Annotated in this window: 39 protein-coding genes (1 of these 39 only partly in view); 13 read left to right on the top strand and 26 right to left on the bottom strand. The window is 48.7% G+C overall.

Annotated elements, in window-relative coordinates; translation table 11 throughout:
• A partial coding sequence (locus HGH90_RS25540; RefSeq protein ID WP_262888604.1) for a putative LPS assembly protein LptD occupies positions 1-1,433 on the top strand: 1,433 nt, incomplete at its 5' end.
• Between the two features lie 6 nt (positions 1,434-1,439).
• Here HGH90_RS25540 and HGH90_RS25535 read toward each other — a convergent pair.
• The gene (locus HGH90_RS25535; RefSeq protein WP_169192166.1) at positions 1,440-2,915 is read right to left on the bottom strand and encodes a PLP-dependent aminotransferase family protein; all 1,476 of its coding nucleotides are present in this window, start codon (positions 2,913-2,915) and stop codon (positions 1,440-1,442) included.
• 77 nt (positions 2,916-2,992) lie between these two features.
• Between HGH90_RS25535 and HGH90_RS25530 the strand changes: the two genes are divergently transcribed.
• Both HGH90_RS25530 and HGH90_RS25525 read left to right on the top strand, forming a co-directional pair.
• Entirely contained in the window at positions 2,993-3,436 is a 444-nt protein-coding gene (locus HGH90_RS25530; protein ID WP_248277058.1) for a carboxymuconolactone decarboxylase family protein, read from the top strand.
• 12 nt (positions 3,437-3,448) lie between these two features.
• Positions 3,449-3,883 (top strand): GNAT family N-acetyltransferase, encoded by a 435-nt coding sequence (locus HGH90_RS25525; protein WP_169192165.1) that lies wholly within the window; start codon positions 3,449-3,451, stop codon positions 3,881-3,883.
• A gap of 49 nt (positions 3,884-3,932) precedes the next feature.
• On the opposite strand, the gene HGH90_RS25520 is transcribed toward HGH90_RS25525, so the two are convergent.
• From HGH90_RS25520 to HGH90_RS25510, 3 genes are all read right to left on the bottom strand, one after another.
• The gene (locus HGH90_RS25520) at positions 3,933-4,499 is read right to left on the bottom strand and encodes a YceI family protein (protein WP_169192164.1); all 567 of its coding nucleotides are present in this window, start codon (positions 4,497-4,499) and stop codon (positions 3,933-3,935) included.
• 91 nt (positions 4,500-4,590) lie between these two features.
• The gene (locus HGH90_RS25515; protein WP_169192163.1) at positions 4,591-5,019 is read right to left on the bottom strand and encodes an SRPBCC domain-containing protein; all 429 of its coding nucleotides are present in this window, start codon (positions 5,017-5,019) and stop codon (positions 4,591-4,593) included.
• Between the two features lie 57 nt (positions 5,020-5,076).
• Positions 5,077-5,988: a helix-turn-helix domain-containing protein gene (locus HGH90_RS25510; RefSeq protein ID WP_168766538.1), complete on the bottom strand. Its 912-nt coding sequence runs from the start codon at positions 5,986-5,988 to the stop codon at positions 5,077-5,079.
• A gap of 161 nt (positions 5,989-6,149) precedes the next feature.
• Between HGH90_RS25510 and HGH90_RS25505 the strand changes: the two genes are divergently transcribed.
• Entirely contained in the window at positions 6,150-7,136 is a 987-nt protein-coding gene (locus tag HGH90_RS25505) for an aldo/keto reductase (protein WP_169192162.1), read from the top strand.
• Here HGH90_RS25505 and HGH90_RS25500 read toward each other — a convergent pair.
• From HGH90_RS25500 to HGH90_RS25485, 4 genes are all read right to left on the bottom strand, one after another.
• Entirely contained in the window at positions 7,133-8,575 is a 1,443-nt protein-coding gene (locus tag HGH90_RS25500; protein ID WP_211093080.1) for an arylsulfatase, read from the bottom strand. The two genes, HGH90_RS25505 and HGH90_RS25500, sit on opposite strands and share 4 nt — an antisense overlap.
• Before the next feature lie 63 nt (positions 8,576-8,638).
• A complete protein-coding gene (locus tag HGH90_RS25495; protein WP_168766536.1) occupies positions 8,639-9,352 on the bottom strand; it encodes an ABC transporter ATP-binding protein in 714 nt (237 codons plus the stop codon).
• Between the two features lie 100 nt (positions 9,353-9,452).
• Positions 9,453-10,166: a LytR/AlgR family response regulator transcription factor gene (locus HGH90_RS25490; protein ID WP_168766535.1), complete on the bottom strand. Its 714-nt coding sequence runs from the start codon at positions 10,164-10,166 to the stop codon at positions 9,453-9,455.
• A gap of 1 nt (position 10,167) precedes the next feature.
• On the bottom strand, positions 10,168-11,169 hold the full coding sequence (locus HGH90_RS25485; RefSeq protein WP_168766534.1) for a sensor histidine kinase: 1,002 nt from the start codon (positions 11,167-11,169) through the stop codon (positions 10,168-10,170).
• Positions 11,170-11,372: 203 nt separating this feature from the next.
• Between HGH90_RS25485 and HGH90_RS25480 the strand changes: the two genes are divergently transcribed.
• A complete protein-coding gene (locus HGH90_RS25480) occupies positions 11,373-12,158 on the top strand; it encodes an ABC transporter permease (protein WP_168766533.1) in 786 nt (261 codons plus the stop codon).
• Here the strand turns inward: HGH90_RS25480 and HGH90_RS25475 are convergent.
• The 4 genes from HGH90_RS25475 to HGH90_RS25460 form a co-directional block, all read right to left on the bottom strand.
• Positions 12,148-13,512 (bottom strand): Gfo/Idh/MocA family protein, encoded by a 1,365-nt coding sequence (locus HGH90_RS25475; protein ID WP_168766532.1) that lies wholly within the window; start codon positions 13,510-13,512, stop codon positions 12,148-12,150. The genes HGH90_RS25480 and HGH90_RS25475 overlap by 11 nt on opposite strands.
• A 19-nt stretch (positions 13,513-13,531) precedes the next feature.
• Positions 13,532-14,392 (bottom strand): sugar phosphate isomerase/epimerase family protein, encoded by an 861-nt coding sequence (locus HGH90_RS25470; RefSeq protein WP_169192161.1) that lies wholly within the window; start codon positions 14,390-14,392, stop codon positions 13,532-13,534.
• A 235-nt stretch (positions 14,393-14,627) separates the two neighbouring features.
• A complete protein-coding gene (locus HGH90_RS25465; RefSeq protein ID WP_169192160.1) occupies positions 14,628-16,046 on the bottom strand; it encodes a phytoene desaturase family protein in 1,419 nt (472 codons plus the stop codon).
• A gap of 5 nt (positions 16,047-16,051) precedes the next feature.
• Positions 16,052-18,397, bottom strand: a complete 2,346-nt coding sequence (locus HGH90_RS25460) for a GAF domain-containing protein (RefSeq protein WP_168766529.1) — start codon at positions 18,395-18,397, stop codon at positions 16,052-16,054.
• A 151-nt stretch (positions 18,398-18,548) separates the two neighbouring features.
• Here HGH90_RS25460 and HGH90_RS25455 point away from each other — a divergent pair, with 151 nt between their 5' ends.
• A complete protein-coding gene (locus HGH90_RS25455; RefSeq protein WP_168766528.1) occupies positions 18,549-19,118 on the top strand; it encodes a DUF1579 domain-containing protein in 570 nt (189 codons plus the stop codon).
• Between the two features lie 43 nt (positions 19,119-19,161).
• On the opposite strand, the gene HGH90_RS25450 is transcribed toward HGH90_RS25455, so the two are convergent.
• Entirely contained in the window at positions 19,162-20,037 is an 876-nt protein-coding gene (locus HGH90_RS25450; protein WP_168766527.1) for a carbohydrate kinase family protein, read from the bottom strand.
• 93 nt (positions 20,038-20,130) lie between these two features.
• Between HGH90_RS25450 and HGH90_RS25445 the strand changes: the two genes are divergently transcribed.
• A complete protein-coding gene (locus HGH90_RS25445; protein ID WP_168766526.1) occupies positions 20,131-20,814 on the top strand; it encodes a VIT1/CCC1 transporter family protein in 684 nt (227 codons plus the stop codon).
• Positions 20,815-20,872: 58 nt separating this feature from the next.
• On the top strand, positions 20,873-24,664 hold the full coding sequence (locus tag HGH90_RS25440; protein WP_169192159.1) for a hypothetical protein: 3,792 nt from the start codon (positions 20,873-20,875) through the stop codon (positions 24,662-24,664).
• Between the two features lies 1 nt (position 24,665).
• On the opposite strand, the gene HGH90_RS25435 is transcribed toward HGH90_RS25440, so the two are convergent.
• On the bottom strand, positions 24,666-26,861 hold the full coding sequence (locus tag HGH90_RS25435) for a S41 family peptidase (RefSeq protein WP_169192158.1): 2,196 nt from the start codon (positions 26,859-26,861) through the stop codon (positions 24,666-24,668).
• Between the two features lie 143 nt (positions 26,862-27,004).
• Here HGH90_RS25435 and HGH90_RS25430 point away from each other — a divergent pair, with 143 nt between their 5' ends.
• Positions 27,005-29,077 (top strand): DNA topoisomerase 3, encoded by a 2,073-nt coding sequence (locus tag HGH90_RS25430; RefSeq protein ID WP_169192157.1) that lies wholly within the window; start codon positions 27,005-27,007, stop codon positions 29,075-29,077.
• Positions 29,078-29,208: 131 nt separating this feature from the next.
• Here the strand turns inward: HGH90_RS25430 and HGH90_RS25425 are convergent, their stop codons facing one another.
• The 4 genes from HGH90_RS25425 to HGH90_RS25410 form a co-directional block, all read right to left on the bottom strand.
• The gene (locus HGH90_RS25425) at positions 29,209-30,048 is read right to left on the bottom strand and encodes an oxidoreductase (RefSeq protein WP_168766522.1); all 840 of its coding nucleotides are present in this window, start codon (positions 30,046-30,048) and stop codon (positions 29,209-29,211) included.
• An 84-nt stretch (positions 30,049-30,132) separates the two neighbouring features.
• Positions 30,133-31,032, bottom strand: coding sequence for a helix-turn-helix domain-containing protein (locus HGH90_RS25420; protein WP_169192156.1), 900 nt, complete (start codon positions 31,030-31,032; stop codon positions 30,133-30,135).
• 43 nt (positions 31,033-31,075) lie between these two features.
• Positions 31,076-31,501, bottom strand: a complete 426-nt coding sequence (locus tag HGH90_RS25415; RefSeq protein WP_168766520.1) for a nuclear transport factor 2 family protein — start codon at positions 31,499-31,501, stop codon at positions 31,076-31,078.
• A gap of 96 nt (positions 31,502-31,597) precedes the next feature.
• Positions 31,598-32,140 carry a TetR/AcrR family transcriptional regulator gene (locus HGH90_RS25410; protein ID WP_169192155.1) on the bottom strand — a complete coding sequence of 181 codons (543 nt, stop codon included), beginning with the start codon at positions 32,138-32,140 and terminating at the stop codon, positions 31,598-31,600.
• Between the two features lie 115 nt (positions 32,141-32,255).
• Here HGH90_RS25410 and HGH90_RS25405 point away from each other — a divergent pair, with 115 nt between their 5' ends.
• Positions 32,256-34,946, top strand: a complete 2,691-nt coding sequence (locus HGH90_RS25405) for an alpha-L-rhamnosidase (RefSeq protein ID WP_169192154.1) — start codon at positions 32,256-32,258, stop codon at positions 34,944-34,946.
• On the opposite strand, the gene rpiA is transcribed toward HGH90_RS25405, so the two are convergent.
• The 3 genes from rpiA to HGH90_RS25390 form a co-directional block, all read right to left on the bottom strand.
• Positions 34,934-35,635, bottom strand: a complete 702-nt coding sequence (rpiA, locus tag HGH90_RS25400) for a ribose 5-phosphate isomerase A (protein ID WP_168766517.1) — start codon at positions 35,633-35,635, stop codon at positions 34,934-34,936. The two genes, HGH90_RS25405 and rpiA, sit on opposite strands and share 13 nt — an antisense overlap.
• 90 nt (positions 35,636-35,725) lie before the next feature.
• Positions 35,726-38,188 carry a glycosyl hydrolase family 95 catalytic domain-containing protein gene (locus tag HGH90_RS25395; protein WP_169192153.1) on the bottom strand — a complete coding sequence of 821 codons (2,463 nt, stop codon included), beginning with the start codon at positions 38,186-38,188 and terminating at the stop codon, positions 35,726-35,728.
• A 101-nt stretch (positions 38,189-38,289) separates the two neighbouring features.
• On the bottom strand, positions 38,290-39,216 hold the full coding sequence (locus HGH90_RS25390) for a YihY/virulence factor BrkB family protein (protein WP_168766515.1): 927 nt from the start codon (positions 39,214-39,216) through the stop codon (positions 38,290-38,292).
• Between the two features lie 47 nt (positions 39,217-39,263).
• Between HGH90_RS25390 and HGH90_RS25385 the strand changes: the two genes are divergently transcribed.
• Complete coding sequence (locus tag HGH90_RS25385) at positions 39,264-40,109, top strand: AraC family transcriptional regulator (protein ID WP_169192152.1); 846 nt, start codon at positions 39,264-39,266, stop codon at positions 40,107-40,109.
• 248 nt (positions 40,110-40,357) lie between these two features.
• On the top strand, positions 40,358-40,882 hold the full coding sequence (locus tag HGH90_RS25380; protein WP_169192151.1) for a dihydrofolate reductase family protein: 525 nt from the start codon (positions 40,358-40,360) through the stop codon (positions 40,880-40,882).
• A gap of 44 nt (positions 40,883-40,926) precedes the next feature.
• On the opposite strand, the gene HGH90_RS25375 is transcribed toward HGH90_RS25380, so the two are convergent.
• Positions 40,927-41,313 carry a tautomerase family protein gene (locus HGH90_RS25375; protein WP_168766512.1) on the bottom strand — a complete coding sequence of 129 codons (387 nt, stop codon included), beginning with the start codon at positions 41,311-41,313 and terminating at the stop codon, positions 40,927-40,929.
• Positions 41,314-41,316: 3 nt separating this feature from the next.
• Entirely contained in the window at positions 41,317-41,703 is a 387-nt protein-coding gene (locus HGH90_RS25370; protein ID WP_168766511.1) for a cupin domain-containing protein, read from the bottom strand.
• Between the two features lie 88 nt (positions 41,704-41,791).
• Here HGH90_RS25370 and HGH90_RS25365 point away from each other — a divergent pair, with 88 nt between their 5' ends.
• Complete coding sequence (locus tag HGH90_RS25365; RefSeq protein WP_169192150.1) at positions 41,792-42,670, top strand: LysR substrate-binding domain-containing protein; 879 nt, start codon at positions 41,792-41,794, stop codon at positions 42,668-42,670.
• Between the two features lie 99 nt (positions 42,671-42,769).
• Here HGH90_RS25365 and HGH90_RS25360 read toward each other — a convergent pair whose 3' ends face one another.
• The 3 genes in view from HGH90_RS25360 to HGH90_RS25350 are tightly spaced (at most 19 nt apart) and all read right to left on the bottom strand, a layout consistent with a single transcriptional unit that may run on beyond the window.
• Positions 42,770-43,471 carry a DUF3823 domain-containing protein gene (locus HGH90_RS25360; protein ID WP_168766509.1) on the bottom strand — a complete coding sequence of 234 codons (702 nt, stop codon included), beginning with the start codon at positions 43,469-43,471 and terminating at the stop codon, positions 42,770-42,772.
• Positions 43,472-43,482: 11 nt separating this feature from the next.
• Complete coding sequence (locus tag HGH90_RS25355; RefSeq protein ID WP_169192149.1) at positions 43,483-45,435, bottom strand: RagB/SusD family nutrient uptake outer membrane protein; 1,953 nt, start codon at positions 45,433-45,435, stop codon at positions 43,483-43,485.
• A gap of 19 nt (positions 45,436-45,454) precedes the next feature.
• On the bottom strand, positions 45,455-47,843 hold the 3' portion of the coding sequence (locus HGH90_RS25350; protein ID WP_169192148.1) for a SusC/RagA family TonB-linked outer membrane protein. 770 nt of this gene lie beyond the right edge of the window; the window shows 2,389 of its 3,159 coding nt (coding positions 771-3,159); the start codon falls outside the window, past its right edge; it ends in the stop codon at positions 45,455-45,457.

The following is a 47,843-nucleotide window of genomic DNA, read 5'->3' as shown; positions in this document are numbered from 1 at the left end:
TTTCCTTCCCGGACGCGACTTTCACCGTAAATACCATCTATCCTTTTCAGCCAAAAGAAATGGTAGGTAAGCCTAAGTGGTATGAGAAGATAGGGATTTCGTATAATGGCGTATTGCGCAACCAGGCTAACTTCAAGGATTCACTATTTGGTAAACAGGCCATGCTGGATGCTATGCAAACAGGTATGCAGCATAGCGTGCCTATCTCTTTTTCCATCCCCGTATTTAAAACATTCACCCTATCGCCGGGAATTAACTATTCGGAATACTGGTACACCAAGAAATTTATCCGTAACTGGAATCCCAACAAGCCGAACCTGGGAACGGGCGACAAGGGCGCCCTGGATACCACTTACCAGGCTGGCTTTTTCACCGCGCGCGATGTAAGCGCCAGCATGTCGTTGTCGACCGCCCTGTATGGTATGTACACGTTTGCCAAGCATTCCAAGGTGAAGGCTATCCGCCATGTGATGCGTCCTACGCTGAGTGCCAGCTACCGCCCGGATTTATCCAGCAGCTATTACCGCCTTGTACAGTATAATAAGGAGGGAGATAAAACCATGATGTCTGACTTCGATGGAGCGATCATTGGCGTGCCATCTCCCGGAACCTTTGGCGGTATCAACTTCGGGTTAGACAACAACCTGGAGATGAAGGTATTTTCCCGGAAAGACACCACCGGCAACCATGAGAAGAAGATTAAATTACTGGATGGTTTCGGTATCAACGGCAACTACAACCTGGTGGCCGATTCCTTTAAGCTGTCGACGTTCGCTATTTATGCCCGAACTAACCTGTTTGATAAACTGAATATTTCCGCCAGCGGTAACCTGGATCCTTACCAGACCGATGCCCGCGGCCGCCGGATCGATAAACTCATCTGGCAGCAGGGTAAGATCAGCCTGGGTCGTTTAACCAACGCCAGCATCTCCCTCAGTACCTCTTTCCAATCGAAGGACAAAAAAGGAAACGCCAAAACACAAACGATGGACTCTATTCAAAATGCGCAAAGCAAGGATGCAGCGTTTGCCGCGCAACAGCGGCAACTGGCCATGGTGCGTGCTAATCCCGGCGAGTACGTGGATTTTGATATTCCGTGGCGTATAGACCTCTCCTATAGCCTTGCCTATACGAATACTATTATTCCGGATTCCGGAGGTGTAGTAAAGAGAATTACCCAATATATTAGTTTCAACGGGGATTTTAGTCTTACGCCAAAATGGAAGATAGGTTTGAACAGTGGTTTTGACTTTACCAATATGCAGATCGCCTATACAAATATGTATATCTCGCGCGACCTGCACGATTTTAACTTATCTATCAACCTTATTCCATTTGGCACCTTCCGGCAGTTCAGCTTTACCATTGCTGCCAAGGCAGGCATCCTGAAAGACCTGCGGCTTAATAGGAGCCGGCAATTCTATGACCAGTAGCCGGTTTTAGGAAGCCGTATCCAAAATACCTTCCAGGATGGCTACCGCTGCCCTCAGCTCCTTATTATTAAGGGAGGCAAAGCCAAAACGCAGCCCGTTAACGGATTTGCCACCATAATGATACTGCTCTCCCGACGACATGCGTAGCCCTTTACTACGGGCGTTTTCCGCCAGTTTAATTAAGGATATGTTGGAAGAGAAGCGCAACCAGATGGCCATTCCGCCGGCAGGCGGTGTAAAAGTGACTTGCTGTCCTAATCGTTGCTGTAGTAATTCACAGAGCAGGTCGCGCCGCTCCCGGTATATTTTATTGGATTTTTTCAGATGCCTGGCTATGGTGCCATCGGCCAGCAGGTTGGCCAGCGCCTGCTCTGCCAGGTTATCGCCCCGCAGGTCCATCAGCCGGCGCAACTCCGCCGAGGCGGCAATAAAACTAGCCGGGGCTATCATAAAACCAATACGGATGGATAAGCCCAGCGACTTGGTAAAAGAACCGATATATATGACGTTGCCGCCATGATCGGCGCTGGCCAGCGGTAATATGGGTGCTGAGCTGTAGTGGAAGTCATAATCGTAATCGTCTTCAATTACCGGCAATTTATATTTACGGATAATTTCCAACAGCTTCATTCTACGCGCGGCACTCAGCGTTACCGTGGTAGGATGATGGTGATGCGTGATCAGGTACAACATCCGGATCTTCTTCTGACTGCACAGCATTTCAATAGCATCTACATCGATTCCTTCTTCATCTACCGGCACTCTCAGCAAACGCGCTCCCAGCTGCTCAAAGCAAAGATCCGCGAAAAAGTAATTCGGACTGCCCACAATCACATAGTCGCCTGGTTTGATGATCATGGCGGCCGCCAGGTAAATGGCCATTTGCGCGCCACGGGTAATCATCACATGATCGGCGGTAATATTGAGACCGCGGGTATCGCTGAGATACTTCACCATTTCCTTCCGTAAGGCAGTAGTACCCGCTGCTTCGCCATACATCAGCAGTTTATGATAGCGGGCGCTTTCTATCACCGAGCGGCATTCCCGTACCCAATCGGTCAGAGGGGCCAGGCGTACATCGGGGAAGCCATCGTTGATCACCAGCGGCATGCTGGCATCGGGATAGGGCGCCATCACCGGCGCTGCCGGTGGCGTATGAAAGGAGAAAGCGGTGGCTTCGCCATAGGGTTGCAATACCTTCCGGAAACTGCGGGGCCGGATCACCGGCAAGTTGGTAGCCACCATCATGCCTTTACGAGGCACCGGCTCCAGCCAGTCCTGGCTGATCAGTTCTTCATAAGCCGCAATCACCGTTTTGCGGTGCAGGTCCAGCTGTAAGGCCAGCACCCGGCTACCCGGCAGAAAAGATCCCGGCTTCAAAATACCTTCCTGTATCAGCCCTATCAGCCGGTTGGCAATTTGCTGGTACACCGGCAATTTCAGTGACTTATCTATTCGAATGAGCGTTTTAAAAGGAAGCATCTGGACTACCTGTCGATTGTTAAGTGGACTACTAAGATACTCCAGCCATCGCTAATTTTACACTATAATTTTTAACGATGATGAAAGAACGTTTTTTAATGAAAGAGATAGATCCCGCAGCGTATACCGCTATGCTGGGGTTGGAAAAATACCTGTCAGGTACCGGCATATCCCCTCTTCACCAGGAAATGATCCGTGTGAGGGCCTCCCAGCTGAATGGCTGCGCCTTTTGCATTAACCAACATACACAGGATGCCCGTAAAGCCGGCGAAACCGAACAGCGTTTATACCTGCTTAGCGCCTGGAAGGAATCGCCGCAGTTCACCCCGGCGGAAAGAATTATCCTGGCTATGACGGAGGAAATCACGTTTATCAGCCGCGAAGGACTTACGGAAAACACCTACCAGCAAGCGTTAAAGGAATTCGGCCTAAAAGGTACTTCTGAGCTGATCATGGCTATCAATATCATCAATGCCTGGAACCGCATTGGCATTTCCACCCACCGGGTACCGGGTCAATAAAATCAAAACACGATGACGCCGATTATAAAAACTGCCCAAACAGATGCCGAATTACTGGCCTGCAGCGACGTGATTTTGTTCCTGCGTCCACACCTGCAGAAAGAAAACCTGCTGGCACAGCTGCGGGATATGCAACAGGAAGATTACCACATTATTTATATCACCGACCCGGAAGATGCTTCCAAAATAGTGGCCTTTGCAGGCTTCCGTCACATGCATAAATTATTCAGCGGTAAAACGATTTATATAGATGATCTGGCCTGTCTGCCTGCCTACCAGGGCCGGGGCTATGCAGCGAAGCTGCTGGATCATGTAAAGGAGCTGGCTAAAAAGGAAGGGTTACAGGGCGTACAACTCGATTCCGGTCACGGGCTGTTTCCGGCGCATCGCTTGTATCATCGCCAGGGATTTTATATCTCTGCCCACCACTTTACACAGAAATTGTAAGGCTTAGCGTATAACCGTTACCGGTATCTGCGGGCAGGTACCGGAACGGTTATTGTTTTTTTGCCTGTACGTTCAATATAACCGTCAGCTTATCATCAATGGCATTATCCGGGCCTACCTGGAAATCTTTGCGGTTAATCACAAACTGACCATTGAACTGGCAGCTGCCTGCCGTCATAGTGGTGGTAAACGGGAAGCTGATGGTTTTAGTAATTCCTTTAATGGTTAAGGCGCCGGTAAACTGGTAAGTGTTAGGTTTCCCCGCCGCGGTAACGGACGTCGATACCAGCTTTATTACCGGGAATTTAGCGGTATTAAAATATTTCTCCGCCATCAGGTCCCGGTCGCGTTTTCCGATGCCCGTATTAATTGTATTCACCGCCACCGTTGCTTCTATAGCCGTTTCTTTCAGCCTATCCGGATCAAAATGTATGTTACCCTTTAAGCCGGTAAAATAACCTGTTACCGTACTGCTGAAAATAAGGTGATTCACAATGGTGAACTTCACCTTGGATCCTTCGTCTACCGGTACATATTGCTGCGCCAAAACATGCGCGCTACCCAGTAGTAACAGCGCGGAAAACAGGAAGCGGGAAATCATTGTGGGCGTTTTCATATTACAAAGTTGACCAATTACCCTGGTATTGCCAAATCACAAAACCAGCAGGTTTCCTTTACAATAGCTCCCGAAACCGCCCGGCAGCGCCTTATTTCCTTTCCGCGACTGACTTCAACCCTGCCAGGATATTTTTCCAGTTTTCCCGGGAATGATCACAGGTTTCCTGGTTTTCGAAGTTTGCCTGGGAAACGGTGAACCGGGTATCATTGTGGCCATTGGCGGCAAGCTCATATACAATAACAGCGTAATTATCCGGTACATCTTCTTTCCCGGTGCTCAGGTAGCTGTATGACAGCTTTTTCTCTTTTTCCACCTCCAGCACTACACCTTTTTCTTCATAACGTTTTCCATCCCATTCGCCCGACCAGGTAACAGGGCTGCCGGTTTGCCAGTTACTGTCCACATCTGTTCCAAAAAAATATTCTTTAATCAACGCCTTATTAGTGATGGCTTCCCATACACGGGAAGCAGGTGCGTTAATGTGGATGGATTCCGATAATTGCAATTGCTTATCCATAATAATGTGTTTTTGTTGATACAATATTAGGAGGTCTTGGTTTTGAAGGATTGCATTTTACGGATTAATTCTAACCGAATTGGGAGTAACGCCAAATCTTTTCTTGAATGCATTATTGAAATGCTGGGGACTGGCATAACCCAGCTCATAGGCTATTTCAGCGGATGTTTTTTCGGTATCAAGGAGATATTGATTGGCCAGCTGCAAACGTTGCCCCGTGAGGTATTCAAATACCGTAGTGTTGAATGTTTCCTTGAAGCCACGTTTTAGTTTGTATTCATTCAGCCCTACCAGCTGTGCTATTTCACTCAATCCCGGGGGATTGCTCAGGCGTTCGTTGATCAGGTCGCGCACCGCGATGATCTTCTCTTTATCCGTTTTATTTTTAATGATGCCATTCTTTTTATCTATCCCGTAATTATAGGCTTCCGCAGAAAGCACCAGCAATTCAATACTTTTCGATAACAGGAATAATTTCTTTAGCTGATCTGTATAACGGCAGTTCAGTATTTGTCCGATTACCTGCTGGATACCGGCGTCGATGCCGCCCCAGCTTTCCGACAGCAGCACGCTGTTGCCGGCCAATACCTGTTCACAAAACCGTTGCAGGTGGTCATTACCATTTTGGGTAAAGGAAATAAACAGCTCCCGGGGAAAATCAATACCAAACGTTTCTATGGTAGAAGCTTTAGGCATCACAGTCATATCCAGCCCGTTGGAGTACATGATATTATGATGGCCGCCCACCAGGTCGAAAGAGCGGTTGAGTTGCCGGTAGGCAAATGCGTAATCGCCTTTCAGCCCGAAGTGGAGCCGTACCACATCCCGGTCGTTGCTGGCATCAAACCCGCCTGGTTTATCGAAATGGCTGATGGTGTGGGTTAGCCTGATTTCGTCACAAAGCCAGTCTGTAATGGTAGTGATCCCATTGGGAATAGTGAGCTGTCGTTGATTTTGCGGTGCCATCATAAGTGAGATAAAATTACGAATAATACGTACCTTTAAAAAAGACCCGGGAGAGATATCTGCTTTGAAAACTACAAGTATTACTGTTGGTTTTACAATTTCATTCCTCCACACTTGCCTATTTTTGCTATATCAGATCATTATTCATAAAGGAAAAACATCTTATGAAGTACAGAACACTAGGAACTACAGACGTAAAGCTGTCTGCCATTGGACTGGGTTGTATGGGTATGAGTCATGCTTACGGCGTGCCCGATGATGCAGAGTCGATTGCCACCCTCGAAAAAGCCATTGAAATTGGCATCAATTTCTGGGATACGGCCGATGTATACGGCGAAGGAGCAAATGAAGAGCTGATTGCAAAGGTCCTAAAACCCAACCGGGATAAAGTTTTTATCGCTACCAAGTTTGGATTTGCATTCGACGCCAATACAAGCGTGAGTGGATTTAACGGTTCGCCGGCCTATATGAGAAAAGCCGTGGAAGCCAGCTTAAAGCGCCTGCAAACCGATGTTATCGATTTGTACTATGCCCATCGTATCGATCCAAATGTGCCTGTGGAAGAGATGGTAGGCGCTATGGCCGAGCTGGTAAAAGAAGGAAAGGTACGTTACCTGGGACTATCAGAAGCCTCTGCCAATACGTTGCGCAAAGCATATGCGGTACATCCTATCAGTGCCTTACAAAGTGAATATTCCCTCCTCACCAGGGGTGTGGAAAAAGACATACTCCCTACCTGTAAAGAGCTGGGCATTACCTTCGTCCCCTTCAGCCCCCTGGCCCGCGGCCTGGTAAGCGCCGACCTGGATGTGAGCAAACTGGCAGATGATGATTTCAGGAAATTGCTGCCCCGTTACCAGGAGGAATACGCAGAAAATAACCGTAACCTGGCAGCCGGGTTCGCAGAGCTGGCAGCCGGCAAAAACTGTACAGCAGCGCAGTTAGCGATCGCCTGGGTACTGGCGCAGGGCGATAATATTATCCCTATTCCGGGTACCAAGAGAAGAAAATACCTGCTCGACAATGCCGGCGCGGTAGATGTACAGTTAACGGCCGCGGACCTGGAAAACCTGGAAGCACTGCTTCGGAAATATCCTAATACCGGCGACCGCTATTCCGAACAAATGAATCGACTGGTGGATAAAAGCTAAGGACGCCAGAAAGGATATAAGGCCGTTTCCACATGCGCCTCTTTCATTATAGCCGCCATTTTCGCCGTAATATCGGGGTAACGGGCGGCTATATTATTTTTTTCTCCCGGGTCTTTAGATAAGTCGTATAGCTCCACCCCGCCATCGGGATGCTGTTGCGCCTTTTGGCGTACCGCCTTCCAATTACCCTGGCGAACGGCTTGCCGTCCACCATCTTCATGAAATTCCCAATAGAGATAGTTGTGTTGTTGCTGTCCCTTGCCACCTGTAAGCGTGGGCAATAAAGATACCCCATCTGTGACCGGTACAGCAGGCGCCTTGGCCACCAGGGCCAGTGTAGGCATAATATCCCAGAAGGCGCCCTGGAAGCCATTAGTACTACCGGCTTTTATTTTACCTGGCCAGCGGGCAATAAAAGGTTCCCGGATACCTCCTTCATACAAATCGCGCTTTACGCCTCTCAAACCGCCGGCACTGTTGAAAAAAGCAGGATCTGCGCCGCCTTCGGTATGCGGACCGTTATCGCTGGTGAAAATAACGAGGGTGTTTTTATCCAGACCCAATGCCTTTAATCGCTCCATTACCTGGCCTACGTAATTATCCAGGCGGGTAACCATGGTAGCAAAGGTAGCATGCGGATATTGCTGGGAAGCATAACCCGGTACGGTAGCTCCGGGACCGTAATCGTTGCCTTTATAGGGCTTTTCAGCATATCTCCCCTTAAAATGCCGGAAAAGGCTGTCATCCGGTACTTGCAGTTCTGCATGTGGTAAAGTATAGGTGAGATAAAGGAAAAACGGCTGATGCTGGTGATCTTCCAGGAAGCGAAGTGCCTGGGCCTGTATAAGGTCTGGAGCATAGGTTTTCATTTGTGCCAGCTGCCCATTTTCTTCCAGCATCACTTTCTGCTCATTATCCCAGAGGTGGGTAGGAAAATAACGGTGCGATTGCCGTTGACAGTTGTAGCCATAAAACCGGTCTGTACCATGTTTCAACGGATCGCCGGAAGAACCCACCGGGCCTAGTCCCCATTTACCGAAAATACCGGTAGTATATCCTGCCTGTTTCAATACTTCCATTACCGTTACAACGGTATCGGCTATAGGCTGTTGCCCTTCGGGCTGTATTTCTTTGTTACCACGGATATAGGTATGCCCGGTATGCAGGCCGGTAATCAACGAGGCACGGGAAGGCGCACATACCGACGTGCCTGCATAAAATTGGGTAAAGCGCATGCCTTGTTTTGCTAGCTGATCGATATGCGGGGTACTGAATTTTTGTTGCCCATAGACACTCAAATCTCCATAGCCCATATCATCGGCCAATATAAATACGATGTTTGGAGTAGCGGCCGTTTTTTGCTGCGCCAGCACCGTAGAAGCGGTTAACAGCGCCAGCCCTGCTGCCGGCGCCCACTTGCGGATAAATTTCATATTCATAGTTCTCGCTGCTTAGGTGGCAATAGTTGTCACTCCGTCAAAATACAAAGTATTCTTGTTTTTTCACAACAAGGGCGCAGCGGTCAGCTGTATAAATAACTCTTCCAGGCTTTGCTGCCCGATATGCGGAACTCCTTCGTACAATAACCGGCCTTTCCGGATGATAGCCACCTGGGTGGCCATTTTCTCCACTTCTCCCAGCAGGTGGCTGGATAAAATGATGGTTTTCCCCTGTTCCTCATTCAATGTTTTCACCAGGCTGCGCATGGCGATGATACCGGCGGGATCCAGGCCATTTGTAGGTTCATCCAGGATCAGCAAGGCAGGATCTGACAGCAGGGCTATGGCAATGGCCAACCGTTGTTTCATACCCAGTGAATAAGTCTTTACTAACTGATGAGCGGCTTCCGTCAACTCCACCTGTTGCAGCACATCCCTTATTCTTTCCTTATGGCAGTGATAACAGCGCCGGAAAATGTCAAGATTTTCCCTCCCCGTCAAATGCCCATACAGCGAGGGCTGCTCAATCAGGGATCCTACCTGTTGCAGGATAGCTACCCGGTGGGTGGCAATATCCTTATCGAAGATACGGATACGGCCTGCCTGCAGCCGGAGCAATCCCAGTAAAAGAAACAAGGTAGTGGTTTTCCCGGCGCCGTTGGGACCTAGTATGCCATATACGCTACCGGCGGGAATTTGCAGGTTAAGATCTTCCAGCACTTTGTGTTGGTTAAAAGTATGATGCAGGTGATTAATTTCAGCAATGAGGGCAGACATGTGACCTGGCATTTTTTGTGATCGTAAAGCTGCCGATTATACCCGACGTGCAGCAAGGCTATTCAACCAAATGGACGATTGTTTATACAGACAGGATCTTTTACAAACTGCTCCCGCTAATTTGTTTCATAAATGCCGCTTTATACAACTCCCCTATCGGGATCACATCGTTCTTTATGTGGATCATATTGCGTTCTATGGTATCAATTTTATTGAGCGCTACAATAAAGGAACGGTGCACCCTTGCGAATTGCGCTGCAGGCAGCACAGCTTCCATTTTCTTGATATTTTGCAGGGTTACTACCTTGCCGGTCATTGTATGAATCGCGATATATTCTTTAAGCCCTTCTATGTATAGGATATCCGGCACACAGATCTTTACCAGTTTATAATCTGATTTAACGAATAATACAGGCGTTGCCGGGATCGCAGCTGTCGCCATAGCCGGAGCGGGACTAATCAGCTGCAGGGCTTTACCCGCAGCCTTCAGGAAGCGATCAAATGCAATAGGTTTGAGCAGGTAGTCTACCACATTCAACTCATAGCCTTCCAATGCAAAGTTCCGATATGCGGTAGTGAAAATGATACTGCATTTGTCGCCTACCAGTTCGGTAAACGCGATGCCTGTCAGCTCAGGCATCTGGATATCCAGGAATACCAGGTCTACCTGCTGTTGCTGTACCGCATTCAGGGCGTCCAATGGGTTATTGTAAGTGCCCACCAGCTCCAGGAAAGGGGTTTTCTTCACATAGTCGGCCAGCAGTTGCAAAGGCAGCGGTTCATCGTCAACAATTATACATTTTAGTACGTGCATATCAGTGAGTTGTCAATACTAGTGTTACCATATAGTGTGTAGGCGTTGTGGAGATATCCAGGGTATGTTTACCAGGATATAATAGTCCCAGTCTTCGTTTCACATTGGATAAACCGATGCCTCCCGTGCTGTCTTTATGATCCTGGTTTATCTTATTGCGGCAATGAAAAGTTAAATGCCGGTCGGATACCTGTAGTTGCAACGATACTTTTTCATTGGGCTCATTCAGGGCGGCATGTTTAAATACGTTTTCCACAAAAGGGATCAGCAACAGGGGCGCTATCGTGATGTCCGGCAACGCTCCTTCCACATGCAATTGCAGATTATCCGGGTATAGCATACGTAGCTGCTGCAAGGCAATCAGCTGCTCAATATAGGCTACTTCCTTGTGAAGCGGCACCTGCTCTCCGTTACTTTCATACAGCATATACTGCATCATATCCGACAAGCGCATGACCGCGTCGGCTGTTTTATCGGATTGCTGGTAAGCGAGTATATAAATGCTGTTGAGTGTATTGAAAAAGAAATGGGGATTGATCTGGGATTTCAGGAACGCAAGTTCTGTTTTCAGCTGCTGATTTTCTAATTGCCGCCGGAGCCGGTCGTTCCGGAACCAGTCGAGCGCAAACTGATAACCGATACTAACGGGAAGAAGCATACTAAGTATCCATCCGCTATGAAAAAAAAACTTTACCGTTTTATACCAGTAATCTCCGGCCTGGTATACGCCGAATAAACTATTGATAAAAATAATGATGGGGGTGTCGATGATCATCAATCCCAGCCAGGAGAGCAGCATAGGCCATAGCTGCCGCGTTTTCATCCATCGGGGGAAAATGATACAAAGATTGGCGTAGAAGTTAGTCAGGTAGAACAAAAAGGCTACCATCCAGTACGATAAAAATTGGCCGTTATTCCTTGCTAGTGCTGGGGCGAGGGCTGCAATAACAGCCACCAGTAGCCAGAAAGCAATGTGCAAAGTTATCAGTACCCGCTTGTTCATGCAATAAAAGTAAATATCTCCCTTACATACTGCTGCTATTTTCAACCAACACCCGGTTTTCTTATACCGGCTCCCTGTTTTATACCATCAACTAATAACGCTGCAGACCAGCCTGTTAGCGGAAAAAATAGGGCATTTGATTGAATTCATTTTGTAGGGGGATGTATTTCGCTGAGTTTCGTTGATGAATTTAAAACAATAATATGAATCGTACGCTTTTATGGCATATTACGGCGGAATGGCTGAAATGCCGCCGAAGTCATATTACCTGGTTAACGTTGCTGGTAGCTGGTTTGCTACCTGTACTGCACTTTGTAGGCATGGAAGAACATCCGGAAACCTTTATCCCGATGATGAAAAGGGGGCCGTGGGATCTATTGTTTATGATGAACCTCGATACAGCGTCCATGGCCATGATACCGGTATATTGCCTATTGCTGTTTGCCTTCCTGGCGGCTATAGAAACGCGGCATCATGCCTGGAAGCAGTTGTACAGCTTACCTCGCAGTTATACAGATATTTACCTGAGCAAGTTTATAGTAGCCCAGTATTACCTGGTTATTTATTTCCTGTTGTTCATCCTGTTTGTTGTAGCGGAGGGGCTGGTATTACATGCAGTGATTCCGGCGTATCCATTATATGTGCAGAACATTCCCTGGGAAACCATGCTAGTGCGTTGCGGACGGGTATATGTGGGTACGCTTTCCTTATGTGCGCTGCAATATTGGCTGAGTATGCATTTCAGGAACTATATGATCCCGGTGATGCTAGGACTGGCAGTATTGGCAGCAGGACCAGTAGTTCGTTTATTAGGCCTGGCGCCTTACGATCCGTATGTATATCCCCGTATCTTGTTTGCCGTAGGTATTCCTACCAGGCATTTTTATTACCCGACAGCAACCGCCTTTATCATTGCCGTGTGCGGCGTAGTGCTGTTGCTGCCGGGAGGATGTATGTTACATGCCCGGAGGGGCCAGTTTAGAGTGTAAATACTTTACCGCCTACCATTACTTCCTGGGTAGCTTCATCGAAGGTAGCTTTCATGCCGGTGCGATAGGCGGCGTTGCCCATGATCAGGGCAATAGAATGCGAGTAAGCTGCTTCGATGGGTGCATTGGGTTGCTTACGTTCACGTACACACGTCATCCAGTTGCGTACATGGGCATTGGTGAGCGAATCGCCTCCGGTGTTGGCACTGGTAGTGGCAGCTTCTTCGTTGCTCAGCGTAATGTTAGGCAGCAGGTTGGCGTGCAACCCCATTTCCTGCGCTTCTTTTTCCGTGAGTCCGCCGGTAGGGCTGATTTTGTTGGTAGACATATCGATGGTACCACCGTTGGAATAATAAATCTCTTTCGTGCCGCCGGCGGAATTGTGGAAACGGCTGCTATACATTACCTGGAATCCGTTGCCGGGATCATTTTCCGGACCGTAGTCAAAAACCGCGGTGAGGGTGTCGGCATTTTTGCGTCCATCTTTCCACATGTAGATACCGCCGTTGGCGACTGCGCTGCGGGGATGTTTCAGGCCGCTGAACCAGTGCACCGTATCGATCTGGTGCGTCATCCACTGACCGAAGATACCAGAAGAATAAGGCCAGAAGAGGCGGAATTCGAGGTATTTGCGGGGATCCCAGGTATCATGTGGACGGCCTGCCAGGAAGCGTTTCCAGTCGGTATCCGATTCCCGGATCGACTTCACCAGTTCCGGGCGGCGCCAGCGGCCGGGCTGATTTACATTCCAGGTCATTTCCACCATAGTGATAGGCCCGAACTTACCCTGCTGGATGAAGTCGGCGGCGGCATGATAGCTGGGACCGCTGCGGCGCTGGGTACCCACCTGCATAATGCGACCGGATTCTTTCACTGCTTTCAGTGCATTACGTGCTTCTTCCATGGTTTCAGCAAATGGCTTCTCGCTATATACATCACATTTATTTTTTACGGCTTCAATGGTGTGATAAGCATGTTGAAAATCGGCCGAGGCGATGAATACAGCATCCAGCCCTTTGATTTTATATAGTTCATCGTTATTCACACAGGCTTGCACACTATGCCCTGTTTTATGCTCCAGGAAAGCTTTTCCTTCTTCCCGGCGGCGGTTCCAGATATCAGATACCGCGATAAGGTCGAAGTTGAGTTCTTTGTTGTTATTAAAAAAAGAGGGCAGCAGCGCCTGCCGGGCCCTGTCAGAAAATCCGACCAGCCCTACATTAACACGATCGTTGGCGCCCATAATGCGGGCGTAGCTGCTGGCAGGCATGCCCATGGCGCTGAGGGTAATACCGGCGCCTGCCAGTAAGGATTGTTGCAGGAATTCCCGCCTTGTTTTTTTTGATGCAGACATATGAGATAGATTTCAGTTTTTATTGAGTGGTCCAGGCTTCATTGAGTTGCTGATGTAAATATTCGTAGGCAGGCTTATACTGCTTAGCAGGGTCCTCCCAACGGCATTCCATCATGATATGCCCGTTGAAGCCAATCTTATGCAGGGCTGCGAGGTAGGGACGGAAATCGTCGCCGGCCAGTCCCGGCGGAGTTCTCTTTTCCCGCTCTGCAATATGGCAATGTACCAGTATGCCCTTTGCTTTTTCGATACTCTCCGGCGATTCGTGTTCCCGCAGCATATGATAAATATCTGCCGTAAGCCGGAAGTTAGGATGACCAATCGCGCGTACAATATCGTTGCCCTCTGCTACGGTGTTGACAAAATTAGTTTCAGAAGTATTCAGGTTTTCCATAGCAATGACTACATCATATTTTGCGGCAACAACAGCCATTTTGCGGCATAATCCTATAAACTCCCGCACTACTTTTTTGCGGTCGGCGCCATCGGGTATTTTGCGGGCTTCACCACTTCCCAATACAATGAGTTTTATTCCCGCTATTTTAGCGCGGCGCATAACAGCATCTACATACTCCAATACCTTGCGCTCATCTACTGAGTCGCCCGTAAGCCGGATGTTCCCCGGGATGAATACATTACAGCTTTCAATTTTACAGCGGCTACGGCGGATGGCCTGCAGCTGTTCGTTGAATTGGCCCTCGCTCAGGGCAGGAGAAAGTACCTTGCGGACGGCTTCTTCCAGGAAGGTAAAGCCGTTGGCTGCCGCCAGGCTGTCGTTGGTATAAGACGAGCAGATACCGATGGCCGGAAGTGTTTGTGCATTCGATTGCAAAAACGGGTTTAAAAACAGGGAAAAGAGCAGTAGCAGCCTTATTTTCATAACGATGGATGGATTTAATGTGGAAATCGGAATGCTTTAAGATAATATGTAATTCCCGAAAAACAAAATAAAAAGGGGAGTGATTAAAAGCCTGCCATTATTGCCAAATAGTTTCTTTCTCCAGCCAGGTAATGGGGCTTAGGCATTTCATACCTTTCCAGGTTACAAAAAATAGCGCGGCTGAAGAAGAAAAAAAAGTGAACTGGCACTATCTCCAACGGCTATACGGAGTGGACTAAAAAAGGTCTTTTAATACAGTATTGGCTGCGTGATAACCGCACATGCCATGCACACCGCCGCCGGGAGGCGTAGCAGAAGAACAGATATAAATCCCTTTCGCAGCAGTACGATAGGGCGACCATCGCAGGGCCGGGCGGGTATATAGTTGCCGTATATCCAGGATACCTCCGTTAATGTCGCCGCCTACGTAGTTAGGGTTATAGCTTTCCAGCTGTTGCGCAGTAAAAGTATGCCGCGCCAGTATCAAATCACGGAAACCCGGGGCAAACCGTTCTACCTGTTTTTCTATGGCGTCTGTCATATCGGTGGTAGCTCCGTTGGGTACGTGACAATATCCCCATGCAGTATGCTGACCTGCCGGGGCCCGCCGGTCAAACAAACTTTGCTGTGCCAGCAATACAAAAGGCGCTTCATTGTATTCCCCACGGTAAGCCCGTTGCTCCGACAAGGCAATTTCAGCATAGGTGCCGCCCAGGTGTACGGTCACCGCTTTCCGGCAGGCCTCCGCCTTAAATGGGATTGGTCCGCTTAGCGCCCAGTCCACTTTAAATGCACCGGGGCCATAACGATAACGTTGCAGCTGCTGCCGGTAATACGGCGTAAACTGGTTGCCTGCAATCTGTAATAATTGTTTAGGCGTAAGGTCAAACAGTACGGCATGATGCGAGGGCAGCTGGGCCAGCGAACTAACGTGTACGCTTGTTTGAATTTCGCCACCCAGCGATTCGAAATGATGCAGGAGCGCATTGCCGATAGACCGCGAACCGCCCCTCGGAATGGGCCATCCATGGCGATGCCCTGCTGCTGCTAGTACCATACCTACTGCGGCGGTGGCGACATTGGTAAGCGGTTGAATACTATGGCCGGCGATACCGGCCCATAAACCTTTGGCCGCTGGTGTTACAAATCGCCGGGCAATGGCAGCCGCCGATCGCAGGGCGTTTACACCAAATCGAGCCATGATCAAAGGATGATTTGGAAAGGATAATGGGCCCAGGCTATCCCCGGCTATCTCTTCCCAATGCGCTGTCACCGGTGCTACCAGGTTGCGATAGGCGGCGCCATCAATCCCCAGCGAATCGGCTGTTTCATCGAGGGAGCGCGACAGGACCGCCGCCGTGCCATCATCAAATGGGTGTGCCATCACCAGCGGCGAATGGATAAATTCCAGTCCGTATTTTGCCAGCGGCAACTGCGACAGGTAGGGAGAACCCAATGCCATAGGATGTACCGCTGCACATACATCATGTAAGAAGCCCGGTAAGGTAAGTTCCTGCGTACGCATACCACCACCAATAGTATCCCGCGATTCGAGCAGCAATACCGACAGCCCCTGTTGTTGCAGCCTGATGGCGGCACACAGGCCATTAGGCCCGGAACCTACTACAATGGCATCGTAATCTTTCTTCTCCATACCTGCTACGCTTGATGAATGGCCTCCGGAAATACGACTTCTACCCGGATAGCTTTTAACCCGTTCAATCCCTGTAACTCTTCCAGTTCCAGCTCTTCCAGCTCCTTCTTCAGCTCTCCCGATTCCTGGAGGTAACGGATAAACGGAAGGTAATCTTCCAGGTCTTTGGGATCAGAATAAATCAACGCAATCTTTCCCGGTTGTGTTAACCGTTCTTCTGTATCCCGGATATGCACTTTATCGATCCGCTTCTTGATCATCTGGTAACGGATATTGTATGCCCCTTCTACATCAAATTTCCGCTCGTCTGCCCGGAAACCGATATCGATGGGATGCGTGTGTACAAAGATCAGTTGGGTAGTATACAAAGATTTGGGCATCTGCGTGAGCAACTTATGTGTAAGCCTGGCCACCGCTACCATAGACGAAAGCTGCCATAGACGGATATGCTTGAGATGCAGGTGATTGAAGGGGCGATTCGGCGCAATTGTTTGACCGATATAAATGTCATACTCCACCCCATCCGTTCTGAATTTTTCAAAGTAACAGGGATAAGATTCCTGGAGCCTGGATTTCTCCGACTCAAAATATCCGTTCACCGTTTGATTGATCATGCGCATAGATTTTTCCAGCGCGTCTTTATTGTTATCGCTGCTAAGGTTATCTATGCACACCTCGATGTTTTCCCGTTGCTCCGGATACTGTTCCGCTACGTGCCGCAGGTATTCCACCGCGGTTACTTCCAGGAAGCGGTTCAACTCATTTTCATCGGAGGGGCTCAGCTGCTGCTGTACCAATGCCTGCTGCCATTGCAGACAGTGAAAAATCATTTCCTTGAGGAGATCATCCTCATGTTGACCGCGTAAAATATCGAGGGTGGAGGCCAGCAGGCTCAGATGCCCGTCCAGGTCGGCAATAATCGCCTTATTCCTTTCCACTGTTGAGTTACGTATATCAATGGCGCCATACAACGGATACACTTCTTTAAACAGGATGGGCTGAATAACCGCCGGCTGGTTTCTTTTTACCTGGTAAAGGTATTGCCAGGCGGCTTCATTAAACTTCCATTGTACAGCAGGCTGTATGGAAGTAAATTTTTCCTTGATCACCTTTTCTATCTCCAGGTTAAACTCATCGATATAAACCTGCAATAGCTGCGCTAAAGCTGCTATGGCAGGTTCCAGCAGCGCGAGGGATCTGTCTCCAAAAGTTTCTTCTCCCCAGGTATGTACCGCCAGTACGCCTACCAGTTCTTGCACGTGGTACAGCGGCATCAGCGCTAGCGACTTTACCCCCAGTTTACGGAAATGTTCCAGGAAGGCATATTCTTTACGGGTTTCCAGGAAAATATCGGAGGAGAAATAAAAAACAGGCTTCGCGGAAAAGCCTTTTACCTGCCGGCGGAATTCTTCCGCCGGCAGCCGGTCTTCGCCCCATACCTGGAATAAAATGCCGGTGCCTCCTTTTTCAAAACCATATACCGGCTCATCATTTACCCGCAGGAAAGGAAACAGGTCAAATTCAATTTTACTATTACGCAACAATGACTTCAACGATTGGATCACCTGCTGATAGCTTTTCTCTCCCGTTAGAGCCGTTCGGGAAAGCCGCACCTGGCGGATGTTTTCCACGGCCTTTTGTGCGGTGATATCTGTAACCGTAATGACGCAAAAACCACGAAAGCGGAACATGTCCAGTGGCAACAACTGTTGCAGTACTTCAAACCCGCCTCCTTCACTCATGCTGGTATATAACTGTACAAAATCGATCTCCGGCAATGGCTCTTTAGCCGTTACCGTCATAAAATCGGTGTTAATATGTACGGCATAATATTGCAGCAAACCGGTTGCCTTGTTAATGCCTGCGTGATATAAATCTGTTCTCACCGGCGCCTGGAAATTATAGAGTCGCTGTAAGATGAAAACATATACCTGCCGTAACCTTTCCATATGGTACTCGGCCGGAGAGCGCTCTACTTCATACTGATGATCATGGCCTTTGCTGTCCATCAATTCATATATCAGATCGGTGCCATAAAAAGTGATGGGCTGAAAGGGGAAGCTGAGCCCCCATACCAGGTCCTGCTCCCCTCTCATGGCGGGCGACAGGCAGGCGTAGATATATTCCAGCAAAGGGCCATAACGGATGATTTCCGCCAGGGGGATGTCCCGTTGACTTACATCTGAAGATAGCAACTGTTGCAGGGTTTCCTGGTATATCATCGCCTTTACAGTATGTTCTTCTGCTACCCTCTTTTTAAGGTAGGCAACAAACGGTTCAAAGGAGATGGCAGCATCGATCGTCAACGGTTGCGCCTTGTTTGCGGACACATCCAGTATGATGGTTTGCATAATGGGATCATTCTTTCGCTTCCAAAGGTAGGGAATCCCTGATAATTGCAAGGTGCAACACGCATACCATGGCTATGAACCACAAATAACTTATCTTGTTTTCCTGTAATTCTATACCCCGATTTCAACAACCTCTAAACCATTGTACATCATGAAAACAATCTACTTTTTAGCAGTCTTATGCCTGTTAACGGCTTTCAATGCCTTTGCGCAGCAGGACTCTGCCGCTATGATGAAAGCATGGATGTCTTACATGACACCCGGCCCGGAACACCAGCACATGGCGCTGGCAGATGGTGAATGGACCACCGAAGCCAGCTTCTGGGAAAAGCCAGGCGACCCGCCTAAAAAATCATTCGGTAGCTGCGTTAATAAAATGATCATGGGAGGCAGGTATTGCCAAAGCAAATACAACGGCGATATGATGGGCATGCCGTTCGAAGGCCTTGGCATTATGGCTTATGACAATGCCCGGAAAACATATGTCAGTACCTGGATTGACAATATGGGCACCGGTATCATGAACATGGAAGGTAAATGGAACGATGACCTCAAAGCCCTTGAATTAACCGGGGAAATGGACGACCCCATCACCGGTAAACATGTGAAGCTTCGCCAGGTGGAGAAGTGGCAGGACAATGACCATCATACAATGGAAATGTACCGCATGAGCGATGGGCAGGAAGTAAAAGAAATGGAAATTGTCTTCACACGGAAATAATGATCCTGTTATTATCAACGGCCCCTGGAGGGGCCGTTGATAATTATCGCAATATTGTACCGGGATCATAATCGGGACAGCCCCCGGCAAAAGAAGCCACCAAAGCGCCCAGCGCGTTGGCAAACACCAGGCATTCCCGGGCTGGCCGATTGCGGATGACGCTGTGCAGAAATCCCGCCAGGAAAGCATCGCCACTGCCAATTGTATCTACCACCTTTACCGGTATTCCCGGTTCTACGTACGCGGTATTATCCATCCATAATAAAGCCCCATCTGCTCCCATCGTTACCACAATAGTATGGATGCTAAACCGCGCCGATAGCAGCCGTACCGCCTGTTCCTTATCTTCATAAGGGTGATACCAGCTGCTGATCAGCTCCAGCTCTGTAAGGTTCAGCTTCAATACGTGGCACTGCTCCAACAGCCATTCTACATGCCCCCGGGTATAATGCGGCTCCCGCAGGTTAATGTCCAATACCTTAACCACCGCTTCCTTCAAAGCCTGTTCCAGCGTGTGGCGCGATACCACGTCGCGGGAACAAAGGCTCCCAAATACCAGGTAGCGGGTATCCGGCCGGTGCAACAACGCAGCCAACGGCGGCTCCCATTGAATAAAATCCCACGCCGCCGGGTATACGATATCGTAATGCACCTCATGAGGATTGCTCATATCAGCATATACCTTACCGGTCTCCTGCTTTTCATCTTGTTGTACATATTGAGTATCGAGCCCGTATCCCTGCAGCATATCCAGCAATCCCTGTCCCCTGGCATCCTTTCCTACCCGCGACACGAGGGAAACGGTTTCGCCTAAACGTTGCAGGTGATAAGCCACATTCATCAGTGCCCCACCCGGCAATTCCTTCTCCGGAAGAATATCCCATAACATCTCTCCAAAACATACAATCGCGTTTGACATAACTACACATTTTAAATAGCCCTTATTTAAGGTAAACAAAATACGATAAAGCACTTATATTTATATCCGTAATCCCACCTAAACCATTAGCGTATGCACCAGGAACAACATTTAAAAAGCTCAGATTTTATCACAGACATGGTGATTGGCATGAGTGATGGTCTGACAGTACCTTTCGCCCTGGCTGCCGGCCTTAGCGGCGCCGTAAGCAGCAACAGCATCATCCTCACCGCCGGTATCGCCGAAATAGTAGCCGGCTGCATTGCCATGGGACTAGGAGGATACCTGGCCGGTAAAACAGAACTGGAACATTATGAAAGCGAATTAAAACGGGAATACAACGAGGTGGAAACAGTGCCAGGGAAAGAAATGGATGAAGTAAAGGAAATATTTGCTGAATACGGGCTAAGCCAGGAAGCACAACACCTGGTAGCCACTGAACTGGCAAAAGACAAAACAAAATGGGTGAACTTTATGATGAAGTTCGAACTGGGACTAGAGGCCCCCGATCCCAACAGGGCCCGCAAGAGCGCTCTCACCATTGGCGCCTCCTACTTCGTGGGCGGCCTGCTCCCCTTGTCGGCCTACCTGCTTACGGATACGCCCCAACGCGGACTGATAGGCTCCACCATTCTTACAGTTATCTGCCTGTTTGTATTTGGCTACTTTAAAAGTAAGGTAACCGGGCAACCACCCATTGCCGGCGCGCTGAAAGTAACCATGATCGGCATACTCGCCGCAGCTGCCGCTTTTGGCATTGCCAGGCTCGTGGCCTGATCATCAAACATTAGTATATACTTTCCTGTTACCGGGAGGTAACCGGTGATACAAATCCATGAAGCTATCTCCCAAACTATATAAATGGCTTAAAATACTGCTGGTACTACTTCTCCTCCGGGTAGTCATTGGTGGTACCCTGTATTACCTGGTGACCCATAAATTTGTAAAGGTCATTCAGTACATCGTTAACAAAGAGTCTGGCAGCACCTATAAATTTGATGCAGAAGATATCGACTTTTCCCTGTTGAAGAGAAACATTGTGGTACGCAATGCAACACTCATCTGCAAGGATACCCTTCATGTAAATGCCCATTACGACGCCAGCATTCCCCGGCTCTATCTTTCCATACAATCCTGGAGAGCGCTCATCTTTCATAAAAAGTTGCTGGTCGACAGCCTCTCCGTCATCAGCCCGCATCTGACCATGCATGAACATATGCCAAGAGGGCCTAGGGAGGATACCTTTCAGCTGTCGTCCATCGTACAACACCTGGAACAAACGCTGGAATATGTAAATGCGAGGATTGTACACGTACAGGAAGGATCACTGGTATACAGCCGGGTAAATGGTCCGGCGCCACTGCATATCAACCATTTTAACTTTGCTATTGTCAACTTTACCAAGGTAACCAACTCAGATAACCATATCCTGGGTTCGGATGATGTAGAGTTTTCATTCGATAACCAATACTGGATTTTGCCGGATGGCAGGAATACTGTCAGCTTCAAGCGGCTGCATTTCTCGGGCAAGAAGCAGATATTTGAGCTGGATTCCTGCACCATTGTCAGTACCCCTACCACCACCAGCGGAGGCATGTCGTTGCAGGCCGATAAATTTTATTTCAATGCCCGCCACCTGCCTGCTATTTATATGCGCCAGGAATTGCTGATCGATACTCTCGTATGTATACGGCCAGTACTAAAACTTCCTGGTCTGAAAACCAGCAATCGCGATAAAAAGCGGGCATTGGACAGCGTCCCCAACACCCTGTTCAAAAAAATAAACTTCCGGTATATCGCCGTAAAAGACGGTGCGCTGCTCCTGACCGGTCATGTATCTACCGGCACCACCCGCAGCACTAACCTGAACATCTACAACCTTACCATAGCTCATGACACAGTACCCGGTATCACTACCGACAGCATCGCCCTCAGCCTGAATAAGATTCAGTTTTATTCACTCGACAGCCTGTTTCGGCTCAGTGTAGACGAATTTGTATTACAACACAATGATGTCATTTTTAACAATGTAGAATACGGACCTACCCCGCAAAATCACTCTGGTAAGGGCCTAACTTTTACAGCGCCCTCATTGCGGCTAAATGATGTAAACCTGGAAGACCTGTTAAAAAAACATTTGAAGGCAGACAATGCCGTATTGTTTCACCCCCGTATCAGCTTCCTCACCAAAGAAAAAAAGGGCAGCAAGCAGGCTGCAGTGACCGACAGTGGCAGTATTAAAATGCCGGCCTTCTATCAAACACTACACAACCTGAGCGAGGTAATTATGGTGGACACCTTCCATATCCAGGAAGGCAATGCCAGCTTCACCGCCACAGGCCAGCTACCAGTTAAGCTACAGCTAAAAAATATTACTACCGATGTATTGCTGCATAACTTCTTCCTCAGCGACTCCCTGGTAGATATTAAACACTCCATGCCCAACCTGCACATACGCGAAATAAGCGCCACCGCCGGGAGAACAAACATTACCCTTAATAACTACACGTTCGATGGTACCCACCGCCGTAACAAAGCCAGCCAGTTGCTAGCCCAACTGGAAAATGGCCCCCGCATTAAGGCCCGGGATCTGTATTGGGAAGTATTTGACTGGGACGTTTTCCAACAGTCAAAAGATATCCAGGTAGATGTGATACGCCTGGGCGCCCTGCAAATTCAATTACCGCCCAAAGCCAGCCACACTACGGCATCTCATAAAAGCCCGCCGGTAATACGTATTGGCCAACTCGATATCCGTCAGCTGCAATTCAGTAATCCCCATAGCAGTTTCGACGCCAGCAACATTGCCTTCCGGAACTTGCGCACCCTGCAACACATCATTACCTGGGGCTCCGCAGCCGGACTATTCCGCCATATCAGCCACCACGACAGCACTACCGATCTGGATATTGCCCAGGTATCGCTAAACCGCAACCAGGCCATCATTACCGATGCCAATGCTACCTTGTATAACGACAACGGTTATATTAAAATAAGCGTACCTTCCCTGGATATTGCCGCAAACATACACAGTACAGTTCTGAAAGAGCTATCCATCCAATCACTCAGCGTTCATCAGCCCGAAATAAGCATCTATCACCAGGGAAAAACTGTCAAAAAAAATACCGGATCGGGTCCTTTAATGACCGAGATCAAACAGCTGGAGGTACAGGATGCCCACTTATCATACATGACCGTGAAAGACAAAGACAGCAGCCAGTTGCAAACCCATGTAAACCTCCGGGGCAGCAGGATACAGCTGCGTAACGGTAACCGTAACCGGTGGCGCTACGATCATATGAACATGGATTTTTCCCGGTTGCAGTTTCACAACAAAAACATGGATGCCCGTATCCCACAACTGTCCGTACAACTCCACCAGGGCAGTATCCGCGAAAATGCCGCGCACCAGCTATCTGCCGCCTCCAGCGTAGATATGCGCTGGCAGGATGCTTCCCTCGCGCTACACCATGCCGACACGCTACAATTACAACTCGATCATTTATCAGGAATATTTAACGATCCGGCCGTCGTTCTGCGGCAGCCCGACAAAATGCCCTGGGCATCGTTACTGCATAATACCCGTATCGACCAGGGCGCCCTGTATTACAAAAATAAACAGCTACAGGCCAGGGTGGATAGCTTCGCCATGGATCCCGACCATCATGGCCTCGCACTCTATCGTTTCCAGGTAACGCCTAACCTGGGCGCCGAAGAAACCTTCCGCGCCGCCCAATGGCAGCGCGACTATATCACCATCGCCGGCGAAGTACTGCATCTCGGCGGATTACGGCTCCGGGAACAAGCCGGAGATACAACTTTGATGATACGGCATATCCTGGCTGATCATACCCAGCTGACCACGCAAAGGGATAAACGGATACCGTTCGAACACGGTATTGAAAAGTATATGCCCACACAGTTAATCAAGACCATTCCATTTCGTTTGCAGGTAGACTCCATTGAATTGCGGGAGTCGGCGGTGACGGTGAATGAATCATCCAAAGCTACCCAACAATGGTCGGCCGTGCCGATTACAGGTATCAATGCCCTGATCACGCATTTTGGCAACGTACATATGAACAGCGATAGCCTGCATATTGTGGCCCGGGGCCAGCTGCTGGGCAGTCCCATTCATCATTTTTCTTACCAGGAATCTTACAGCGATTCGCTTTCAGGATTTGTGGCGCAAAGTTACCTGGCGCCTATGGCCCTGGAAAGATTCAATGCTGTAGCCATTCCTATGGCCGCAGTGAAAGTAAAACGGGGATATGCTGATAGCATTTACTCCCGCTGGTCAGGAAATAAATATGCCACCCTGGGTGATATGCATTTTTTCTATCATGGTCTGCGCATAGCGGTGCTCAACAAGAAAGATACCGCCCGCACCGGCTTTATGGCTAACCTGAAAACTACGCTGGCCAACCTGTTGCTGAGAAATGCCAACCACCGGCCGACCCGGATGTTCTTTATACGCGACCGGGAGAAGTTTGTATTCAATTATTGGGTAAAAGCAGAAACTTCCGGCATCGTCACCGCCGTGGGCGTGAAGAAAGACCGGAAGTACCTGAAGCGATATAATAAAGTAGCTAAGAAATTCTCTTTACCGAAAGCACCTACCCGTTAGCTTATTCCCGGATAAGGGACAATGCCTTTTCCAATACCTCATCCCGGTTTTCCCGTATGCCCTTCACCGTTGGCGTAACAATGATATCCGGTTTGATGCCCACCCGCTGGGTTTCTTTTCCATTGGGATAATAAACGCCGATACCCGTAAACAGGGAATTGAGTCCCCCGGGAATCGTGAGATAAGATACATTGCCATCGGCGCCGGCAGTGGTACTGCCTATCACCGTGGCCCGGGGCGCCAGGCGCAGGGCCATGGTCACAAACTCGGCATTGCTTTGAGTGGTTTCATTTACCAGGATCACTACCTTTCCCTGGTAATAGTCTTTATTCTTTCCACCGGCACTCATAGGATAAGTCACGGTAAACAAGCCAGGCGAGGTAGTGCTGCCAGTGGTAAATTTGACAAATGTTTGCCTTTCCGGCAACACATACAAGGCCAGTGACCCCAGCATATCATCTGAGGGATAACAGCGCAGGTCGATCACCATTCCCCGGGTATTCGCAAAGGCCTGTTTCACGCTGTCCATCTGGGTATTTTTGAACAACCCCGGGTATACATAGCCGATGTCATTGCCTATCATACGCCAGGAAGTAGCCGGCTGATCGCCCCGCACGTAACCGTCGGCGCCAGGCACAGCTGGCATGGTAACGGTATGCTGTTCCCCATTTCGTTCGTACGTAATTGTTAGGGTACTGTCTTTCGTTAACAGCAGGTAATTTTCTATCCTGCATAGCTGTGTAGGGTAGTTGGAAGCTGAGGTGGTAGGCAATAGCCGTTTTACCATGTCGGTCACTGTTTCCTGGTTAATAGCGGTAATCACGTCTCCTTTATGCAGCGCCAGGTTCGGATCGGTGGTTTTCAACACCATGGCTTTTTCTTCCACAAACTTAATCCTCACCGGTAGCGTCTTTGACTTCATCCGGTTGCGGATGTAAAGATTAGGACCATAGAGAGAAGCATGAGAATCATGTATCGATGCTATCAATTCCAGCAGCGCAGTTTGATAAGCTGCAACATCTTTCGCCTGTACAAATAGCGGGATAAATTTTGCCAGTTGAGGATTCCAGCCTTCTGTAACCAGGTATTTGTATGGGAAATAATATTGCACCATGTTCCAGTAGCGGAACAATGCCAGCAGCCGGAAACCGGCGTCGGGATATAACATGTTGCTGTAGCTGTTTTCATGCAGGAATTGTGGATTACCCGTAGGATACAACTGTACATAATACTGCTCATCTTCCCGGCGCATGCTGGCTACCTTTTTCAAGGCATCAGATAAATCTCTGCCGAGCGTTTTTTCATCACGGATCCAGTCCAGGTCCGGCAACATTTTAATTTTGCTGTCATCCACCGTCTTTTCCTTGCCCGGCGCCGCTGTGCTTAGTTTATTTACCCAACTCAATAATACTGCATTCCTGGCGGCTTCCGTACTTGCCTGCAATATCGCCGGCAATATCCGGAACAACTCATAATCCCAGTTATAATCCCCCCTCCCAATGGCCGGATGATAGTATTTAAGAAAGCCCCAAACTTTGCCTAACACCTCTAGGTGACTGGCCTGCAGGGGAGTAAGCACAGGGATATCGATGCCCGAACCGCCATCGAAAGCAGTGTCGTTATCTGCCTTGTAAATGTAGCGGGGCGGCGCCTTCGACAGCGGTTTGCCATCTACTGTTATTTCCAGATCATCGGCCCATACCTTCCCGGTACCGTTGGTAACAACGCCTGCATACACCGTTCTCGCATCCTTAGGCAGGGGTAATGTGATGCTGTATTGTTTCCAGTCGGCTGTACCGTGGATCTTATCTTGCTGCATGTTATTAAACTCCCGGACTTTGTTGTCTTTATCATCGATGCGCATAATCAGTCCGGCTACGCCATCTTCCACGTTCTGCAGCTTCAGGAAGCCCGTCAGTGTAATCTTCTCTCCCGAAAAAGTAACGGGAATACTGATGGCACTGCTGCCAAAATCATTTGCGCCTTTCACGCCTTCGGGAGTTAAGCATAAAGACCGGTGGCCACTGTGCACCATCTGTGTATCGAGATATTGGTGATAGCGGGTGCCCCATTTCATCCAGCCTTCAGGCAAGCCAGCAGCATTAGACTGTTCAAAACTGCCATCGAAGGAGGGTTTCGACTGTGTGATGCCCAGCAGGGGTAACATGGTAAACAATAACAGAAAGCCTGTCTTCATATAAAAAGGGTATAGACAAATGTGAATATTAACCTTAAATTAGTTGGTATTATTGTATGTGTATAGCTGAAATTATAACATGATGAATTTAGCTGTGCGAACGAGTATTTTATCCGACATTTGTTACCCAATTTTAATCGATTATGAAAGTTTGTATTGCTGAAAAACCAAGTGTGGCAAGGGATATTGCAGAAGTGATCGGGGCAAAACAACGCAAAGATGGCTACTATGAAGGTAATGGCTACCAGGTTACCTGGACGTTCGGCCATTTCTGTACCCTCAAGGAGCCACATGATTACTATGAACAGTGGAAGTTCTGGCGGCTGGAGGACCTTCCGATGATACCACCGAGCTTCGGTATTAAGCTGATTGAAAACACAGGGGTACAGAAGCAATTTAAGGTGATAGAAACCCTGGTACAGCAATGCGAAGAAGTGATTAACTGCGGGGATGCCGGCCAGGAGGGCGAACTGATACAGCGTTGGGTGTTATTGAAAGCTAAATGTACAGCTCCTATCAAGCGGCTGTGGATTTCATCATTGACGGTAGAAGCGATCCGCGATGGATTTCTGCACCTGAAAATGGCCGATCAATACGATAACCTGTATGCAGCCGGCAGTGCCAGGGCTATAGGCGACTGGCTGCTGGGTATGAATGCCACCCGCCTGTTTACCAAAAAATTTGCCCAGGGCAAGGTAGTGCTGTCGATAGGCCGCGTACAAACCCCGACCCTGGCCATGATTGTACAACGGCAGAAAGAAATCAACGCCTTTGTATCGGAAGAATATTGGGAACTGAAAACCATCTACCGGGAAACAGAATTTACTGCTGCCATCGACCGCCTCAAAACGCTGGATAAAGCCACCAAAGGGCTTGCTTACCTGCAAGAACATCCGTTTGAAGTGACCTCTTTCGAAAAAAAAGATGGCAAGGAAGGTAATCCCCGCCTGTTCGACCTCACGGCCCTGCAGGTGGAAGCCAACAAAAAACTGGGATATACCGCAGATGATACGCTCAAATATATCCAGAATCTTTACGAGAAAAAGCTGACCACCTACCCCAGGGTAGATACCACTTATCTCTCGGAAGACCTGCATCCCAAAATAGCGGGGATACTGGCAGATATGACACCTTATGCCTCGCTCACCGCACCGCTGCTGGCTAATCCCATTCCCAAGCTGAAAACAGTATTCGATGATAAAAAAGTAACCGACCACCATGCCATTATTCCCACGGGCATGCATCCCGGCGGACTTCCCATCGAAGAAAAAAGGATTTATGACCTGGTAGCCCGACGTTTCATTGCAGCCTTCTATCCCGAATGTAAAATATCCAATACCACCGTGCTCGGCAAAGTAGGCCAGGTGCCGTTTAAAGTAACTGGTAAGCAAATCCTGGAACCGGGCTGGAAAGAAGTATATGCCAACGATGTAAAAGAGAAAAAAGAGAACGAAGAAGAAGAAAAAATACTGCCCCACTTCGAAGTAGGCGAAAGCGGACCTCATACGCCCAGGATACACCAGGGCAAAACAACGCCGCCTAAAGCCTTTACAGAAGCTACGTTGCTCCGGGCCATGGAAACAGCCGGTAAACAGGTAGACGATGAGGAAATGCGCGAGCTGCTGAAAGACAATGGTATTGGACGCCCTTCCACCCGCGCCAACATTATCGAAACACTGTTCCGCAGAAAATATATAGAGAAGAAAAAGAAAAATATTTATGCTACCCAAACCGGCATAGACCTCATCGATACCATACAAACAGAGCTGCTGAAAAGCGCAGAACTCACCGGCCAGTGGGAACGTAAGCTCCGCCTGATCGAAAAAGGTGAATATGCCATGGACACCTTTAAAGATGAATTAATACAGATGGTGGTAGACCTTACCAAAGAAGTAAAGACTGCCAGCTACAAATTCATTACCGTGGCGCCAGATCCGCCACCCGTACCGGAAGAAAAGGAGAAGCCCAAAAAAGAGCCGAAACCAAAGAAGGTGATCGTGGTAGAAGAACTAACCTGTCCCAAATGTAAAACGCATTTGCTGAAAAAAGGCAATACCGCCTACGGCTGTACGAATTTCAAAGAATGCGGCTTCAAAATTCCTTTCGCTCCTATCGATAAAAAACTCAGCGATAAACAAATTGCCGACCTGGTAACGAAAGGAAAAAGCGGGAAGCTGGTGTTGGGAGAAGATTTTACGGTAAAGCAGAAAGCTTAAGGCAGAAAACAGCAGAAAGCGTAAAGCAAAAAGCTATTGTGGCGAATCATCTTTGCGGATATTTCAAAAATCGCATCGGTCATTCGCCACAATAGCTTTTTGCTTTACGCTTTCTGCTTTCTGCTCTAAAATTAGGCTTCAATAGCGGTAGCGATGGTCACTTCTTTCCACTGTTCCAGGTCGGCGGTGATTACCTCCATTTTCTGGAAAGCCATATTGTAGGCATCTTCACCGAGGAACAGGTGCAGGGGCGCCTGGGCATCGCCGGCTATCTTAATGACTGCGGCTACTGCTTTTTCAGGGTCACCTGCCTGGTTGCCATTAATCTGGTGCTGGTGTGCATCCTGGGCGGCGCGCACGTTTTCATAAGCAGCCAGTGGTTGAGCAGGCACACCCAGTGAGCTGGAAGCAAGGAAGTCAGTTCTGAAATACCCGGGTGATACAATTGTTACCTGGATACCGAAAGGTTTTACTTCTGTAGACAGTGACTCAGACAAGCCATCTACCGCAAATTTGGTAGCGCAGTAGATACCGAAACCAGGGAAGGCCCCTGTAAAGCCAGCGATAGAAGAAATGTTGAAAATATGACCGGATTGTTGCGCTCTCATATGCGGCAATACCGCCCGGGTAACATTGAGCAGCCCAAATACATTGACATCGAAGCTGGCGCGAACCTCTGCATCAGACAATTCTTCTACGCTACCTACCTGTCCGTAACCAGCATTATTCACCAGTACATCAATACGGCCAAACTGTTGGATAGTGGCATCAACAGCCTGTTGTATACTGCGCTCGCTTTTCAGGTCCACCGACAGCGGGAGGAAATTAGGATCAGCAGATATAGCGCGAAGATCGCCGATACTGCGGGAAGTTGCCGCTACTTTATATCCCTGACTGAGTAATTGTTGTACGAATGAGCGACCTAATCCTTTAGAGGCGCCAGTAACAAACCAAACGGAAGTGTTGTTCATAATCTTGTGTGTTTTTTGACAACACAAAACTAAAACAGGAACGGATACCGGTTGTTACGCGGTTCAAACCAATCATTGCAAAATTCAAACACCCCTGAAAGCACCCGGGGTGAGCTGGGTATGTTTCTTAAAGAAGTTGTTGAAGTGTGCGGGTTCCTCAAATCCCAGGGCATAGCTAATTTCCGATATGTTCCAATCGGTATGCTTCAGCAGGGCCTTGGCTTCGGAGGTGAGCCGCTCCGCAATGTGTGCGGAGGTGGTTTTACCGGTGGTATCGCGTATCGCCCGGTTCAGGTGATTAACATGAACCGACAATTGTTTCGCAAAGTCGTTGGCGGATCTCATCACAAATCGTTGGCCCGGCGATTCAATTGGGAACTGTCGTTCCAGCAGCTCATTAAATACCGATGTGATACGGGTTTTGGCATCGGTATGCTGGTACACAAATTCTGAAGGCTGCATTTTCAATGCGTAATGCATGATCTCTGTGAGGTAATTTCGCAACAGGTCGTATTTTAATACATAGTCGCCGTTAATTTCCCCCAACATCTTCTCAAACAACTGCGATACTTCTTTGTCTTGTTCTTTGTTTAAAAGATAGGAAGGAATGCCCCCGGGCGCCATCATCGGTAATTCATGGATATTGCCTCTCATAACACCGGTAAAAAAAGACTCCTTAAATATACAGAAATAGCCATTGCTCTCGCCCGACAGCGACTCCCAGGCGTAAGGTATCTGCGGGTTGCAAAAGATCAGGGCGCTGCCATTCATTTCTGTAGTTTTATCGGCGTAATGATAGAGGTTATGTCCACGTACCAGGCTGACTTTATAAAAATCGCGGCGACTATATTTGACGGTAACGGTTCCGTTTACGATACAGTCTTCCAGCCTGAATACGTTGAAATGACCCAGGTCCTGTTGCAGGCGGTCGGGTACCGCATTGAATTTATGCTGGTAAAATTCCTGTAAGGTCTCTGTTTTCATGTCACAAAGTTACAAAATTCAAACACCCAGGGGCATAGGAAGGTCAGCTTTCTTTTCCGGCCAGTCGACGTTCACTGCTATTAATCGCCACATCATTAATAGAAGCCAGTCTGCGCTGCATCAGTCCGTTCTCATCAAATTCCCATAATTCGTTGCCGTACGACCGGAACCAGTGCCCGGCCTGGTTATGCCATTCGTACTCAAAGCTTACCGCAATGCGGTTGCCCGTAAAACTCCAGAGTTGCTTTTTCAGGCGGTAGTCGAGCTCCCGTTCCCACTTCTTTGAGAGGAATTGTACCACTTCTTCCCGGCCGCGGACAAACTGATCGCGGTTACGCCATTCGGTATCAACAGAGTAGGCCAGCGATACTCGTTGCGGGTCTTTACTGTTCCAGGCATCTTCGGCCATTTGTACTTTCTGACGGGCAGTTTCTTCCGTGAACGGAGGCAAAGGAAATCTCTTTTCCATAATGTATATTTTTTTTGTGATCAAATACAGATAGATCGATCTGTCTATTTATATAGTTTAAAAAAAAGATGCTGCGCATCTTTTGCCGGTAGCGACTTACAATAACCCGCTCACCATTTTCTTCGCCTCCTGTACCGGCCACTGGTTCCGGTATAGCTGACTTTCCACAATAGCGGATTCGAACAACAGGTACACATGATCCTGCACCAGCTGTTTTTCTTTGGTAAGAATATCGGCCAGGAAAGCACGCACATCTTTCTTATGATCCTGGATAACACGTAATATGGCGGTATCCTGGCCGGTCGTTTCTGATAATATATTCAGAAAAGCACATCCCCTAAAGTCTTCCCGCTCATTATTGTCCAGCAGGTAATCGAATGCTGCCAGTATCTTTTCCCGCGGCTTAGATGCTTTTCCGGTAAACGTTTTCAATCCTTCCATCCAGTCGGTATGGCGCTGCTGCAGGAAAGCCAGCAACAATGATTCTTTCGATTCGTAGTGCAGGTATAAACTGGCCCTGGCTACCCCCGCCTCTGCTATCACCTGGTTAATGCCTGTAGCATGATAGCCCTGCCGGTAAAATAACCCGCTGGCAGTTTCCAATAAACGTTGCTTTGGATCGCTTATCTTCTTATTCATATTACAAAGATAGGAAAAAAATAGACAGATCGATCTATCTTTCATATAAATTTTAAAAAAAAGAGCATCATATGCTATCTTGTTGGTCATCAGATGAATTAAATTATCGTAGCACATGCATTCCACACTCAGGCACTCCTTAAGAATACTTATTGCTGTACTATCATTTTCGATAGCGGCCGCCAACCCGCAGCCACCCTGCATTGCCACCCGGTTGCAATGCGAACACCTGTTTACGCCGCTCGGTATAGATGCCGCACATCCCCGCCTGTCGTGGCAACTGTCCGATAGCCGCATGGAAGCGCAACAAACTGCTTACCTGGTAAAAGTGAGCACCGACTCCGCCGCCCTTGATGCACATCCCATCTGGACTTCCGGTAAAATGAATAAAGCCGATATACTAACCGCTTATGCCGGACCTGCCCTGCAGCCATTTACCCGCTACTACTGGAGCGTGGAAGTGTGGGACAAAGACGGAAAGAAATCGCCCGCCGCGCGCTCCTGGTTTGAAACCGGCATGATCAGCAGCAGCAACTGGAAAGGCGCCTGGATCAGCGATGGCAGTAACATACATACCAAGCCGGCACCCAACTTCCGGAAAGTTTTTACGGCCAGTAAAACGATTCAATCGGCCAGGGCCTACATCGCTGTAGCAGGACTGTACGAACTGTACATCAACGGGCAAAAGGCTGGCAACCACCGCCTCGATCCTATGTACACCCGCTTCGACCGCCGCACACTCTACGTAACCTACGACGTCACCTCTCTCCTGCAACCGGGGCAAAATGCCATCGGCGTAACGCTGGGCAACGGATGGTATAATCACCAGTCCACTGCCGTATGGAACTTCCATGAAGCCCCCTGGCGCGGAAGGCCCACTTTCTGCATGGATTTGCGCATTACCTATACCGATGGCACCACCGCTACTATCGCCACAGGCAAGGACTGGAAAACAGCCACCGGCCCCATCGTATTCAATAGCATTTATACTGCCGAACATTATGATGCCCGCCTCGAACAAGCGGGATGGAACACACCCTCGTTCAACGACCAGCAATGGCACGACGTGATCTTCCGGGCAGCGCCATCCAAAAACATTGTGTCGCAGCAACTCTATCCCATTACCAACGTAGAGGAGATTCCGGCCGCCAGCATGCAGCAAATGAACGACAGTACTTGGGTATTTGACCTGGGCAGGAATATTGCTGGCGTGAGTAAGATACGCGTAAGCGGCGCACCAGGTACGGTACTCAAGCTGAAACACGGCGAACAACTGGATAAAAATGGATTCGTCGATCTCTCCAACATCGTCGTACATTACCGCCCTACCGATAATACCGATCCTTTTCAAACAGATATCTATACACTGAATGGTAAAGGCGAAGAAACCTTTATGCCGCATTTCAACTACAAAGGATTTCAATATGTGGAAGTGAGCAGCAGCCAGCCGGTAAAACTGACCAAAGAAAGCGTTACCGGTTACTTCATGCACAGTGATGTACCGCCAGCAGGCCGGGTAAATGGCAGCGATACCATGATCAATAAATTGTGGTGGGCCACTAATAACGCCTATCTCTCTAACTTATTCGGCTATCCGACCGATTGCCCGCAACGGGAAAAAAATGGCTGGACCGGCGACGCACAAATTGCCATAGAAACCGGTCTCTATAACTTCGACGGCATTACCATCTATGAAAAATGGCTGGCCGACCACCGCGATGAACAACAACCCAACGGCGTGCTGCCTTCTATCGTTCCCACCGGCGGCTGGGGTTACGAATGGGGTAACGGTCCCGACTGGACCAGCACCATCGCCATTATTCCATGGAATATCTATCTTTTTTATGGCGATACTACGCTGCTGTCGGCCTCCTATGAATCGATGCGCCGTTATGTAGATCATATCACCGATATCAGTCCCTCCGGCCTCACCACTTGGGGATTGGGCGACTGGGTGCCCGTAAAGTCAAAAACGCCTGTGGAATTTACTTCCACCGCCTACTATTATGCTGATGCGCTAATACTTGCCAAGGCCGCCAAACTCTTTGGCAAAACAGCCGACTACACCCGCTACCAGGCTTTGGCTGATAAAATAAAATCTGCTTTTAACGGCAAATATCTGCACACCGATACCGGCATTTACGGCGATGGCGTACAAACAGAGCAAAGCGCCGCGCTTTACTGGGGACTAGTGCCTGACGCCATGAAAAGCAAGGTGGCCGCGCAATTAGCGCAACGTGTAGCCGATGATCACTTTCACCTCGATGTAGGCCTGCTGGGCACCAAAAGCATCCTGAATGCACTCAGTGAAAACGGCTATGCCGATGTGGCCTATAAGCTGGCTGCACAACGCACCTTTCCTTCCTGGGGATGGTGGATCATGAACGGCGCTACCACCCTATACGAAAACTGGGACATACACGCGGCATCCGACCTGTCGCGCAACCATATCATGTTTGGAGAAATTGGCGCCTGGTTGTATAAAGGTATTGCCGGCATTAAACCAGACGAAACAGCACCCGGATTCAGGAACATCCTGCTATCGCCGCAGTTTGTAGATGGACTGGATCATTTTGAAGCCAGCCATGAAAGTCCCTATGGCCGCATTGTTTCCAGCTGGAAAAGAAATGGGAAGGTGATTAGCTATACCGTTACTATACCTGCCAACAGCCATGGAGACATATTCTTTCATCTCTCTCCCCAACAAAAAATATATCAGCAAAACAAGCTGGTAAGCACCGTAACTACTCCTAAAGGAGCGCGCTGCCAGGTAGGTGCAGGCACCTGGGAGTTTCAGATTAAGTAAGTGGGATCCCTGCGGATAATGTCCACTCCATTCTTTCCCGCTATGACGGCAACATGGGCCATCTGGTAAAAAAGGGATGTTTCGAGTATACCAGGAATGTCTTTTAAACGCTGGTTTAGGCTATCTAATGGCGGGAAAGAACGGAACCAGATATCAATGAGCAGGTTACCGTTTTCTGTAATCACGGCGCCATCTTTTTTATTACTAAGGCGGAGCACCGGGTTGGCCAGTGAAAACAAATCACGTATCCGCTGCGTCACAAATGGCAGGGATTCCGGTATCAGTTCTATCACTACCGGGAATGTAGTATACAGCTGGGCTACGTATTTGCTGCCGTCTCCTACCAGGATAAACTTATCCGCCATGGCTGCCAACAACTTTTCATGGGTATGTATACCACCGCCACTTTTCAAGGCGTTGAGATGCTGGTCAAACTGATCACAGCCATCAAAGTAAATATCCAGTCGGGATACCTCATTAATTGGTTTTACCGCAAAACCATTTTCCAGCAGGAGCTGCCGGGTATTAAAGGACGAAGTAACCGTAGTAATATGCTTCCACAGGGTGGTGTCTTCTTTCAGGTAATTTACCAGGTGCGCCATGGTGCTACCTGCACCTATACCTATTACCTGCCCGGGTTTTATAAAATCTAATGCTGCCCTGGCAGCCACTTGTTTCAGGTCTTCCATATTTTTTAAAGCTGAAGGCTTAAAGCAAAAAGCTATTTTAACGAATGCTTAAATATACGTTTTAATCATTCGTTAAAATACCTTTTCGCTTTATGCGCTCTGCTTTATGCTAATCCCGTAGCTCATTCCTTTTGTTGTGTTAAAATACAGCACACCGTCTTTGTACTGATGAGGCACTACAGCACCGCTACGATCCTTTACCACTGCCGATGCGGGCAGTAATAACCGGCAAGGTGCGCCGGTACCGGAAAACACATTAACCGATTGTACCTGTTGGTGTTGCCAGGTAAAATCCACCACAAAACCATTCACGGCTTTCAGGCCTTTCACTTTACCGGCGGCAAACTGTTCATCTGACGGCAGTGCTGGCAGGAAGCGGATAATGTTATGCACACCATGGCTTTGCAGCAGCATTTCTGCGATACCTGCAGTGGCGCCAAAATTACCATCTATCTGGAAAGGCGGGTGGGCACAAAACAGGTTAGCATAGGTGCCTGCGCCGGAATTCATTTTTATTTCGCTACCGGCAGCGGCGGGCGCCCATAGCTCTTTCAGCATTTTATAGGCATGATTCCCATCGCCGAGGCGGGCCCAGAAGGCCACTTTCCAGGCGCGGGACCACCCGGTTCCGGCGTCGCCTCTTGTTTGCAATGTTCTTTTCGCTGCGGCCGCCATTTCCGGCGTATCCCAGGGCGTAATTTCATCGTAAGGATACAGGCCGTATAACGGTGATACGTGGCGGTGGTGCGGGTCGGCTTCCTTATAGTCCTGCAGCCATTCCTGTACGCCTCCCGTAGTGGGACTGATCTGGTTCGGCGCCAGGCGCGATACGATGTGTTGCAGGCTGTCGGCCCAAGCCTTATCTGTTTGCAGGATGCGGGCCGACGCTACTGCGGCTCCCAACACATCGCGGCAAATCTGCATGTCCATAGTAGGTCCCATACAGGTTTCGCCGGTACGGCCATCTGGCAGTACATAAGTATTTTCGGGAGAATTGGAAGGCGCTGTTACCAGCCAGTGATGGGAAGGCTCTGTAATAAGCACATCCCTGTAAAACTCCCCTACGCCTTTCAGTATCGGGTATGCTTCTTTCAGGAACTGTTTGTCGTTTGTGTACTGGTAATGTTTCCAGAGATGGGTAGCCACCCAGGCGCCTCCGTTGGCCGTAGATCCCCAGCCCGCACCTTCGCCCGGCGACGTATAGCCCCAGGGGTTAGCAATCACATGCGCTACCCAACCTTTGGCATTGTAGTAGCGGCGTGCCGTGCGACGGCCATAGTCGGCCATCTGCTTCGTCAGCGTAAACAGTGGCTGGTGGCAATCCGACAAGTTAGTTACTTCTGCCGGCCAGTAGTTCATTTCTACGTTAATATCGAGATGGTAATCGCCATTCCAGGGAGTCTGGTATTCTTCCGCCCACAGGCCCTGTAAATTGGCAGGCATCCCCCCTTTACGGGAAGAGCTGATTAACAGGTAGCGGCCAAAGTTGAAATACAACGACATCAGGGAGGCGTCTTTCTCGTTCTGTTGCAGGCGCTGTAAGCGGGCTACGGTCGACAGGTCTTTTACCTCGTTGTTGCTATTGTCAGTAAATGTTACCTGGCAACGGTTAAACAATGCGGAATAATCTTTTACATGCGACTGCAGCAACGCAGGCCACGCCATGCTAGCGGCTTTGGCGACATCCTTCACCGTAACCGGCAGCGGCGCCGGTCCCGGTTTTTCCACGTTAGGCCAGTTCATATTGGTATGGGCATCCACCAGCAGGATACATTCATCGGCGCCGTTGACCGTTACCTGCTCATTAGTTTGCGTGCGGGTACCACCTTTGGAAATCACCTTCAGCACGGCCGCATATTGTACCCCTGGGTCATCGTTGCCGCCATTCAGGGTGCCGGTCATTTCCAGTGCACCATTTACCAGGCGTATGCTGGCACGTTCCCGGCGATATAAGCCTGTGCTGAAAGACAGGCTCCCGGGCTTATCGGCTACCAGCCGGATGGCAATCACCTGCTGCGGCGCGGATACCAGCACTTCTTCTTTATAAGTAACGCCGGCCTTTTTCCAGGTAAGGGTATTAATTGCGCTGTCCAGTTTTAGTGTGCGCTGATAATCACTCACTGCGGATACCGTATCCTTCCACTGGATAAATAAATCGCCCAGGGTTTGATAACAACCAAACTTCACATTGGCGCCATTACCGCTACCAGAGCCGGGACCAGCGCAGATAAAATATTGCTGCAGCATTTTCTGGGCTTCAATATTTTTTCCTTCCAGCAGTAACTGCCGGATCTGGTGCAGGTACTGACCCGCTTCTTTACTGTCGGCGTCCTGTATGCCGCCGGACCACATGGAAATTTCATTGAGTACAATTCTCTCCCTGTTGGTATTACCAAATACCATGGCCCCCATACGCCCATTTCCCAAAGGAGAAGAGGCCGTAAAATGGCTGGCGGGTTCATCGAAACGAACGGTAACATCAGATTGTGCGGATAAGGTGAGTGCGCCCAGCAACAAGGCTGCTTGTAATGTGGAATATATCTTGCAGTTCATGTCTTACAAAATATACAAAAAAAACAGTCATCAAAAGGATTGCGAATTCGCGCTTAATAATTGCGAATTCTGTATAGCTCTTATGCCAGTCGCCCGGGGGCCTATTCAGCCGTATCTGTCAGCGCATACCGGTTGGCGTAATGCAACGGCACAACAGGACGCGCAGTACGGGCCCCCCAGGCATCCGTAAAACAAGCGCCGAAATAAAATATCAGGGAAGAATAAAACATAAACAGCAATAACAGCACAATTGATGCGGAAGCACCGTAAATACTATTGATACTGCTATATGTGAGCATCACTTTCAATACCGCTTTGCCTATGTTGAATAAAATACTCGTTACAAAAGCGCCGGTGAGACCTACTCTCCAACGTGGACGGCCATCGGGCAGAAAATAGAATACCAGGAAAAACCAGATCATCACCACCAGCACCGATATCACATAGTTCAGGGCACTATTGTAGTAAATGCCCAGTGCCGGTATATATTCATCTATATACTTTCCCAGGAAGGTCCTGGCTGTTTCAGCAACCAGGTCGATGATAAACAGGATACCTGCAAAAACAATCACCAGCGCCCCTTTCAGGCGGGATAACATTATACGGCCAAAGCCTACTTTCTGCGAAGGACGCACCCGCCACAACTCATTAAGCGAACCTTTTATTATCTTAAACAAAGTGGTAGCGACAAAGAGCAAAAAAAGAAATCCTGCAATAGCAATGATCCAGTTTTGCGCAATGCTCCGGAATGCCTGCAACGTTTGCAGGATGGCTTCTGTTGTTTCCACGCCAAACATGCCCTCCAGCTGTGCCATCAACCGTTTCCCCGGATGCTGGATCCGGAATATCACCCGCAGTAATTGGATAATGATAATAAGGATAGCAGGCAAGGCAAAAGTGGTAAAAAAGGCTGTTGCGCCCGCCATCCTCAACGGATCATTTGCCTGGAGCGATTGATATGCATCCTTGAAAGACAGCAGCAACAGCTGCCAGCGGGGTAATATTCTTTCCTTTGTAACGGTTTCCATGCCAGGCAATTAAGGCCCAATTTACTGATTAATTTACTACCCTCGCCATGCGATCGACAAATCGTATCTTTGCCCCGATGGATGCATACATACACACACCGCGAAATGAACTCATAGAAGCCATAGACTACCTTTGGTATCATGAGGCACCGGCTATTAAACTGCATTGCTATACCATCCCTTTTCTACACCAGGAACTGATCATCAATTTCGGTGATCATTTTGCCGTTACTGGTCCGCAGCAACAACTACGTTATGACCAACAGGGGATGGCATCGGCTGTATTGCCAGGGCCCATTACTACTCATGCGCAGGGAAAATATAAGGCCCTGGGCATCATGTTGAAACCTTTTGGGCTGTACCGTTTATGTGGCCTGTCGGCCGCCACCCTTCAGGAACGCCCACTCTCCTTGCCCGATATCTGGGGCGCATCCGCGCTTACCTTGTTACAGGAGCTGGACACCGCGCTAACACCGGCAGACAAACTGCTGATCATGGAAAAATTCCTGCTCAAAAAGGCGCGGCCTCAATCAATTCCCGAAGAAGTGATGGCCCTGCAAACACCATTCACGCTGCAAAAAGGGCATATTAAATCCAACATTTCAGATAAACTGATTTCTTCCAAAAAATATATCCATACCTGTAATACCATACTGGGAATGGCGCCCAAAAAATATACGCACCTCGGGCTGGTAAATACCGCAGTAGCACAGATAGCCGCATATCCCAACAGGCCGCTGACGGATATTGCCTATGATAATGGATTTTATGACCAGGCACATTTTATCCGGGTATTTAAAACATTTGCAGGTATTACGCCCTCTGCATTCCGGAAGGCAGTGAAGCAGCAACAGGTACACGACAAGATGCCCAATACCATTTTCCTCTCATAAAAAAACCCCGCTGTAAGCAGCAGGGTTATTTACCATTCGACCGGGTTAGACAAACAATCACCATCAGCTTTTGCTGATAAAGTGCCGAAATTACCATCTAAACAAACGCCCCGCTTGAATCTTAACAGATATTTTTTATCACACTATTATTTTATACGATAATTTATCAATGTGATTTTTCAGCATCGATAAAAGGAAATTTTGTACAATTTTAAACCCTCGCTTATCCTCACCTTTGTAAAAAAAAGATGAAGCAAGTAAAAGTTTACACGGCGATGAGCCTGGATGGATTTGTGGCCGACAAAGCAGGAAAAATCGACTGGCTGCTGGGGTTTCCTAATCCGGAAGGTACCGATTATGGTTATGCAGATTTCTTTGCAACGATCGATACCACGTTGATTGGTCATACTACCTATAAAGACATTTTGGCGATGGGCGATTTTCCGTACACAGAAAAAACCAATTATGTTTTTACGAGAGATCGCAGCCTCACCACCGCACCCTATGTAACATTTGTCAGCGAAAATATCATCGACTTTGTACGGGAGCTAAAAGCCGGAACGGGTAAGGATATATGGCTGGCGGGCGGCGGACAGCTGAATGGGGCATTGTTGGCAGAAAATCTTATTGATGAAATGATCCTCCATGTTATTCCAATTGTATTAGGCGATGGCATTCCTGCTTTCGGCGGTATTCCGATGGAAAAGGTTTTCCAGTTTACAGCAGCCAAACCATATAGCAGCGGCGTGTTGGAACTACACTACAAAAAATAACCGCATACGCTGTGAGGATACGGGCATCCTCACAGCGTATACCATTATTTCCCTACCATCTGTGCCACTCCTTTTCCAAATGACCAATCGGGTAATTCGTTCTCCACTAATATAATCACCACATCATTTTCACTCACCGGCGTAGTAGCCGCAATACGGCTGGCGATAGTTTTATACAGCGCCTGCTTCATTTCCACGGTTCTGCCTGAACGGGCAGTAATGCGTATATAAATAAGGTTGTTCGAATGAGGCACATCAAAATAGCTATCGGGATACAACAAATCTTCTGGCTGCATTACGTGAATCACCTGGAAATAATCTTTTTCCGGGATGAGGAAATGCGCCATGAGGCCTTGGTGTATGGCCATGGAAATATCTTTTTTGTTAGCCGGGGAGAGATGGGCGCCCAGATAGATCTGTACGAAAGGCATATATTACTTTTTAATGATGATAGGCGGCTGACCTTTTTTCAACAGGTAAACAGCTACAAAAGAAGCCGGTTGATCGGCATGTGCATTTTTAAATTGTGTAATCTCTTGTCCCGCTACTTCACGGAAGGCATCGCCGGCATGTAACACGACGGCAGTCGCCCCGGCAGGCTGGTAGGTAATTTCGCCCGATACAATATAGCCGTATACTTCGCCTGGATGATGATGCACGGGAGCGCCCTGCCCCGGCGCCAGGGTGATCTGGTCCATCCTTACTTCTTCTATGCTGAAAGCGGGTAAGTCTTGCTGCAATAGCTGCTTACGCACCGGCGCTGTTTGTGCTGCAGTCGCGCCTGCTGATAATATAGCCATGGCTGATAGTAATTTCTTCATGAGAAAATGATTTCATTACAAACTTACGTAGCTTTCATACATTTGCAATATTGAAACATTTAACCAAATACTTTAATAAAATCAAACTATGACCACCGACCTGCTGGACCTAGATTTGTTGCGCACATTTGTGCTGGCAGTTGATCTGAATAGTTTTGCCAGAGCCGCCGACCAGGTAGCCCGCTCCCAATCGGCCGTAAGCCTGCAAATGCAGCGACTGGAGGAAATGACGGGGCACCAGCTGTTTATTAAACAGGGCCGGGGCTGGCAATTAACAGCCAGCGGCGACCTGCTGCTCGGCTATGCCAGGCAATTGCTCGATATCAACCAGCAGGCTGTGGCCGCCCTCAGCGCTACACAGATTGCCGGCAAAGTACGGCTGGGCATACCGGCCGACTTTGCAGAGAGTGGATTACCTACTGTACTGGCGCGCTTTGCGGCCGTACACCCCCATATGGAAATCGAAGTGACCATCGATAGGCAGGCTCCCCTGGCTCAACAACTGGAAAGTGGAAAGCTGGATGTGATTATTTCTTTCGGAAAAACAATACCGGAAAATGCCATCCCCATTGGTTCGCTCCCCGTCCGATGGATTGGCAGCAGTCAACATAGCACTATCACCCGGCAAGATCCTCTTCCCCTGCTCTTATTTGAAGCACCCTGCTTCTTCCGCAAAATAGGACTCAATGCCCTCGAAAAAATAAACCGCTCCTGGCGGCCTGCCCTCACCAGCGGCAGCCTCGCCGGTATGTGGGCGGCTGCGCAGGCAGGACTGGGCATTACCATCCGCACGGCCATGGGTCTTCCGGCAGGATGCTCCGTACTCAACGGCGCTTCCGGACTGCCTTCCCTGCCGGATGTGGAGGTATTTATGCTTACCTATAAAAAATCGCCTTCGAAAGCAGTGAAGAGACTGATAGAAATCCTGCATGAAACAATTGCAGCAAGCATAAAGCAGAAAGCGTAAAGCAGAAAGCTATTGTAGCGAATGCCCGGAGCGATTTTTAATTCGCCAAGATCATACGTGACAATAGCTTTCTGCTTTACGCTTTCTGCTTTATGCTTACTACAAAACTATTTCCTGCACACCTGAAAAAATCATGTCTTCTACTCCCGCTACTTTTAACCCGATACGGGCAAATACTGACTTCTGCGCAGGCACCACATCCGGGATATCTAGCTGCAGGCTTACATTAGTAGGGTCTGTGATAGCCGAGCCTGATTTTTCCACGGTTTTGATGCTATTACGTCCATCTACAAACTGATTTTTACAAACATAGAGCGCTACTTTTTCCACGTTCCGGGCGTTGGCATCAGTAATAATCTTATCAATGCGGAAGGTGGCGGACAGCGAACGACCGGTGTTGGCGAATTTGGGCGTACGGATCATATAATAAGGCATTACTTCTATATCCTGTTTTATATTGCCGGAAACATTCAGCAGCATGGTATCTGTACCTGTTCCTTTATCGGTTAAAGAGCGGAACGGCCCTTGCGAAGCCGGAATAACCAATTTGTAACTGGCATTAAACAGTAATGCTGAAAAACTGCCATCCTGGCTTACATTCACATTTATCGCTGTACTTTTTCCCCAGCCGGGCTCCCATAGTTCAAAATACACATCGTTATAGCTCACATTCACGGGTTCCCCCTGGTATACCAGTCTCCCACTGAAGGTGCTGGCCGGCGCCGGGTAGTTATCTTTCTTACAGGAAGCGACACCTGCTACCAACGCCACAAACAGTATACTTCTAACTATTATCTTCATCGTTATTTGTTTTACTGGTTAGGATTCTTTACTATTTTAGGATTATTACTACGAATGTCATCGCCTATGGAGCTGTAGTAATTCCCGATCCGGAACTTGTGAGCAGAAGTAACCGCACCGGGCAGCACTTGTTTAAAGATATATTTCCCATTATTCGGGCCTCCCGGATCATACACTTTATATGGCCATAACGCAAATACGCGGGTACTTACAGCTTCCGGATCGCCGGGGTTGGTAGTAAGCGGTACGCTTTCACCGTTCCATACTTTATGGGCCAGGCGCCAGCGTTTCATATCCCAGAACTCATGCCCTTCAAAGGCCAGCTCTACTTTCCTTTCATGTACAATCCGGCCGAAGGTAATATCGCCGGGTGTAAGTGGGATGGTAAATCCAGCCCTTTCTCTCACCTGGTTGATATAACCGGCGGCAACGTCTGCCTGTCCCAGTTCAAACGCCGCTTCTGCCGCATTCAGCAATACTTCTGCATACCGGTAACGGATCCACCACACCTCGCTCTGGGTACCGATACGACCCGAACCTACGGTAGGATCCATATATTTCCTGACAATGAAACCAGACTGCGCGCTGAACTCCAGGTTGTTTACCGGGCCATCATATCCTACCACCTGCACATCTGGTCCGTTAGGCTCCAGCTTACCTTTTGCACCGAAATTATCCCCGGTTACGATGCTGCCATTATTACGGATGTACCCTGCCCAGATATCCACCGGCTTGTCTTTAAACGATGACCCGGGCAGTATAACTGTAGCGGCTAAACGTGGATCTCTATTGGCAAACAGGTCCTGCGGGTCGCCGTAATACACATAGCCACCGCCGGGAGCATTGATGGGCAACGGTGCAAAAGTATTATCCAGCAGTTCGAACGACTGCACCAGGTTAAGCGAAGGATTGAGGCGCCCACCCTGTTGCTCCTCTGCATTGGAGCGGGGCTGGCTCCAGAGAGTCCAACCCTGTACCCTGCCACTTTGCAGCTTGTAATCCTTTGCAAAAATTACTTCCGGGTTAGAACCTTTGTCTATAAAGAGACTGACAAAGTTCTGTGTCAGGTTATCGCTGTTCTTCTTATACAGCGAGTAGCTACCACTGTTGATCAACTCCTGGGCTGTTTTCAGGGCAATCGTATAGTAGCCATTTGCTTTGGCAGCGGGAATACCTACTTCACCGCCAGGCAGCGACACTTCCGGTGTGGTGGCGCCATACTTGGCAATGGAGGCCGCATACAGGGCAGCCCTGGCTTTGGTTGCCAGCGCCAGGCCTACTGTTACCCGCGTTTTGCTGACCGGGCTGGACGGAACATATTTCTTGATGGTATCCATCTCGCTAAGTACAAAATCATAAATATCAGACTCCTTTGCCCTCGCATGTTGCAGGTAGGCCGGATCTCCCTTATAATCATACTGCAACGGCTCCAGGATCAACGGCACGCCACCCAGCCTCTTCACTTCTTCGAAATACACCACCGCTCTCAGGTACCGTGCTTCCGCAATGAAGCGGTCTTTTACGTCCTGCTTCAACTTTACAGAGGTAGCACATTTAGCGATAAAAGTATTCAGCTCACGGATATAAGCATAATCCCAATAGGTAATCTCGCCCCGGTCCTTTACCATCATACCGGGAAACACATAGTCATACTCACTGGCTCCATGCCTCCAGTACTGGCCATTTTCAGATGCGAACGCTTCATCAAAACGGGCAAACTCCGCCCAGTTATCAATGGTTTGGGTTACCATGGAAGGGATAGGAGTGTTATTATAATCGGTCTGGCGATCGGGATAACGATCGTATAAATCAGCCAGCACTGACAATATCAGCCCTTCATCATTCCATAACTGCTCATCCTGCAATACATCTGTGGGCGGTACGTTCAGGAATTCTTTATCCTTATTGCACCCTACATTTAATGTGAGTGCGACCAGTCCTATATATAGCAAACTCTTTTTCATAACTCATTTTATTTATTACTTAGAAAGTAAGATTCAGACCCACGTTGATCAACTTATTCTGCGGATACTGCAACCCGTTTTCGTCTGCAATCTCAGGCTCTATACCCAGGGATTTCACATTGTCTATTGAAAACAGGTTATAAGTATTCACATACACCCTGGTCTTCTTGATTTTCACCCTGTCCAGTAAATCCTGTGGCAGTGTATATCCCAGCTCCAGCGTTCTTAACCTCACATAACGTACATTGTGCAGCCAGAAAGTAGACGGTTTGTTGTAGTTGCTGTGGTCGCCCCGGTTAAACCGCAATGGAGGGTTCTTTCCCGGGATCCATTTGCTGTTCACATCAAAAGGATCTTCGCGGTGCCAGCGATCGTCGTAGAACTGACGGAGCAGGTTACCACCATTTTGGAAAGGCCAGCGCATTTCCCAGTTCTGGTTGTAGGAATACATCGCGCCGCCGGAGAAATCGGCCGCAAAGTCGAAACCATTCCATCTTACGCCCAGGTTAAAACCGAAGTTAACGGTAGGGTTACCGGTGGTTTGATAACCAATGGGGCGCATGTCCCGGTCGTCGATCACATTATCGCCATTCACATCTTTGTAAATAATATCGCCGGGCAACAGGGTTTTATTTCCCTGGCCATCTACATTAACAGGATACTTGTTGATTTCTTCCTGAGACTGGAACTGCCCGATGGCCTCATATCCCCAGAAAATATTGCTCCACCTGTTTTCCTGGGAATTCCGGTAATGATCCCAGGAGTTGCCCCACACAGGCTTATAGGACTCCAGGAAACGGCTCCTGGAATAAGACACGTTACCACCTACTACAAAATTTACTTTCCGGATATTGGAAGTGTATGCAATGGAAAACTCGCCCCCCTTCTGGGCATCGCTGTTTACGTTTTCATCCGGCAGGTTGTAGCCAATTTCACTGGGCACCAGTACATCGTACTTGCGGCCACGCAGCCCGGAACGCTTACGGTTAAACCAATCGATCGAGCCATATACTTTACCATTCCACAACTGGTAGTCTATGCCTATATCCGCGATCTTACTTACAAACCACGACAGGCGGTTATTAGGTACCCCTTTATCGCGGGAACCCCTGATCACGGTGCCATCCAGTATCACGGTAGAAGTCCCGTAGGTATAACCCGGCATATAGTCGTATGCACCGATACCAATATCATCATCTCCCAGCTCACCATAGGAAGCGCGGAGTTTCAGCTCTGTTAATACGGAACTGCCGCCCATCCAGCGTTTGAAGAACTGCTCCTCTGTTAGCCGCCATCCGGCAGAAATAGAAGGGAAGAAGCCCCATCTTTTATCCGGTGAAAACTTCCAGGAACCATCATAACGGCCGGCGAGTTCCAGGAAATATTTATCGCTGAAAGCGTAGGTGAAACGGCCTATGTAACCCACGCGTGCTTCGCTCCAGTCTTTGTCGTCATAGGTGTCCATATCGGAAAACTGCAGCAATGGCAACAGGTTGCTCTTGGGTACGGCGTGTACCCATACATCCAGCTCACGGCGCTTGATGCGCTCAGATACCACGGTAGCGCCGATCGTGTGCCGGCCGAAAGTATTATTATAGTTAATTTGTCCCTGCACTACATTTTCCAATACCTTATGCGTACCTCTCTCCCGCCATGGATTGGAGCTTCCGCCGGTGCGGAGGTAGGTATCTGTTTGCGGCTGATACGTATAGGTATCGTACGTATATTCGTGACCGTTCATCAGCCTGTCTGCAAAATAGTACGAGTACATGCCTTTCAGCGTCAGTCCTTTGATGGGTGTTTCATACGACGCATTGAAGTTGGTTTGCAGTACCCGCCAGTCTTCGGTCCAGTAGCCGGAGATGGCTTTGGTTTGCACCGCCCAGTTCTCCGTATTATGACCGATGTCGTTCGGGTAAAGCGGGTTATCGTTGGCATAGGGCCGTTCTGTAGGGCGGTTGCGGAATAAGGCAAAACGGGGCGCCCAGTAATCATCACCGCCAGGTACGCCGGGATTATCCCTTTCTTCAATACGCCCATTGATCTGTACGCCTACTTTTATCCGTTTGGCTACCTTGGCATCCACATTACTTTGTATGTTGGTACGGTTGAAATCAAACTCTCTTCCCAACACTGATTTCTGATCCAGGCGGGTAACGGACAGATAGTAGTTAATATTTTCCGTTCCCCCGGTGGCATTTACGTTAACAGAATATTGGGGGGCATTTTTCTTGATGATGAAATCATACCAGTCGAAGCTGCGATACCCCTTTTCTGTGCCGGCTTTCCACTTATCCAGTTCTGCCTGGGTAATATCGGTATGCGGATTTTCCGCATTCATCTCTGCATCGGCTTTGGCCAGCATCCACTCATAGGCATTTACTGTTTTGGGGAAGCGCGACCAGTTT

The sequence above is a fragment of the Chitinophaga sp. Ak27 genome (assembly GCF_012726295.1).
Taxonomy (GTDB): domain Bacteria; phylum Bacteroidota; class Bacteroidia; order Chitinophagales; family Chitinophagaceae; genus Chitinophaga.
Note: the sequence above shows the minus strand (reverse complement) of the source record. Positions and strands in the feature narration are given on the sequence as shown.

Coding starts and splice junctions, on each gene's coding strand:
- HGH90_RS25535 (WP_169192166.1), bottom strand. CDS start 2,915: ATGCTTCCTTTTAAAACGCTCATTCGAATAGATAAGTCACTGAAATTG.
- HGH90_RS25530 (WP_248277058.1), top strand. CDS start 2,993: ATGATGAAAGAACGTTTTTTAATGAAAGAGATAGATCCCGCAGCGTAT.
- HGH90_RS25525 (WP_169192165.1), top strand. CDS start 3,449: ATGACGCCGATTATAAAAACTGCCCAAACAGATGCCGAATTACTGGCC.
- HGH90_RS25520 (WP_169192164.1), bottom strand. CDS start 4,499: ATGAAAACGCCCACAATGATTTCCCGCTTCCTGTTTTCCGCGCTGTTA.
- HGH90_RS25515 (WP_169192163.1), bottom strand. CDS start 5,019: ATGGATAAGCAATTGCAATTATCGGAATCCATCCACATTAACGCACCT.
- HGH90_RS25510 (WP_168766538.1), bottom strand. CDS start 5,988: ATGATGGCACCGCAAAATCAACGACAGCTCACTATTCCCAATGGGATC.
- HGH90_RS25505 (WP_169192162.1), top strand. CDS start 6,150: ATGAAGTACAGAACACTAGGAACTACAGACGTAAAGCTGTCTGCCATT.
- HGH90_RS25500 (WP_211093080.1), bottom strand. CDS start 8,575: ATGAATATGAAATTTATCCGCAAGTGGGCGCCGGCAGCAGGGCTGGCG.
- HGH90_RS25495 (WP_168766536.1), bottom strand. CDS start 9,352: ATGTCTGCCCTCATTGCTGAAATTAATCACCTGCATCATACTTTTAAC.
- HGH90_RS25490 (WP_168766535.1), bottom strand. CDS start 10,166: ATGCACGTACTAAAATGTATAATTGTTGACGATGAACCGCTGCCTTTG.
- HGH90_RS25485 (WP_168766534.1), bottom strand. CDS start 11,169: ATGAACAAGCGGGTACTGATAACTTTGCACATTGCTTTCTGGCTACTG.
- HGH90_RS25480 (WP_168766533.1), top strand. CDS start 11,373: ATGAATCGTACGCTTTTATGGCATATTACGGCGGAATGGCTGAAATGC.
- HGH90_RS25475 (WP_168766532.1), bottom strand. CDS start 13,512: ATGTCTGCATCAAAAAAAACAAGGCGGGAATTCCTGCAACAATCCTTA.
- HGH90_RS25470 (WP_169192161.1), bottom strand. CDS start 14,392: ATGAAAATAAGGCTGCTACTGCTCTTTTCCCTGTTTTTAAACCCGTTT.
- HGH90_RS25465 (WP_169192160.1), bottom strand. CDS start 16,046: ATGGAGAAGAAAGATTACGATGCCATTGTAGTAGGTTCCGGGCCTAAT.
- HGH90_RS25460 (WP_168766529.1), bottom strand. CDS start 18,397: ATGCAAACCATCATACTGGATGTGTCCGCAAACAAGGCGCAACCGTTG.
- HGH90_RS25455 (WP_168766528.1), top strand. CDS start 18,549: ATGAAAACAATCTACTTTTTAGCAGTCTTATGCCTGTTAACGGCTTTC.
- HGH90_RS25450 (WP_168766527.1), bottom strand. CDS start 20,037: ATGTCAAACGCGATTGTATGTTTTGGAGAGATGTTATGGGATATTCTT.
- HGH90_RS25445 (WP_168766526.1), top strand. CDS start 20,131: ATGCACCAGGAACAACATTTAAAAAGCTCAGATTTTATCACAGACATG.
- HGH90_RS25440 (WP_169192159.1), top strand. CDS start 20,873: ATGAAGCTATCTCCCAAACTATATAAATGGCTTAAAATACTGCTGGTA.
- HGH90_RS25435 (WP_169192158.1), bottom strand. CDS start 26,861: ATGAAGACAGGCTTTCTGTTATTGTTTACCATGTTACCCCTGCTGGGC.
- HGH90_RS25430 (WP_169192157.1), top strand. CDS start 27,005: ATGAAAGTTTGTATTGCTGAAAAACCAAGTGTGGCAAGGGATATTGCA.
- HGH90_RS25425 (WP_168766522.1), bottom strand. CDS start 30,048: ATGAACAACACTTCCGTTTGGTTTGTTACTGGCGCCTCTAAAGGATTA.
- HGH90_RS25420 (WP_169192156.1), bottom strand. CDS start 31,032: ATGAAAACAGAGACCTTACAGGAATTTTACCAGCATAAATTCAATGCG.
- HGH90_RS25415 (WP_168766520.1), bottom strand. CDS start 31,501: ATGGAAAAGAGATTTCCTTTGCCTCCGTTCACGGAAGAAACTGCCCGT.
- HGH90_RS25410 (WP_169192155.1), bottom strand. CDS start 32,140: ATGAATAAGAAGATAAGCGATCCAAAGCAACGTTTATTGGAAACTGCC.
- HGH90_RS25405 (WP_169192154.1), top strand. CDS start 32,256: ATGCATTCCACACTCAGGCACTCCTTAAGAATACTTATTGCTGTACTA.
- rpiA (WP_168766517.1), bottom strand. CDS start 35,635: ATGGAAGACCTGAAACAAGTGGCTGCCAGGGCAGCATTAGATTTTATA.
- HGH90_RS25395 (WP_169192153.1), bottom strand. CDS start 38,188: ATGAACTGCAAGATATATTCCACATTACAAGCAGCCTTGTTGCTGGGC.
- HGH90_RS25390 (WP_168766515.1), bottom strand. CDS start 39,216: ATGGAAACCGTTACAAAGGAAAGAATATTACCCCGCTGGCAGCTGTTG.
- HGH90_RS25385 (WP_169192152.1), top strand. CDS start 39,264: ATGCGATCGACAAATCGTATCTTTGCCCCGATGGATGCATACATACAC.
- HGH90_RS25380 (WP_169192151.1), top strand. CDS start 40,358: ATGAAGCAAGTAAAAGTTTACACGGCGATGAGCCTGGATGGATTTGTG.
- HGH90_RS25375 (WP_168766512.1), bottom strand. CDS start 41,313: ATGCCTTTCGTACAGATCTATCTGGGCGCCCATCTCTCCCCGGCTAAC.
- HGH90_RS25370 (WP_168766511.1), bottom strand. CDS start 41,703: ATGAAGAAATTACTATCAGCCATGGCTATATTATCAGCAGGCGCGACT.
- HGH90_RS25365 (WP_169192150.1), top strand. CDS start 41,792: ATGACCACCGACCTGCTGGACCTAGATTTGTTGCGCACATTTGTGCTG.
- HGH90_RS25360 (WP_168766509.1), bottom strand. CDS start 43,471: ATGAAGATAATAGTTAGAAGTATACTGTTTGTGGCGTTGGTAGCAGGT.
- HGH90_RS25355 (WP_169192149.1), bottom strand. CDS start 45,435: ATGAAAAAGAGTTTGCTATATATAGGACTGGTCGCACTCACATTAAAT.